We start from the raw sequence: 54,898 nt of genomic DNA, 5'->3' as shown, positions 1-54,898 counted from the left end.
GCGGTCAGCGCGGGTGGGTCGCCCCCTCGAACAGGATGTGCAGGTCGTAGACCGCGTGCAGGCCGGTGGACACCGCGAACGCCAGGACGAGCAGGACGGCCAGGACGATCCAGCGGGTGCGGCGGGGGCCGGGCGCGGTGGTGAGCAGCGCGGCGACCCGGCGCGGCACCGGTCAGGCGCGGTGCAGTTCGCGGCCGGTGACGGCCAGCGCCACCGCCGGTCCGGCGTCTGGCACATCTTCGACGTTTGCTGTAGAAATTCTCGGAGAGCCACCGGGCACTATCGATCAGAGGCCGACGGCAGGCCGGAGTCCGGTGCGCGGGGGTCGCCCCACATCGATTCGCGGATATTCAGGGGATTCTCAGCTTGCCTTGCGGGTGTTCTCAGTGTTAAACAAGGATTGCCTACCCTTAGTAGGCGCCGCGACATCCCGTCCGCGGTCGTGATCGGATCGAGGTGATGTGGGCGTGTATCTCGCTCTGTCGACGCCCACGGTGGCGACGCAGCTGTTCGGCAGCGGGCTGATCGGACTGCGCGAGGGCCTGGAAACGGGCATCGTGGTGATGATCCTGGCGGCCTTCCTGGTGAAATCCGATCGCCGCGACCAACTTCGGTGGCTGTGGTCCGGCGTCGCGGTCGCGGTGCTCATGGTGCTGGCCATCTTCGCCGGAATCCATTATGGCACTTCGACGATCAGCGGCCTGTTCGCGGAGGCGGTGGCCGGAGTGGCCTCGCTGGTCGCGGTGTGCGTGGTCACCGGCATGGTGCTGTGGATGCGCGGCGCGGCCGCGCACATCTCCTCGGACCTGCGGCGCGGCCTGGCCGACGCGGTCGAGATGGGCGGCTTCGCGGTGCTGTCGCTGGCGTTCCTGGCGGTCGGACGCGAGGGGGTGGAGACGGCGCTGCTGATGGTCGGCTACGCCGAGAACACCTCCGGCAGCAGCTGGCCGCTGCTGGGGCTGCTGCTGGGCATCGTGCTGGCGGTGGTGGTGACCATCGCCCTGTACTTCGGGGCGGTCCGGATCAATCTCGCCACCTTCTTCACCTACACCGGCGCGCTGCTGGTGCTGGTGGCCGCGGGCATCCTCGGCTACGGCGTGCGCGCGTTGCAGATGGTCGCCTGGCTGCCCGGCAACAACACGCTCGCCTTCGACGCCAGTGCGCATTACGACCAATCCTCCTGGTACGGCACGACATTGGCGGGCCTGTTCAATCTTCGCCCGGATCCGACGGTGCTGCAGCTGGTCTGCTGGGCGGTCTACCTGATGGTGGTGCTGGCGCTGTTCCTGCGCCCGCGCCGCCGACCGGCCGCCGCGCCCGTGGGGACGACCGCGCACACCGTTCCGGTCGGCTCTGCGGACGGAACTCCGGCCTCGTGACGGCCGGTGGATGAAAGGAAACACAGTGAAACCGAAGTTCTCGCGCCGGAGGTGCCTCGTCGCCGGAGTGCTGGTGTCCACACCGCTGGCACTGGTGGCGTGCACGTCGAAATCCGACTCGGGTTCCGGCGCCATCGCGGTGACATCCACCGACTCCGAGTGCCACCTCAGCGCCGCGACCGCGTCTACGGGTCAGGTGGTGTTCAACGTCACCAACAACGGCTCGAAGGTCACCGAGTTCTACATGTACGCCAAGAACAACCGGGTGCTCGGCGAGGTCGAGAACATCGGCCCCGGCGTCACCGGCAAGCTGGTGGTCGACGTCTCCGATCCCGGCGAGTACGACACGGCGTGCAAGCCGGGCATGGTGGGCAACGGGATCCGCCAGGGGTTGACGGTCTCCGGTTCGCAGAAGGCCAAGTCCGATGTGCCCGCCGATGTGGAGCAGGCCAACGCGCGCTACCTCGACTACGTGCGCGGGCAACTGGACGGCCTGGTCGCGCAGACCACCACGTTCGTGGCGGCGGTGAAGTCCGGTGATCTGAACGCCGCGCGCAACCAGTTCGGGCTGACCCGCACCTTCTACGAGCGGGTGGAGCCGGTCGCCGAGTCGTTCGCCGATCTGGATCCGGCCATCGACATGCGCTGGGACGACACCGAGGACGGCAAGCAGCCGTTCACCGGCTTCCACCGTATCGAGCGGTTCCTGTGGCCGCCGGCGCCGGCGCGGGTCGGTGACAAGGGCGACGACATCACCAAGTCCGACCTCGACAACACCAAGACCGACACCAAGGACGCGATCTCCGCCGAGGCGGACACGCTGCTGAAGAACGTCACCGCGCTGCGCGACGAGGTCAAGAAGTCCGAGTTCACCTTCGAGCACCAGAGTTTCGTGAAGGGCCCGCAGGCGCTGGTCGACGAGATCGCCCGCACGAAGGTCGGCGGCGAGGAGGACCGCTACTCGCACACCGACCTGTGGGATTTCGCCGCCAACATCGACGGTTCCGAGACGCTGATCGCCGATCTGCAGCCGATGATCTCGGCGAAGAACCCGACGCTGATGGACAAGATCACCAGCCAGTTCCAGGCGGTGCGCGACGGTATCAACCAGTACCGCCAGGGTGACGGCTACCTCGCCTACACCGCCGTCACCGCGCCGCAGCGCAAGGATCTGTCCGACAAGATCGACGCCCTGTCGGCCAGCCTGTCGCAGGTCCCGGATCTGGTCCTGGGACAGTAGCACCGCACCCGCACCACGAGAACGGACCCCGCTATGACCGACGAATCCGCAGCCGCCGCGCGCCCGCCGCAGTGGCGCAGACTGTCCCGCCGGGCCTTGCTGGGCGGCGCGGCCGCGGGAGCGGGGGTCGTGGCGGGGGTGGCCGCCGGCGCCACCATCACCGACAGCGGGCATGTGGACGGTGCGGCGGCGACCGGCGACCGCATCGTCCCCTTCCGGGGCACGCGCCAGGCCGGCATCGTCACCCCCGTCCAGGACCGGTTGCACTTCGCGTCCTTCGACGTGGTCACCGATTCCCGCGCCGAACTGGTCGACCTGCTGAAGCGCTGGACCGCCGCCGCGGAGCGGATGACGCGCGGGGCGGAGACCGTCGACGGCGGCGCGGTCGGCCACGGCCGCTATCTGCCACCGCCGGATACCGGTGAGGCCCTTGGCCTTTCACCGGCCGCGCTGACACTGACCATCGGTTTCGGGCCCGGCCTGTTCGGCCCGACCCCGGTGACGCCCGGCCGCAAGGACCGCTTCGGGCTGGCCCGGCACCGGCCCGAGGCGCTGGTGGAACTGCCCGCCTTCGCCAAGGACGCGCTCGAGACCGCCCGCAGCGACGGCGATCTGTGCATCCAGGCCTGCTCCGACGATCCGCAAGTGGCGGTGCACGCGATCCGCAATCTCGCGCGGATGGGTTTCGGCGTGGTCAGTGTCCGCTGGTCGCAGCTGGGGTTCGGGCGCACCTCCAGCACCAGCCGCAGCCAGCAGACCCCGCGCAACATGTTCGGGTTCAAGGACGGCACCGCGAATCTGACCGCCGAGCAGACCGATCTGCTCGACCGGTTCGTGTGGGTGGCGCCGGAGGACAATCCCGCCGACGCCCAATGGCTCACCGGCGGAAGCTATCTGGTGGCCCGGCGGATCCGGATGGACATCGAGCCCTGGGACCGGTCGGCGCTGTCGGAGCAGGAGGCGGTGATCGGCCGCAGCAAGGGCGACGGGGCGCCGCTGGGCAAGGACAAGGAATTCGACAAGCCCGATTTCGTGATGACCTCGAGCGGGTCGCCGGTGATCCCGAAGACCGCGCACGTGCGGCTGGCCCACCCCGACAATCTCGGCGGGGTGCAGATCCTGCGGCGCGGCTACAACTTCACCGACGGTTCCGACGGCTTCGGCCACCTCGACGCGGGCCTGTTCTTTCTCGCCTACTGCCGCAACGCGGGCAACCAGTTCGTGCCCATGCAGCGCGCGCTGGCGGCCAAGGACGCGATGATGGAGTACATCACCCACACCGGATCGGCCCTGTACGCCTGCCCGCCGGGTCTCGGCGCCGACGACTGGTGGGGGCAGCGGCTGTTCGAGGCGTGAGCAGCGGTCCGCGACGATCCGGCCGGTCGCGTGGCCGTGGTGCCGGCCGTTCGAATCCGCGGTCGTCCCACCGCGTTCGATGGCGACCGCCGAGCCGGATCCGTCCGGCACCACAGTTCATCCGTACGGACTCACAACTTGATGATATTGCCCGTCGACGGTGCGCCACCGCCGGTCGGCGGGGGTCCACCCGCGGCGGCCTGGTCGGCCAGCATTCGATATTGCTGAGTGGACTTCTGGGTCTTCACCGTCCCGGAGACCGTGTACAGGTACAGATCACCGGACACCGAATAATCGTTTTCCAGGTTGTTGATGAAGAAGTTGATCTCCACCGTGGACATCTTCGACGCGCGGTCGAGAAATGCCTCCATCAACTTGGTGATCTGGTCGGTCGTCAGCCCCATCGATCGCATCGACTCGTAGGTCGATTCATAGGATGCCGACCCCTTGGCGTTCCCGAAGAACCAGGTCCACAGCGTCAGTTCCGCGCTGGTCGAGGTCTTCGTCTGCTCACGCACCGTCTCCTGCACGGAGGCACTCAGCATCGAGAGGGCAAGAGCGTTCAGGTTCTTGACATCCTCGCTGGTCAGGGCGGATATCTGGAGATTCGCCTTGATCGTCCCGGAGGCGTGCGCGGGAACGGTGTAGGAGAGACCGGTCAGCTGCCCCAATCCCGAGACCTCGATCGAGAAGGACTCCTCGGCCGCGCCCTCGAGCGGGTAGACGACCGGGGGCCAGGGATCGGTGTAGAAGACCTCGGTCTGGCGGGTTATCAAATTCGTCATTTCGATCCTCCTGTATCCGAGTAGCGAAAGAACGGAAAACAACCGCACCGGTGAGTTCTAGGTCGGCCCGGGCTCCTCGGCCGCACGGACGACATCCCCCGGCGCGCTCGGTATCGAGATGTTCAGCGCCGCGACGACCGCGCTGATGTGGTTGCCCACCGAATCACCGTCGGTGGTCGTGGAACCCCAGTGCAGGCCGACCACCTTGTTGGCGGCGGGGTTCACATAGACCGACCCGCTGTCGCCACCGGCCGTGAACGGTCCGGTATCGCCGACGACGGTGATCTGGTTCGACATGATCACCTCGCCGTACGGCGGGCCGACGGACTCCCGGATCGACGCCGAGATCGACTGGATCCGGCCGCTGGTCAATTCGGTGGTGCGGCCCCGTTTCCGGACCGCCATGCCGACCGCGGGTTCGCCGGCACCCAGCAGCTTGCCGATCGACACCACTTCGCTGATCAGCGCATCGCGTGCCGTCTTGACCGCTACCGCCGCGTCGACACCGTATTCCTTGCTCGCGATGGGGACGTTGCCGACGAACCAGCGCCGCAGTTCCGCACAGTTTCCGCACCACCCGATCGTGTTGTCGCTGCGCGCTTCCTGGCACATCTCGTCGCCGGGCTGGGCCAAGCCGTCCTTCAAGCACATGACGTGGTAGTTGCTCAGCATCATGGCTTCCTCATGGGCGTAGTTGCCCCGGACCATCAGGCCGAGCGTTCCGGCACCGTCCTCCAACCGGCTGGGGGCCATGCTGATTCCGCCGAGCAGCGGGTTGTAGCGCTTCGTGTCGGCCTTGGCCAGCGCTCGCTTCTCGGTGGCCACCGCCTGCGGCTGGAAGTCCGCCTCCTGCACCGCGACGGGGTAGTCCCGAATCGTCGTCGGCAAGCGGTGCGCCAGGTCGCCGGCGTCGCCGCGCAGATAGATGATGATCGCGAGCTCGTCGGTCAGCCTGCCGTTCTCCTTGCGCAACCCGACACCGATGCCGCGCACCGGCTCCAGAGCCAGGATCCCGGCTTGGACCTCCTCCATCGCCGACACCATCCGGTCGTGCAACTCGAGCTGTTCTGCCGATAAGGTCATGACCCTCCTCATGTCGGAGTTTTCCTGACATCCTGAACCGGCAAGGTCTGCACGGAACCTTCAGTGACACTGCCGCGGATACGCCCGAGCGGGCGCGAGGGAGAGAAGCAGGCACCTTGTCCCGCGCCACGACTGCTGCGGACGACAATTGCACGGCCGCCGGTCCGCACACGATGAACTGCGGCAATGCCCCCATTGATCATCCTCTCGTGCACTACCGCGGGCAAGACCGCAGCCGATATCGATATCGGCACCGGGCGTCGCCGGTGGCGATCCGGCACGGCATCGCCCGTTCGATTCGGCGAGATCGCCTCTCGCCTGGCAGCCGGCCGAATTATGCGACGCGGCAGGCAATCCCGCCGTGGAGCAGGTGGTCCGCGCGACCCGGTCGCGGATGCCGGGCGCGCGGAAGCAAGGTGCCGCGGCACTGCTACCGGCGGCTCGACCTGGGCATCATCGTCCGCTCGCAGTATCCGGTGGGGGTGCGGTCGCTGATCTGGTGTGGGCGGGATTACAGGGTTCGTTCCCGCGCCGCCGGTGGCGTGTTCCCGCGACGCGCCGGGATCGGCGGGCCGTCCCGGTCCCGGGCCTGGTCAACCGCGACGTCACCGCACAGGCGCCGGGTCGGTAGTGGGTGACGGTCCGCCGAGGGCGGCGGCCGGTGGCCCGGACGACCCGTCGACCCGGTCGTCGGCGAACCTCGGGCACACCGGTGCCGCGACGACGGTCGCGCCGACCGCGTCGGCGAGCGGTTCCCATTGCGCGGCATCGAAATTCACCGGCGACCTCAGCAGGATGCGGGAGCCGGGGCCCGGTTCGCGGTGCGACGGGCACCGCGCCGCTATCTCACCAGCGCCGCCGAGACTGCCGACGGCGCGCCGCGCTCCGGTGTTTGAACGGGCTGATTCGGGGAATCTCGCTCGTACCGACCGACCCCGGCGAAAGGCAGCACTCGTGAGCCTCGAAAACCGCACCGCCACATTCAGTTCCGCGATCGTGACGACTCCGCGAGCGGACGAGCTGGTGGTGAACTGGCCCGATCCCAGTCCGCTGCACGACTGGTGGGCCGAGGTCATGACCGGGAAGGCCGGTACCGACCGCGTCGCCGACGCCGCCTGAGCCGCCGCCGTGCTCGTCCTCGCGATCTCGCTCGCCGCCCTGCTCGCCGTCGCAGCCATCGCCGCGTGGGCCGTCCTGGCCGCCGGGTACCGGCGCCGGGTCCACCGGCATTTCCGCGAGCCGTCCGACCCGAACTCCGCCCGGCCGCCGGTCACGCCGCCGGAGCAGCCTCGCACCAGGACCCGCACCGCGTCGATGGTGTCGGTCATGACCTCCGGCGCTTCGCCGGTGCCCGCTGCCGCTTCGCCGGTGCCCGCTGCCGCAGTGTCCGGCCCCTCGATACTGACCACCGCCACACCGGCCGCCGGTCGGCGGCGGTCCGCCGCGGCGCCGACCGCGATGCGGTAACGGACGGCACTCCGCGCTACGGACCGGTCAGCTCAGTTTCTCGATCTGGGCGGTGTGCAGGCTGTGGCGGTGTTCCGCCTGTGCGTAGCGCAACTCCCATTCGTCGCGCTGCTCCTCGTACCCTTCCAGCCATTCGTTGGTGTCGGGGTCGAAGCCTTCGGGGAAGATGTAGTTGCCGTCGTCGTCGTAGCTGTCGGCCATGCCGTACTTGGACGGGTCGAACTCGGGGTAGTAGTCCTCATTGGCCTGCCGTAGCGACAGTGAGATCCGCCGCCGGTCCAGATCTATATCGATGACCTTCACCACCGCGTCGTCACCGACGGCGATCACCTGCTCCGGCGTCTCGACGCGATGTGCGGCCAGTTCGGAGATGTGTACCAGGCCCTCGAAGCCGTCCTCGACGCGAACGAACGCGCCGAAGGGCACCAGCTTGGTGACCTTGCCCGGCACGATCTGCCCGATCCCGTGGTTGCGGGCGAACCGCCGCCAGGGATCTTCCTGGGTGGCCTTCAGCGACAGCGACACCCGCTCACGGGCCAGGTCGACGTCGAGCACCTCGACGGTGACCTCCATACCCACCTGGACCACCTCGCCGGGGTGCTCGATGTGCGTCCAGGACAATTCGGCGACGTTGACCAGCCCGTCCAGGCCACCGAGGTCGACGAACGCGCCGAAGTTGACGATGGACGACACCACACCCTTGCGGACCTGGCCCTTGCGCAACTGGAGCAGGAATTCGCTGCGCACCGAGGACTGGGTCTGCTCCAGCCACGCCCGGCGCGACAGCACCACGTTGTTGCGGTTCTTGTCCAGCTCGATGATCTTGGCCTCGATCTCCCGGCCGACATAGGGCTGGAGGTCGCGCACCCGCCGCATCTCCACCAGCGAGGCAGGCAGGAAGCCGCGCAGACCGACGTCCACGATCAGGCCGCCCTTGACCACCTCGGTGACGGTGCCGCGGACGGCCTCGCCCTTCTCGTGCAGCTCCTCGAGCTCACCCCAGACCCGCTCGTTGCGCCCGCGGCGCTTGGCCGGACCCGGCCTGCCCTCCCGCTCACCCGGGGCGGCCTCCTCTGCGGCGGCGTCGCCCACGGCACCCGCGGCGGCGTCGCCCACGGTGGCATCACCAGCGGCGGCGTCACCCGCCGTGGCATCGCCCGCGGCCACATCGGCCAGCTCCGGGCCGTCTCCGACCACTCCGGCGTCGCTCACGGAAACGCCTGCGGCCGAGTCGATCTCGCGCTCGGCGGGCAGCTCTCCACCCGGGCTGTCGGGCACTGTGCCCGGGCCGTGGTGGCCGTGGTGGCCGTTGCGGTCGTTCCGGTTTCGATTGGTCATAGTTCCCCTCGCACGCAGTCTACCGACCGATCCCCGTTAGTCACCAACGACATTCGCGCCCCGCACCGACGGCCGCCACGACCGGACGACCACACCGCCGCCGCCGGGCCACGAATGAAATACAAGTCATACAGCTATTTTCGACGACGGTCCGCGATACCGCGCAGCCGACAGGCCCACAGGCTCTCACATCGGCCCGGCCGCGGGCGCCGGGCCACACCGTTGCCGCCCCCGGGGAACATTTCTCCAAGACGCCGGCCGCCGCCGCGGGCGACGCTACCGCTATGTCTGGAAACAAGGCTCCACTGGGCACCCGCCTGCTCCGGCGTGCCCATGATCGGCCGGACGCCACCGCCGCCGAGGTGATCGCGGCCCGCGAGCAGGCCAACCGGATCGCGTCCTCGCGCGCGGCGCGCATCGTCGCCGGGGTGCCCGACCGCCGGGCCCGCCCGGCGGTGACCACCCTGGCCCTGCCCGGCCGTGACCTGCCGCTGCGGGTGTTCCGCCCGCGACACGCGGACCGGCTGTTGCCGCTGATCCTGTCCTTCCACGGGGGCGGCTTCTTCGGCGGCACCGCCGCGCAGAACGACTGGCTCAACAGCCGGCTCGCGGCCCGCTGCCCGGCGGTGGTGGTCGCGGTGGAGTACCGCCTGGCTCCCGAACATCCGTTGCCCGCGCCCGTCGACGACGGGTACGACACGCTGACCCACCTCGTCGGCGCGGCCGCGGACTGGGGTGTCGACCCGACGGCGGTCGCGGTGCTCGGGGAGAGCGCCGGGGGCACCCTCGCCGCACTGCTGGCGTTGCGCGCGCGTACCGAGGGCCCGCCGCTGTGTGCCCAGGTGCTGAACTACCCGTGTGTGGACTGGTCCGAGACCATCGCCGACTATCCCTCGGTCGAACCGTCCGACGACCCGATGCTGCCGCCGTCGCGGCTGCTGCTGGCCCGGCGGCTGTGTGTGCCCCCGACCCTCGATCCGCGCACGGTCTCGCCACTGCTGTTCGACGATCTCGGCGGGCTGCCACCGGCGCTGATCGTCACCGGTGATGTCGATCCGGTGGCCGACCACGGCCGTCGCTACGCGGAGCGGCTGCGCGCGTTCGGCACCGCCGCCGACCTGGTCTGCTATCCCCGGGCCACGCACGCCTTCCTCAGCATCCCGGGTCTGGTGCCCGCCGCCCGCCCCGCGCGTCGCGATATCGTGGCCTTCCTGCGGACCCGGCTGTACCCGGCCGGATCGGCGCCACTCGTTTCCGCACCCCGGCGAGGTGACCATGGATGACATCGCATCGGCCCGCGACCTCGGGCTCACCGACGCGCACCTGCGCAATCCGGGCCCGCGCATGTGGTGGGGCAGCCCCTTCCTGCCCACCCGGCTGGTCAGCGCGACCGCGCGCTGACCACGGGCGCGGCCCCCGACGACCGGCGAGGTCCCGAATCCCACGGCCGACGCCAGGAATCCCACCGCCGCGACGCCTCGAATCCCGCGGGCCCCGACCGAGTCGGGGCCCGTTCATTTTTCGGCACGAACCGGCCGGACGGGACGAAATCGCGCGTACCGGGCGGTAATTCGGTGGCGTGGGTGGTGCCGGTCCGGCACCATGGCTGTTCGTCTTGCTCGAACACACGTGCTTCGAGAGGGGTTCCATGTCATCGCGGGGTTCTGCCCTCATGCTCGTATTACGTTACTACGGAAGAGAATTGACCCGCCGCAAGTGGTCGGCGGCGGCGGCGATGCTGGCCCCGGCACTCGGCAACGTCTGCCAGTTGTACGCCGCGCCGCTGGTGGTGGCGATGGTGGTGCATCGGCTGACCGCCGGACCGGCCGGGCCCGCGGCGCTGCTGCCCTACCTGTTCACCTTCGGCGGGCTGCTGTTTCTCGCGGAAGTGTTGTGGCGCATCGGATTCCATTACATGAACCGGATCGACGCGCACGGCATCGAGAGCCTCTACATCATCGCGATGGAGGCGCTGCTGGCCGAGGATCCGGCGTTCTTCCACACCAATTTCGCGGGCTCGCTCACCAAACGGTCGCTGAGTTTCGCCACCCGGTTCGAGGAATTCGTGGACACCCTGTCCTTCGATCTGGTGGCGTCGGTGGTGCCGCTGGCGTTCGCGGCGGTGGTGCTGTGGCGCTACGACCCGGTCCTGGTCGCGGTGCTGCTGGGGCTGATCGTGCTGACGGCGGTGCTGATCACGCCGCTGATCCGGCGGCGGCAGCGGCTGGTCGACGAGCGGGAGGCCGCGGTGGCGGCGGTGTCCGGGCACGTGGCCGACAGCGTGGCCAATATCCAGGTGGTGCGGGCGTTCGCGGCCGAACCCGCCGAGGCCGCCGAACATCGCCGCCGGGTCGCCGACCACCGGGTGAAGGCGATGCGTTCCTGGGACTATTCGAATCAGCGCATCGATACGGTGGTGACCCCGCTGGTGGTGGTCACCAATGTCGCCGGGCTGGCGATCGCGCTGGCCTCACACGGCCGGCACGCGGGGGTGGAGATGGTGCTGGTGGCCTTCACCTACTACTGGAACGCCACCTCGATCATGTTCCGGTTCAACATGATCTACCGCCGCCTGGAGAGCGCGCTGACCGAGGCCGCCCAGTTCACCGAACTGCTGCTGACCCCGCCGACGATCCTCGATCCCGCGGATCCGGAACCGTTGCGGCCCGGCGGCACCGAGGTGCGGTTCGAGCAGGTCGTTTTCGGGCATCCGGGCACACCGCCGCTGTTCCGCGGGCTGGATCTGACCGTGCCCGGCGGCGCCAAGATCGGCCTGGTCGGCCGCTCCGGCGGCGGGAAGTCCACGCTGACCCAGCTACTGCTGCGGATGGCCGATGTCGACGGCGGCCGGATCACCATCGGCGGGCAGGACATCTCCCGGCTGCGGCAGGCCGATCTGCGCAGCCTGATCGCCTACGTCCCGCAGGATCCGGGGATGTTCCACCGCACCCTCGCCGACAACATCCGGTTCGCGCGCCCGGGGGCCACCGACGCCGAGGTGCGGGCCGCCGCCGCGGCGGCGCACGTCACCGAGTTCGCCGATGCGCTGCCGCAGGGCCTGGACACCCTGATCGGGGAGCGCGGGGTGAAACTGTCCGGCGGGCAACGGCAACGGGTCGCGCTGGCCCGCGCCATCCTGCGGGACGCGCCGATCCTGCTGCTCGACGAGGCGACCAGCGCGCTGGACTCGGAGAGCGAACTGCTGGTGCAGCAGGCGCTGTGGCGGGTGATGGCCGGCCGCACCGCGCTGGTGGTCGCGCACCGGCTCAGCACCGTCGCGGGGATGGACCGGCTGGTGGTGCTCGACCACGGCCGTGTCGTCGAGGAGGGCACCCACGACGAACTGCTGCGCGGCGAGGGCAGTTACGCGCAACTGTGGCGGCGGCAGTCCGGGGGATTCCTCGGCGCGCCGGTCCGCGCCGGCTGAAAACACCCGGGCCGGGGCCTGTCCGGCCCCGGCCCGAGGCCGTTTCCGCTGCCGCGCGCGGTGATTCGGGGTGGCGCTCAGTCCTTGGCCAGCGCGACGGCGGCCTCGCGCTGGAGGTCGAGGAAGGACTCCGGGCTGACGTCGATGATGACCACCTGGACGGTGCCGCCGGTGAACGCGCTCGGATTCGGCACCTGCGGCGAGACGGGGTCGCCGGTGGCGTAGCCGACGCACAGGCCCTCACCGGAGAGTCCGAACGTACCCGATTGCGCGCGCATCGGCCCGGTGGCGACCGGATGATCGTCGATGTACAGGGTGGTGGTGCCGAGGGATTCGCCGTACGGCCCGGCCTTCTCGCGGACGAACTCCATGCCGAGGGAATGTTTGCCCGACGCCGGCGCCGGGGCGACGAAATCCTGTATCGGAGCGATGCCGAGGAAGTTGTAGACGTAGTGCAGTGCGCCGCCGGCGAGGAACAGCGCGTGGCCGCCGAATCGGGAGCCCTGCGAGAAGATCACCCCCTGCGCGCCGGATTGCAGCTCGACATTGCCGATGATCTTGTAGGAGCGAGCGCGGATGTTGGCCGACACACCCTCGGGAACCGGTGCGGCATCGGGATAGTAGAGGTAGCGGGTACGCGGGGGTTCGGTCTGCGGCCGTTCCACCACCAGAATTTCCACCGCGGTCCGGTCGTCGAGCGGCAGCACGAAATTGTCGCGGGCCTCCTCGTCCCAGGCCGCGATCAGTTCCTTCAGTTTGTCCGGGTATTTGTCGGCGACATTCGCGGATTCGGAGCGGTCGGCGTCGACGTGGAACAGTTCCCACCGGTCCTGGTCGAAATGGCCCCTACCGCTGATCGGCGCGTGCAGCGCCGACGCCTTCCAGCCGTCGGCCCAGATGCCGCGGGTGCCGAGCATCGCGTAGTACTGGCGTTTGCGGGTGGTGGCGGCCTGGGCGTCGTCGAAGCTGTAGCGCATCGAAACCCCGTTCAGCGGATACTGTTTCACGCCGCGGTATTCCTTCGGCATCGGGATGCCGACCACGTCGAGGATGGTCGGCACGACGTCGACGGCGTGATGATATTGGTGGCGGATCTGCCCCTTGGCCTTGATGCCCTTGGGCCAGTGCACGACCATCGGGTCGCAGGTGCCGCCGGAGAACTGCGAGTACCGTTTGAACATCTGGAACGGTGTGGAGAATGCGGTGGCCCAGCCGGTCGGATAGTGGTTGTAGGTGTCGGGGGTGCCGAGTTTGTTCAGATACTTCATGTTCTCGGCGAGGTCGTCGGGATAGCCGTTGAAGAATTTGTTCTCGTTGACCGAGCCGTTCGGGGAGCCCTCACCGGAGGCGCCGTTGTCGGCGCAGTAGAAGACGATCGTGTTGTCCAGTTGCCCGCTGTGCTCCAGGAATTCGATGATGCGGCCCACCTGGGCGTCGGTGAATTCGGAGAAGCCGGCGTAGACCTCGGCCATCCGTGCGAACAGTTTCTTCTCGTCGGCATTGAGGGTGTTCCACGGCCGGACCGCGTCGGCGGCCAGCGCCACATCCTGTGGCAGCGGGTTGATCGGGGTCAGCGCGGTGCCCTGCGGCATGATGCCCTTGCCGATCATGCGGGCCAGCACCCAGTCCCGATAGGCCTCGTAGCCGTCGTCGAATTTGCCCTTGTACTTGTCGGCGTAGTCGGTCGGGGTGTGGTGCGGGGCGTGGTTGGCGCCGGGGCAGAACCACAGGAACCAGGGTTTGGACGGATTGCTGGAGCGCTGGTCGCGCAGCATCCGGATCGCCTTGTCGGCCAAGTCCTTCGAAAGGTGATAGCCCTGTTCCGGAGTGGCGGGCTGCTCGATGAAGTTGTTGTCCTCGACCAGGGCCGGGTACCACTGATTGGTTTCGCCGCCGAGGAAACCGTAGAAGCGGTCGAATCCCTTCTGCAACGGCCACTCCGCCCGGCTGCCGCCGCCGGACACGTCCTCCAGCGGCACGTTGTGATCCTTGCCGAGCCAGAAGGTGCTGTAGCCGTTGTCCTGCAACACCTGGCCGACGGTCGCGCACTGGGCGGGCAGCCGGCCCGCCGAGCCCGGGAATCCGGTGGTGCCCTCCGCGATCGAGGCGAAGCGGTTCACGTGGTGGTTGCGGCCGGTCAGGAAGCAGGAGCGGGTGGGGGAGCACAGGGCGGTGGTGTGCCACTGGGTGTAGGTCAGCCCGTTGTCGGCCAGGCGCTGCATGACCGGCATCTCGATACGGCCGCCGTAGGGCGACCAGGCCGCCATCCCGGTGTCGTCGTAGAGCACCACCAGGACGTTCGGGGCGCCCTCGGGGGCCTTCTTCGTCTCGAAGGGTTTCCAGTCCGGGGTGGAGTCGCGCACGTCGAGGGCGATCTTGCCGTCGAAGCCGTCGGCGATGCCGGTGCCGTAACCGGGTGGGCCGTCGGCGGCGTGGTGATCGCAGCCGGCGACCAGCGGGACCGCCGCCGCGCCCACCCCGGCGGCGGCGAGGCCGCCGAGCATCGAACGTCTCGACAATCCCCGGCGCGGGTGCCGGGAATCGGATTCCTGCGACGGGTGCTGCTCGTCATCGGACGGCGTCATGTCAGCAGGCTAGACAGCGCGCGCAGTTCCGCCGGTCCCTAACCAGATCGCCGTTATCCGAATGCCGCGAATACGTGGCGAATATGACTGCCCGGGTCGATCAGTCGGCGGTCACACAGCGGAATCCGAGATGACAGGTCGCGGTGTCCTCGGACTGGCCCTGCCGGGCGGCGGGCCGGTAACGCAGGCAGTAGTCCGGTGCGCACAGATACGAACCGCCCTTGATGACCCGCCGATCCCATCGCTCGACGCTCACCGGCTGTGGGGCGCAGCAGGCCGCGGGCCGGTCGTGATGGTCCGGACGGTAATGGTCGCGGGTCCATTCCCAGACGTTGCCCGCGATGTCGAACACTCCGTAACCGTTGGGCGGATAGCTGCCGACGGCGGTGGTGCCCGGCCGCGCGGATTGCCCTCGGCCGGGCAGGAATTCCCACGGGAACCGCCCCAGCCAGGTGTTGGCCATCCGCCGTCCGCGCGGCGCGAACTCGTCGCCCCAGGGATAGGTCGCCGCCGCCAGCCCGCCGCGCGCGGCGAATTCCCATTGCGCCTCGCTGGGCAGCGACTTGCCGGCCCACGCGGCGTAGGCGAGCGCGTCCGGATAGGCGATCTGGGTGACCGGATGCCGGGTGCGCCCGTCCAGAGTCGTGCCCGGGCCGCCGGGGTGACGCCAATTCGCCCCGGGCACATACGACCACCACTGCCACCAGTGATCCAGGGGCACCGGCCCGGCGGTGGGCCGGAAGACCAGCGCCCCCGGCACCAGCTCCGCGGGCTCGGCGTCCGGGAAATCGGCCGGATCCGGATCCCGTTCGGCCACCGTCGAATACCCGGTTTCCCGGACGAATCGATGAAAGGCCGCGTTGGTGACCGGATGCGCGTCGATCCAGAAAGGTTCCACACTCGTTTCGCGCACCGGCTGCTCCTCCGGAAAGAATTCCAGCGAACCCATGGCGAATATGCCACCGGGCACCCGCACCATGCCCTTGCGGACCGCCACCGCGTGCCCCGACCCCACCGCGAACCTCCTGCCGATCGACCGGAAAAGACAGTGCGCCGGGCCAACCTACTCCAGCGAGCGAGGCCGGCGGGCCGTTCCCGGACCGGCGTGCCGCAATGGCGTCGCCACGCGCCCCGCCGGCCCCCTCTGTCGCGACGCGCTCGAACAGCGACACGCCACTGCCGGGCGCATCGGGCCGCCGGCGGGGCCACCACGAGAACAAGAACGGTTGCGCCGCAGCAGAATCACCGCCGGGGCAGCGGGGCCGGCCGACGTGGCGGCACCCGGATCAGGCGGGGGCGCCGAACCAGCGGGGCAGGTGAGCGTTCAGATCCTGCTGGTCGTCGCCGATCCAGGCGACGTGGCCGTCGGGGCGCAGCAGGACGGCGGGGGCGTCCAGCTCCTCGGTGGCGTCGGCGACGTGGTCGACCCGGTCCGTCCAGCCGGTCACCGACAGCGTGCCGGTGCGGTCGAGCAGCAGGCCGCGGCCGGTGCGCAGCAGTTCGTAGAGGCGGCCCTGTTTCAGCGGCAGGTCGCGCAGGCGGCGGCCCAGCAGCCGGGGGCCGTCGCCGAAGTCGTAGCGGATGCCGATAGCGGTGATCTTCTCGACCAGCAGGCGGTTCACCTCCTCGATGCCCATCAGTTCGGTCAGCAGCCGCCGCACCGCCAGCGGGCCGGGCTCGGTGGCCAGCAGTGCCATCTGCGCGCGGGTGTTGTCCAGGACGGCGTCGGCCACCGGACGCCGCTCGATCTCGTAGCTGTCCAGCAGTCCGGCCGGCGCCCAGCCGGCGATCTCGGCGGCCAGCTTCCAGCCGAGGTTGAAGGCGTCCTGGATGCCGAGGTTGAGGCCCTGCCCGCCGGTCGGCGGATGGATGTGCGCGGCGTCCCCGGCGATCAGCGCCCGGCCGGACCGGTAGCGCTCGGCCAGCCGGGTGGCATCGCCGAAGCGCGACAGCCAGCGCGGGGAGTGGGCGCCGAGATCGGTGCCGGCCACCGCTTGCAGCTGTGCGCGGAACTCCTCGAAGGTGGGGGCGACCGCGCGCTCGGAGACCGGCCCGGCGGCGGGCACGATGACCCGATACATTCCGTCGGCCAATTGTCCTGCGCCGAAACGCTTCTGGGTCTTGCGAACCTCGGTCGTGACGGTGGCCAAGGTCTCCGGGTCCGCGCTCAACGCCATCTCGCCCAGCAGGGTCTCCACCCGGCTGGGTTCGCCGGGGAAGTCGATGCCGAGCAGTTTGCGGACCGTGCTGCGGCCGCCGTCGCAGCCGACCAGGTAACGCGACCGCAGCGTGCTGCCGTCGGCCAGTTCCGTGGTCACGCCCTGCTCGTCCTGGGTCACGCCGGTCACCTCGCTGCCGCGCCGGATCTCGGCGCCGAGTTCGGTGGCGTGCTCGGCGAGCAGCCGCTCGGTGATCGGCTGCGGGATGCCCAGGACGTAGCCGTGCGCGGTGTCCAGGTGCGGCGGCCACGGCATGTCGATGGCGGCGAAGAAACCGCCGCCGTCGTACCGCTTGCCGAGCGCGAGAAACCGTTCCAGCAGCCCGCGCTGATCCATCACCTCGATACTGCGCACATGCAGCCCCAGCGAGCGGACCACCGGGGTCGGCTCCGGCTCCTTGTCCAGGACGAGCGTGCGCACCCCGCGCATCCGCAATTCGGCCGCCAGCATCAGACCGGTGGGCCCGCCACCGGCGATGATCACATCGAACATGAACCGCCCCAATCCTCGTTTCCGCCACTGCACCGGCCGCCGCACAATGCGGCGCCGCACCCTCGCGAATCCACGATTTCCGCAGGTACCGGCTTCGGCGGGAGATTGTGCCGCATACCCCGGGCCTTGCGGCAAGCCCCCCGATGCGTTATATGTTGAAGTGGGGAGAGAAAACGTCCCCGATTCGGCGTGCCGCCGTCGCGGCAGTCAGCGCCAATGCAGATCCCCGAGCAGCGCGGCCTCACTGCCCCCGTCGGCGAAGACGATCTGCCCGGTCACGAAGTGGTTGTCGGCGCCGCCGAGCCAGCAGATCAGTTCGGCGATCCATTCCGGGCGCCCCGGGAATCCACCGAACGGTTGCGGCGCGGCCGTCTCGACGGCCCGCCGGATGGCGTTGTCAGCGAGAATCCATGCGGCAGCTGGAGTGTCGACCACCCCCGAGGCGACGGCGTTGAGCGCGATACCGGCGCCGGCCCAGTCGGCGGTCGGCGCGGCACGGCGCACCCAGCGATTGAGGGCGCGCTTGGCGATCCCGTAGGCGGCGTCGGTGAGCGCGGGGTTCGCGGCGAGCAGCGCGCGGGCGGCCGGTTCGTCGCCGTCGAGACAGGCCTGCACGATCCGCTCGTCCGCGGGCGCCAGCGCGGAGGTCGACGACACCACCACCGCGCGCGGCGCCGCACTGCCGGTCAGCAACGGCCGCAACCCCTCCAGGGTCGCCACCGCCCCGAAGTAGTTCGTCTCCAGCAGACCGGTGCGGCCGCCACCGGCGATCGCGAGCACCGCATCGATCGGGCCGAGCGCGCTCACCTGCTCGACCAGCGAGCGTCTGCCGTCGGCCGTGGACAGATCGGCGACCACCTCGGCCTCGTCGAGATCGCAGCCGATGACCTCCGCCCCGCGAGCCCGCAGCAATGCCGCCGTCGCCGCGCCGATCCCGGAGGCCGATCCGGTCACCACATACCTGCGCCCGGTGCGACCCGCTCCCGCTGTCATCGAAACCTCTTCCCGGCCTTGGGTACTGCTCACCCGGCGGACCGGGCGGCGGCACAGGTCCGGCGGATCGAGTCCGCGACGATCACGATGCCACAGACGGCACCGATCGTCACCGGCACCGCCTGCCGAGGTGCACCGGGCGGCCCGATGCGAGCGGGCCTGCGCCGACCGGAGTCCCGGACGGCGAAAGATGTTCGGCCACATGGTATCTGCGCCGCGTCAGGGGGATACCGCCTCCGGCGACCCCTCAGGCGCCGGCGCGGGCGACGGCTCCGGCGATCACCACGTCCAGACAGTCCCGGAACAGGTCGTCGACGGTGACGCCGGGGGTGAAGTATTCGGTGATGGCGGCGACCAGGGTGGGGTGCCGGTCGGTGAAGGTGGTCATGTCGAACTCCGCCAGGGCGGCCGGGTCCGGGCGCGGGGCCTGTTCCTCGAGGACGTGGCCGACGGTGAACCGCTGCACCGTCAGCACGATGACCCGGGCCTGCCGCAGCGGCACCCCGCGCTCGGCGAGGGTGCGCATGGACAGGTCGGACAGTTCGGCCATCTTCAGCGACAGCTGGGAGGCTGACAGCACGCGGGCACCGTCGGGGTGCGCCAGCAGGGCGTGGCGCAGCCGCTCGGCGAGGCCGGCCAGCCAGTCCTGCCAGGGTTGTTCCGGCGCGGGCGGGGCGGATTCGCCGAACTCCTGGCCGAGGATCGCTTCGGCGAGCGCGGTGATCAGGGCCGCCTTGTTGGGCAGGTGCCAGTAGAGGGTCGGCTGTTGCACGCCGAGGCGGGCCGCCAGTTTGCGCAGCGTGACGCCGTCGAGTCCCTCGGCGTCGAGCAGGGCGACCGCCTCGGCGACGATCCGTTCTCGGTCCAATGCCAAAATCCGCACCTCCACGGGCAGTCTATCAGTGATAGAGTTCTCTCTATCACTGATAGAGACGCGGCGGCGGGAGTCGTCGCACCGCACAGGAGAACAGCTATGACACAAGGACATTCGATGCTGGAGCGGCTGCACCGGGCGACCCACCGGGTGCCCGGGGTGCCGGAGCACACCGAGCACGGTCCCGGACATCAGGGCACGGCCCGGCACGGCCGGTCACCACGACCGAGCGGCGGTCACCGGGCGCGGCACGAGCGGTGGAACCACACACCCGCGCGGCCGCCGCGCATCCTGGTGGGCTGGCAGCACCGGATCGCGGCCTTCTTCGGGCAGGCGATGCGGTGAAGGCGGCGGTCCTGCACGAGCTCGGCGGGGTGCCCCGCTACGAGGACTTCCCCGATCCGGTGGCCGGCGCGGGGGAGGTGATCATCGAGGTGAAGGCCGTCGCCGTGGAGAATGTCGACCGGATGATCACCGCCGGAACGCATTACGCGAGTGCGGCCTTCGCCGGGCAGTTCCCGATGATCCCGGCCTTCGACGGTGTGGGCACGCTACCGGACGGCACCCTGGTCGGCTTCGGCAACCCGCGCGCACCCTACGGCGCCCTCGCCGAGCGGACCGTGGTGTCCGACCAGGGATATGCCCCGATTCCCGACGGTCTCGATCCGGCGGTCGCGACGGTGCTGGCCACGGCCGTGACCGGCCTGTCGATCAGTACCGCCGCCGGTTTCGCACCCGGGGAGACCGTCCTGATCCAGGGCGCCACCGGGGCGGCTGGCGGTCCAGGTCGCACGCCTGCTGGGTGCCGGGCGGATCGTGGCGACCGGGCGCGACCCGGCCAAGCTGGCGGAGGTGCGCGCACTCGGCGCCGACACGGTCATCGACACGGCGGTCTCCGATGCGGAGCTGGCCCGCGCGTTCACCGCGGCCCGCGGTACCGGATACGACGTGGTGCTGGACTATCTGTGGGGGCGGCCCACCGAGATCCTCTTGCGCACACTGGTTCCGGATTCGTTCACCTTCGCGCCCCCGACCCGGCTGGTCCAGGTCGGTGAGGCGGCCGGGCCCGGCCTCACCGTCACCGCCGCGAGCCTGCGCACCTCCGGGGTCGAGATCTACGGCGCCGCGAAGGGTTCGAATGCGGAAACGATGGCCGAGGGGTACGGCCGGATCGTGGACTGGGCCCGATCGGGGCAGCTGGTCGCCGAACTCGACCGGGTGCCGCTGAGCGATATCGAGAATGCTTGGCGGAGAACCGATTCCACCGGCCGCAGGCTGGTCGTCACACCCTGAGCGGCGAGCGTCACCGGGCCCGGGCGGCGGCCAGGGCGATGCCCACGTAGCGTTCGGCCAGTTCGTGCGGGCCCAGCGGGCCGTCGGGCTGATACCAGCGCGCGATCGACTGGCACATACCGAGCAGGGCGCGAGCGGTCTCGTCGGGGTGTGCGGCGTCGAAGGTGCCGTCGGCGACCCCCACGGTCAGCACGTCGTACAGCACCGTCTCGATCTCCTTGCGGCGGGCGGCGTAACGCTTGCGATTGTCGGGGGACAGGTGGCGCAGTTCCAGATCCAGTGCGGCCAGCCGGGTCCGGTACGTGGTGTGCAGCACCAGCGCCTCGATCACGTTCGCGAACTGTTCCCGGGAGCCGGAACCGGTCGCCGCGGCGGCGCGCACCCGCCCGGCGGCCTCCCCGGTGCCGAGTTCGAGCAGGGTGACGAAGGCGCCTTCCTTGCTCTCGTGGTGATAGTACAGCGAGGGCACGGTCAGCCCGACCCGGCGGGCGATGTCGCGGACCGTGGTGCCGTGGAAACCGTTCTCGTAGAAGGCGTCCAGCGCCGCGGTCAGCAGCGGGGTCAGTTCCAGCGGCTCGTAGCGCCGCCAGTCGGCGGGGGTCTCGGCGGCGGATTCGTGCGTGGCCATCAGACACCGGACAGTAGCCCGCATATAGCGAGCGTTAGATAGTTTGTGACCCATCTCTCGAAGACCACGACATTTCTTGACCCTCCGGGCTTATCTAGCGATCGTTAGATCACCGTCGGCGTGTTGCCGGCCCACGAGGAGGAGTCCATGACCACCGCTGTCATCGTCGATGCCGTGCGCACGCCGTCCGGTAAGGGCAAGCCGGGCGGGCAACTGTCCGGTATCCATCCGGCCGCGCTGTTGTCGCAGGTCCTGAGCGCGCTGGTGACCCGCACCGGTATCGACCCGGGGCTGGTCGACGACGTTATCGGCGGCTGTGTCGGCCAGGCCGGCGAGCAGGCGCTGAACATCGCGCGCAGCGCCGTCCTCGGCGCCGGATTCCCCGAGCACGTGCCGGCCACCACGGTGGACCGGCAGTGCGGCTCCAGCCAGCAGGCGGCGCATTTCGCGGCCCAGGGCGTGATCGCGGGCGCCTACGACGTGGTGATCGCGTGCGGGGTGGAGTCGATGAGCCGGGTGCCGATGGGCACCGCGACCCTGGGCGCCGACGCCAACGGCCCGGCGGTCGCGGCCCGCTACCCCGAGGGTCTGGTCAACCAGGGCATCTCGGCGGAGTTGCTGGCGTCGCGCTGGAAGCTGGACCGCGACACCCTCGACGAGTACTCGGCCCGGTCGCACGCGCGAGCCGCGGCCACCGCCGCCGCCGGTGGTTTCGATGCCGAGATCCTGCCGATCGAGGTCGACGGCGTGGCCCGCACGACCGACGAGACGGTCCGCGCGAGCACCACCGCCGCCGGGCTGGCCGGGCTGCGGCCGTCCTTCCGGGACGAGGCGCTGGGCGCGCGTTTCCCCGAGATCGAGTGGCGGATCACCCCCGGCAACTCCTCCCCGCTGACCGACGGCGCCGCCGCGGTGCTGATCATGAGCGAGGAGAAGGCCGCCGCGCTGGGTCTGCGGCCGCGGGCCCGGTTCCACACCTTCGCCGTCACCGGTAGCGATCCGATGCTGATGCTCGACGGCGTGATCCCCGCCACCCGGCGCGCCCTGGACCGCTCCGGCCTGCGCATCGACGACCTCGACGCCTACGAGGTGAACGAGGCGTTCGCCCCGGTCCCCCTGCTGTGGCAGCGCGAATTCGGCGCCGACCCCGAGCGGCTGAACCCGCGCGGCGGCGCGATCGCCCTGGGCCATCCGCTCGGCGCCTCGGGTGCGCGACTGCTCACCACCCTGCTCAACCACCTGGAGGCCACCGGCGGTCGCTACGGCTTGCAGACCATGTGCGAGGGTGCGGGCATGTCCAACGCCACCATCATCGAACGGCTCTGAGCCACCCGGTAGTCACCGGCCCCAGCGACCGGTTCACCGACTGCCGCACTCGCTACCGGTGGGTGCGGCCGCGGTGGTGCCGGTTGCTGCGGCGACCTGCTCGGACAGCCGAATGCCGATGGCCGCATGCGATCGGCGCGGCGGTGCCCGGCGTCGCTCCGGTACCCACCCGGTGATCGGTACCGCCGCCGGGCCTGCCGTCGGCATGGGCCGCCCGAATCCCGTTGCCGCGGCGGCAAATCCGGGCCTCCGCTGCGACGTTCCGGCCGGCACGACGGGTCGTGCGCCGGTTGCCGTGCGAACGATTCCTGTTGCCGTGGTTGCTCGGCTGTCGGTCGCGATGACGGCCCGACTGCCACGCCGCAGCTGAATGTGGTTGGCGTTCAGCCCGGTTGGAAGAAGGCGAGCAGGCGGCGGGCGGCGTCCGGGGCGGCCAGGGTCTGCTGCATCCGGGCGGATTGCCGGGCGACGGCGCCGGTGCGGTCGAACATCTCGCGTTCGTGGCCGGCGACGGCGGTGCGGACGTCGTGCGGGTGCTCGGCCAGGGCGAGGCCGAGCAGGGCGCCGTCGAGCAGGGCCTGGTTCGCGCCGTGGCCGACCGGCGGCATCAGGTGCGCGGCGTCGCCGATCAGGGTGACTCCCGGCTGCGACGGCCAGGTCAGGCCGGGCGGGAGCGCCTCGAGCGACCTGCGCGCGATGGTGTCGTCGCAGGCGGTGATCAGGGCGGTGCATCGGGGGTCCCAGTCGGCGAACAGGTCGAGCAGCCTGGTCCGGGCCGCGGCCGGGTCGTGGAAGGGGATCGCGCTGGTGGCGAACCAGTCCGGGTCGGAGTCGTGGAAGCCCAGGTAGACGCGGATACGGCCGTCGCCGTTGCGTTGCGCGGTCAGGGTGCGGCCGTCGCCGAGGACCCAGTAGTTGCCGCGGCCGACCATCGCCGCGAGGGCGGGGTGGGTGCGGTCGGCTTCGGGGATGCCGAGTTCGACGACGTGCTGGCCGAGGGGCGCCGGGCGGGCGGTGGTGAGCAGCGCGCGGACCCGGGAGTCGGCGCCGTCCGCGCCGACCAGCAGGTCGTAGGCCGCGGTGCCGCCGTCGGTGAAGTGGAGCAGGCCGTCGCCGGCCCGGTCGATGCGGCGGTCCCACCGCACGGTGGGTGCGGGCAGCGAGTCCAGCAGCAGGGCGCGCAGGTCGGCGCGGTCGACCTCGGGTCGCCCGAGCGGGGCGTCGTCGGGGGTGTCCTCCTGGAGCAGCAGGGTGCCGTCGGGTTCGAGCAGCCGCATGTCCTGGCCCGCGGCGCGGGCGACGGCGTGGAATTCGTCGATCAGGCCCGCGATGCGCAGCGCGCGCTGACCGGTGTGGGTGTCCAGGTCGAGCATTCCGCCCTGGCCGCGGGCGTCGCGCGAGGCGTCCCGTTCGTAGACGACGGCGTCGATGTCGTGCAGGTGCAGGACCCGGGCGAGGGTCAGGCCGGCGAGGCCCGCGCCGGCGATGGTGACGGTCACGGCCGGTTCACCGCCGCAGCCGGGGGGCGAGCGCGGCACGGACGGCCGTGGTGACGGTGTTCGCGGCCGGTTCGGCGGGTTCGGGTTCCAGCAGGCGGCGGATCTGCTGCAACACCTCGCCGGTCGCGCGCCACAGCGGGACGAACAGACCCGCGACCGGCCCGTTGCCGTGGATCGGGCCGTCGGACAGCGCGGTGACCTGCCGGGCGAGGTCGACGGTGGCCGGGTCCCGCAGGACGATGTGCACCTCGTCGCCGGTCAGCCGGATCTCCATCCGGCGGCCGGCGGCCTCCTCCGGGTTCGCGTCGGTGGTCGTCTCCGGGTCCAGGTCGTCGAGTGCGGCGGCGACGGCGTCCGGATCGATCCCGAGTTCGCGCAGCGCCCGCGCGGCCATGCTGTTCTCGGCGCGCAGCATCGCCTCGAGCAGGTGGTGGCTGCCGACGGGTGCGCCGCCGGCCAGCGCGGTGGCGGTGGCGACGGCGTCGCGGATGGCCGGTGTGCCGGTCGGCCACGAACCGGCCGCCGCGGTGTCCGGCAGGTCCGGCGATTCGGCCAGTACGGCGGCGCGGATGCGGCCGATCGGCTCGATTCGCGCGGCCAGTGCCTTCGCACCGACGCCCGCACCCTCGGTGACCAGGGCGAGCAGGAGGTGTTCGGTCCCGATGTGGGTGTGGTGCAGCTGTGCCGCCTCGCGGACCGCCAGATCCAGGGTCTTCTTCGCGCGCGGGGTGAACGGGATGTGGCCGACGGGCTTCGCGGTGCCGGGCTCGACCAGCGCGGCGATCTCGGCCAGCGCCGCCTCCTTGTCGTAGCCGAGCCGGTGCAGCGCCTCCGCGGCGGTGCCGTCGGGCACGTCGAGCAGCCCCAGCAGCAGATGTTCGGTGCCGATGTAGTTGTGCCCGAGGTGTCGCGCCGCCTCCTGGGCGCGGACGACGACCTGCCGGGCTTTGACCGTGAATCTCTCGAATGGCATGTTCCCATGGTCGCAACCCTGTCAATACACTGTTATAGACAGGGTGACCGTAGTGAAGGGAGGGTGCGATGGAGTCACCGTCGGACTGGGAGGACCGGCTCGCGCGCTGGCAGGACGAGTTGGCGCTGTTCGAGCAGCTGGACGAGGCGCCCTGGGTCACGCTGACCCGGGCGGAGACCGAGACCGGCGTGTCACGCTCGGCCCTGCGGTCCTGGTATCGCAACGGCGAGATCCGATCCCGGCTGGTGGACGGCCCGAACGGGCCACAGCGGCTGGTGCGGCTGGACGCGGTGATCGAGCGCGCCGCCGCCTCGCCGCGCATTCAGCGCCGGGCGGAACGGGAGGTCGGCCTGGAGGCGCAGGTGGCGCTGCTGCGGCATCGGGTCGACCAGCTCGAGTTGCGGCTGGCCGCGCTGGAACGGAAGTAGGCGCCCGGTCCCGGTCCGGCCGGAATGTCGGTACCGTGTGCGACCCTTCGGACAGCCCTACCCACGGCCGGAGGAGATCGACATGGCCGCCACCGAGGACAGCCCCGAGGTCCGACTCGTCACCCATTGCCGCCGCTGCCACGGCTGGCTCGTCTCGGCGGCTTCGGTCGCCGAGGGTATCGGGCCCACCTGCGCCGTGCGCGAGCGCGCCGAACAACGCGCGGCCGCCCGCGCGGAACTGACCCTGTTCGACATCGCCGCCTGAATCGTCGCGCGGCGGAACGCTTCCCGGCCACGCACGGCCGCCACCGGCGAGGCCCGCGGCGGATCCGCACGGGGTCCGTCCGGACCGGCGACGTCCCGCACCGGAACCGCGGTGTCGTGAAATGGGCTGCGCGAGGGGGTTTCGGCCGGAACCTCGGGAATGCCGATACCGGCAACACAGTGGCGACGTCGACCGGGGTGCGCGAGTAGTGGACGTCGGTGCATCGAATCACACTGCTGTGATGCACAATTGACCCCACCCGGAGCGCGCTGGGCAGATCGGCGCTCCGGCACCGGATTTGCTGCGTTTTCGAAGGATGATCGATGAGGACCGTCACCAGGCTGTCGTTGAGTGTGCTGGCGGTCGCCGCACTGCTGTCCGGCTGTAAATCGAGCACGACACCCGTGAGTGCACCCGTGAGCGGCGGCGCTCCGGCGGGGTCCAGCCAGCAGGGGCCGATGAGCCCCGGCGATGCCGGGCAGTTGCTGGCCACGCTGCCCGTCAAGGCCGGCGTCGGAATGGCCGGATACAGCCGCGACAAGTTCGGCACGGCGTGGACCGACGACAACGACGCCCCCGGCGGGCACAACAAGTGCGACACCCGCAACGACATCCTGCGGCGGGATCTCACCGACGTCGCGCCCGCCGCCGGCTGCCAGATCCAGTCCGGCACCCTGCACGATCCGTACACCGGCAAGACGATCGGCTTCGAGCGCGGGCCGAAGAGCACCACCGTGCAGATCGACCACATGGTTCCCCTCGGTGATGCCTGGGAGACCGGCGCGCAGCAGTTGAGCGTGGCGCAGCGCACGTCCCTGGCCAACGATCCGCGCAATCTGATGGCGGTCGACGGCCCGACCAACGAGGCCAAGGGCGACGGCGACGCCGCGGAGTGGCTGCCGCCGGTGGCGTCGTTCCGCTGCGTCTACGTCGAACATCAGATCCAGGTGAAGTCGATCTACGGCCTGTGGGTGACGCAGGCCGAGCGCGACGCGATGGACCACATCCTGCACAGCTGCTGAGCCGGACCGGCCGCCGGGCACAGCCACGGCCCGCGTGGCGGTCCCGGCCGCCCGTCCGAACCCGCCACCACTGGGAATGCCGGTCCCGGAACGGTTTTCGCGTGCCCCGTGCGAAGATCGAATTCGGGTCCGATACGGGAGTGGGCATGAGTCACGATTCGGGTAGTGGGAATTCCACGGGCAGTGGTGCGCCGGTGGGGCCGGTGGCGACGTCGGGGAGCGGCCCGGCCCCGCTGTACGTCGATCCGGCCGAGCTGGCGACGCCGACCAAGGCGATCACCGCCGCCGGCACCCATCTGAGCACGCTGGAGCTGCAACTGGGCCTACTGCTGGTGGCGGAGACGGTGGACACCGTGCTGTCGGATACGGGCCCCTTCGGCGACTCCGCGGTGCAGTCGGCGTGGCATTCGTTCCACACGGCGTGGATGGCCGAGACCAAGGTGTCGGCGGGCGCGGTGACGGAGGCCGCGAAACTCGTCTCCGACAGCGCCGCCTCGTATCAGGAGGGCGATACGACCGGCGGCCGGGTCGTCGGCAGCGTGTCCGGCGGCTGAGCAGCGACGATGGGCAAGGCCGACAAGCCCCGCGACCCCACCGCGAGCGCACCGGCGGCAGAGCCGGACCCCTCGCTGCTCCGGTCGCCGCATGCCAAGGCTCTGCACATCGCCTTGGAAGCGCTGGACACGCTGCGGTCCCATCCGCAATTGGTGCAATGGTTTCCGAAGCTCGGCCGGTTCGCGCTCGACACGGCGCTGGGCATTCCCGGTCCCGACGGTGATCCCGCCGTCATCGCGGATATCGCGCACCGATACGCCGAGGCCTCGCACGTCAATGTCGCTGTGGTCGAGGATCTGTCGGTGATCTCGTCGTCCTCGTTGCCCGCGGCCTGGCGCGGCCGCGCGGGCGAGACGGCCGGCCAGGCGATCGGCGGTCTGATCGGCCAGGTGTCGGAGGCCTACCAGACCTATGAGCAGGGAGCCTTCGCGCTGGGCACTTTCGCGACGAAGCTGACGACCGCCAAGAACAGGGACAGTGCCGGGGCCGAGCAGTTGCGGATTGCGCGGCAGCATGCGAACGGGTCACCGTCGCAGCAGCAGTGGGTGACGATCCTCTCCGATGCCGCGACCGGTTGTCACACGCGGCTCACCGCGGCGGTGCTGCGCGACGGCGCCGCCGACGATCTGAACACCCTGCTGGGCCAACTGACGGCGAATGCACGGGCCCACACCATCAATTCGCCCGGGATAGATCCGCTGACGGCGGTTCTGCTGTCCTACACCGGGGACGTCGGTGCCTCCGCCTATGCGCCGAACCAGATACTCACTCCCGCACAGTTGCAGCGGGCCTCGCAATTGCTCGACTCGATGTCGGCGGCGGATCGAGCGGCATTCGAGTCGATGCTGGCCGGCGCCCGATCGCCGCAGGAGGCCGCCTACCTGTGGAAGGCGCTGGCGGCCGGCTATTCGGTGAAACAGCTCGGCCGGTTCGACACTGTGATCCGTCCGCACGGCAACGATCCCAGCTGGCTGTCGAATCACCTGAATCCTCATCTCGGCAGCCAGGATCCGCTGGTGGGACCGGACGGCAAGTACACCCCCGGCTATCGGGGGCAGACCGGGACCACCACTCCCGATCGCGGCAAGCCCGGCTGGGTGTACAACTGGGATTTCTACAGCCAGCGTGATGTGCCCGATTGTGTTGCCGCGTCCACGGTGATGGCGAGGGCGCAGAGCGATCCCGTCTACATGCTGGGTCTGACCACCGGGCAGGGACCGATGGGCGGATCGCATCCCGGTGACGACCGGCCCGCTACGGTGGCACAGCGAGTGCAGGACGCGTATCGGGGGAATTACGATGCCTCGGGCAAGGATCCGGCCCAGAATGCGAAGGTCCTGTTGAATTCGACGACCGGCAATACGTACACCACCGTGTCGACGGGCACCGCCGCGTCTCGGCAATCGGTGCTCCCGCAGGTGGAAGCGGCGCTCGATCAGGGCAAACCCGTGCCGGTCGACGTGGTGGATCCCGGCAGCACCTCCGCACACCAGATGATGATCATCGCGGCACAGGGTGACGACCTGGAGATCTACAACCCGTGGGGTTACACCGAATGGGTGACGAAGGAGCAATTCGTGAACGGCCAACTCGGTGATCTGACCGGAAAGTCACCCACCGACGGCCTGCCCACCGCCTATCAGGTGCTGCTACCGCAATGACAGTTCCGCACCGCCCCGACGACGAACTGTGGGACCTGGACGTCGGGCAGGCGCTGCGGGCCGGGCTCGGCGACGACGAGCGGGCGCGGATGTTCCTGTTCGGCGATGCGGCGATCGCCGCCGCTCGCGATGCCGAGGATTTCGGGATCGCGCCGTATTCGATGCTGTTCCTGTCCGGGTGTGTGCGCAGTATGGGCCTGGCCGCGGCGCTGGAGTTGCCGGAGCCGGTGATCGGGGACGAGGCGGTGATCGTGGTGCGGTCCTGGATGATCGCCGCGCACACGGCCGCCGGTGCGGATCTGAGCCGCGAATTCCGGTTCGCCCAGTGGCTGGAGGCGGTCGGCATGCTGATGTCGGCCCGGCGCCGGGCCCAGGACGAGGCGGCGGGCGAGAGCGCCGAGATAGCCCGCGCCGAGGATGGCGATCCGGTGAACGGTGCCGGGGAACCGGGAAGCGGTGGCGACGGTCCCGGCGGTGACGACCGGCAGTCCGGCGGCGGCTGACAGGCGGCGCGGTCCGACCCGGCCCGATGCACCGCTCCGGTTCACAACGGGCAGGCGGTGTTCCGCAGCGTCCAGGCGCCGTGGTGGTGCAGGGTGGTCACACTCAGCGGCGGCACGTCCACTCGCCAGAACGAGTGGGCGGGGGCGTCGAGGGCGATCAGGACGCAGGCCCGGACCACCGCGGGGTGGGTGACGGCCAGGATCCGTTGTGGTTGTGCGGCAACCTGTTCGAGCCATGCGCGCACCCGGTCCACCAGGTCGGTGCGCGATTCGCCGCCGTGGCCGCGGAATCCGGGATCGGTGAGCCAGGCGGCCACCGATTCGGCCGGGATCGCGTCCATGGCCGCACCGGCCCACCGTCCGCAGTCCAGGTCGGCCAGCGCGGGTTCGACGGCACCGCAGACGCCCAGTGCCGCAGCGGTTTCCGCGGTCCGTGCCTCCGGCCCGATCCGGATCGCCTCGGGCCGGAGAGCGGCGGGCAGGCCGGCGGATCGCTGGATCGCGCGCAGTCCCTGCGGGTCCAGCGATTCGTCGGCGGGGAACCGGGCGGCGCGCACGGCGTCGGTGAGCGCGTGGGTCACCAGGGTCAGCCGGGTGACCGCGCTCATCGCGGGAGGCGGGCGGTGGTCACGGGAACTCTCCTCGGGCTCCGGGGGATCACGGGTCCCCGCTGCGGATGCAACGGCACGACGTGCCTCACCCTACGAAATCCGCCGCCGCAGCGGGCGATCGGGATGCCCGGAGGTTCAGAACCGGGTGGCGTGGTAGCCGCCGACCGCGGACAGCGAGATGACCTTGACGTGGTCGCCGGTGTGCGGGGCCTCCACGACCTTGCCGTCGCCGACGTAGATCATCACGTGGCCCGGGTTGCCGTTGTTGAATTCCGCGTCCGGGAAGATCAGATCGCCGGGTTTCAGGTTACCGGGGCTGACCGTGTTGTTCTTGGTCGCGTTGTACTGTTCGGAGGCGGTGCGCGGCACGTTCTTGATGCCGGCCTGCTCGGCCGAGTACTGCACCAGGCCCGAGCAGTCGAAGGCGTGGGGGCCCTCGGCGCCGTACACGTAGGGGTCACCGACCTGGTCGAGTGCGGTCTCCAGGAATTTCTTGGTCTTCGCGTCGGTGACGCCGCTGATCATGCTCTGCACCTGGGTGCCCGTCAGCGGGGTGGTGTAGCTCAGCGGGGTGGAGTTGTTGCTGGAGTAGTCGCTGCTGACGACGGTCGGATGGGTGTCACCGACGGTCTTGGCGTAATCGCGGATCTGGGTGTCGGCACTGGTGACATCGGCGCAGACATTGTCCATGGCGGTGAAACACGCCTTGATCATCGGCCCCTCCTTCGCGTAGGAGGGCGGGGACGGCAGGCTGACGCTGTGCAGGGCACTGTCCAGATCGCTGATCGCGGACTCGATCTTGCCGCAGGTGGTGGCGGTGATCCCGGCGACACCGGCGATCTGGGTGCCCACATCGCCGTCGTCGCCGACCAGGGACAGTCCGACATTCTTGATGTGGGAGACGTTCTGGTTGTAGATCGTCGACAGTTTCGAGGTGTTGGTGGTGTCGGCCAGATCCTTGTAGTTGGATTTGTCGTCGCCCTTGGCGGGCTTGGTGATCAGATCCTCGAAGCTGGGCGGCGCGGCGGTGTTGCCGGTGCCGAGCTGATTGGTCAGATCCCAGATGTACTGGCCGGCGGAGATGACCAGCGCCTTGAGCCCGTCCGAGGCATTGTCCTGCGCGCGCAGCGCCAAGGCCTTGGCTTTGGTGTCACCGACACTCGCGGTCGCCGCCATGCCCCGTCAGCACCTGCCTCCCACCGAATTCACAGCTACCGACGACTATGACGCATTCCCAGCGGTGGGGGCACCGCGTCGGGTGCCGTCACTGTGGCGGGCGGGCGGCGGCGACGTATTCGGCTGCCTTCGTGTGCAGGTGCCGCAGCAGGATCTCCTGGTCGTTGAGCGGGAATTCGGTGACCGCGCGGGAGGCGAGCATGGACTGGGTGGCTTCGAGGGTGTTGCAGTCCTGGAGGCCGAATTCCTTGAACGTCAGGGCGGCCAGTTCCTGGCGCAGCCGGTCGGTGGCGGACTTCGCGGGTGCGAAATAGCAGGTGCCCTCGAAGAGGTGGCTGTCGGGCCCGGTGGGCCAGTAGTGGTAGGTCAGGTACCAGCCCGGCGCCCACACCACGATCATGAAGTTGGGGAAGAAGATGTAGGAGTCCAGGCCCCAGGCGGGGTGCCGGGCCGGATTCAGCCCGGGGGGCAGATTGTCCAGGGCGGGGATGTCGGGGCGGTCCCAGGCGCCGAAATTGCCGCTGCGGAGCGCTCTTTCGATCGGCTTGACCATGTTCAGGTCCTTCGGCGGCGCCATGCCGCCCCAGGAGGACACCATGCCGTGCGGCCCGTCGAGCGTGTAGTGCAGCGCCTCGAAGCCGAAGCCCTGGAGTTTCGTCGACTCCCCGGACACGTACTGTTTCGCGTGCAGGATCGGCGCGTGGTAGAACTCGGCGAAGGCGTCGATGTAGAGCTTCCAGTTGCTGCCGACCTCGGCGCGGTACTTGTAGACCTCGGTGAATTCCCCGAAGGGGTAGCCCTCGAGGCCCGCGGCCAGCTCGCCGAGGTAGTCGCGCAGCGGGGCGGCGTCGTCGTCGAGGTTGACGAAGACGAAGCCCTCCCACACCTCGCAGCGCACGGATTTCAGCCCGTACGCATCCTTGTCGAGATCGAAGAATTCCTGTTCCTGCTGCACGAAGGTGAGTTCACCCTCGAGGCTGTAGCGCCAGGCGTGGTACTTGCAGGTGAACTGGCGGCAGCTGCCCGCGACCTCCTTGCCGGGATAGTCGTTCCACACCAGTTTGTTGCCGCGGTGGCGGCAGATGTTGTAGAAGGCGCGAATCCCGTCGTGTGAGTCGCGGACGATCAGCAGGGAGGCGGCCACGACGGCCAGTTCCCTGGTGAAGTAGCTGCCCTTGCGCGGAAGTTGTTCCACCCGGCCGACATTGAGCCAGGTGCGGGCGAAGATCGCCTGCCGCTCCTGCTCGTAGTGCTCCGGTGAGATCGAATCCTCGAAGGAGACCGGGCCGGTGCCGAGGTGCGGGTAGTGGTGGGTCCACGACCCCTCCGCGGGCTTCGCGAAATGTGGCATGCCGAGTCCTTTCCACAGCCACCGTCTGCGGCCGGCGGCGCTTCACAACACCTCCGACACTAGCCGTTCGTCAAGCAGATTACTAGTCGATCGTAAAGTGCGAAGCTTGCCGTTCGGCTAGTAGGATGCGGGGATGACCTCCGCCGCGCGCCCGTCCGCCTGGGACCACGATTCCCGGCAGCGTTTCCTCGACGCCGCCGTGGCGCTGTTCGTGCGGCACAGCTTCGCCGGCACCTCGTTGCAGATGGTCGCCGACGAACTCGGGGTCACGAAAGCCGCTGTCTACTACCACTTCCGGACCCGCGACCAGTTGCTGCTGGCGGTGATGGAACCGATGCTGTCGCAACTGCGGGAGGTGATCCGGACCGCCGAGCAGCAGCGCGGTCCGCGCGCGCAGGCGGAGTCGATGCTGACCGGATATGCCGCGATGGTCGCGGCCGAGCGCTCGACGGCCTCGGTGCTGACCACCGATCCGAGTGTGCTGCGGGTGCTGCGCCATCACGAGCAGTGGCGCGACGTGATCGACCGCCCGCCGGTGCTGCTGGCCGCGGCGGATCCCGGCCCGCTGGGCCCGGTGCACGCCACGGCCGTGCTGACCGGGCTGGCCGGCGCGGCCTCCGGCGCTCCGGCGGAGATGGACGCGGACGCCCTGGCCGCCGCCCTGCTCGACACCGGCCGCCGCATCCTGGGCTTGCGCCCGCCGCGGCGCAAGGCGCCCTGAGTCCGAACACCTTCCGGCAGCGACCATCCGCCCCGAATACTGTCCGCCGGCAGCCCATCCCGCCCGGGACCTGCTCCGGCGGCGAGCATACCGCTCCACGGTACTGTCCGGAGCGGGGCTGGGCCTGGAAAGCATTGTCCCGCAGCCGGTGTCGCTGCCGCGGCGTGGCTACTTCACGACGGCGCGGGCGCCGGCGGCCTCGAGTTTGACTCGTCCGGCCTCGGCGGCGTCGCGGTCGACGCGTTCCAGGATGGGTTTCGGGGCGGCCTCGACGAGGTCCTTGGCCTCCTTGAGCCCGAGCCCGGTGATCATCTCGCGGACGGCTTTGATCACCTGGATCTTCTTGTCCCCGAACGATTCCAGGATCAGATCGAATTCGTCCTGCTCCTCGGCCGCGTCGACCGGGGCGGCCGCGGTGGCGACCGGCACGGCCACCGCGGCGGTCGCGGTGACCCCGAACTGGTCCTCGAACGCCTTCACGAACTCCGCGAGTTCCAGCAGCGTCATATCTTTGAAGACATCGAGCAGTTCCTCGATGGACATCTTGGCCATGGGGTCCCCTTGTGCAACAGACCAGGCGATATCTCCATGATAGGGAGCGGCCGGGCGGCACGGGGTTTCAATCGTGTGTCCGCGCGGCACGGCCACGGGGTGCCGGGGCGGGCCGGTGTCACCGTCGCCGGCGGGATTCGAGTGCCCCGGATCCGGGTGGCCGGTGCGCGGTTTCGGCGAGGTCGTATCGATCTCGTTGCGGCTATTGGTGATTCGAGTCCGGCGGGGTGGTCTCGGGTTTGGTGTGCAGGAGTTCGCGGACCTGCGCGGCGGCGCGCAGCATGCTCTCGCTGATGAATTCGCTGAAGCGGGCGATGTTCTCCAGGCGGTTCGCGGCGGGGGTGTCGCGACCGAGGACGGTGACGCCGCGGCGGGCGATCTCGGCCATGCGGGCGATGCCCTGGGCGCCGGCGATCGTCGACTGGTACCAGACGTCCTCGTCGACGAAATAGCGCTCGCGGCGGCGTTCGTCGCGTTCGCGGCGGATGAGGCCCTGTTCCTCGAGGAAGGTGATCGCCTTGGAGACCGACGCCGGGCTGACCTGGAGGTGTTCGACGAGCTGAGCGGCGGTGACGCTGCCGGTGTCGGCGACGAACAGGCAGGTGAGGACCCGGGCGGTCATCTTGGGCAGGCCCTGCTGCATCAGCAGGGTGGTGAACGCCTCCTCGTATTCGCGCACGGCCTCGTCGTCGCGGCCGTGGCTGCGCGCCCCCGGGCCGCGGGCCGGGGCCGGCTTGCGCCGGCGGGCGCGGTGCTCGGTGGCGCGGTGGGCCAGGTCGGCGCGATAGGCGGTGGGGCCGCCGTTGCGGCCGACCTCGCGGGTGATGGTGGAGGTGGGGCGGTCGAGGCGGCGGGCGATCTCGGCGTAGGCGAGATCGTCGGCCAGCCCCAGCGCGATCTGCCGGCGTTCCTGCTCGGTGAGTCTGCCTCCGGGCACCGCGCCCTCCTTCCGTCCGGTGTCGCCACCATAGCATTCACTTTCAACTCAATGCAACGACCGAAGTGGTTTACATTGCGTTAGATTTCCACCGGTTGCAACGATTAATAGGTCATGAGCTGCATGGATGAATTTTATGTGCAACGACAGTATTGCCTGATTCGAGAACGCAACGTAGCGTTTGCGATGTCAGAAACAAGCAGTTCGCAAGGAGAAGATCATGCAGAAGTTCGACACCCCCGCCGCCATCGCCGCGGTCGTGGACATCGCCGCCGGGCGGATCCAGGTCATCGCCGCCGATCGCGCCGATACCGTCGTGGAGGTCGCGCCGGCCGATCCGGCCAAGGGTCGTGACGTGAAGGCGGCGGAGCAGACCGTCGTCGACTTCACCGACGGGGTGCTGCACATCAGGACGGCCGGTTCCGGGAATCGGTACTTCGGTTCCACCGGGGCCCTGGAGGTCACCGTCCGGTTGCCCGCGGGTTCCCGGGTGGAGGCCCATACCGAAAGTTGCGAGCTGCGCGGTGTCGGCCGTCTCGGCGATGTCGTCTTCGAGGGCGCCTACCGGCAGATCAAGCTGGACGAGGCCGCGGCGGTGCGCCTGACCGCGATCGACGGTGACGTCGAGATCGGCCGCCTGGGTGGCCCGGCGCAGATCACCACCGCCCGCGGCGCCATCCGGATCGGGGAGGCCGTGCGCGGTGCGGTGGTGCTGCGCACCGAGATGGGCGACATCTCCGTCGGCGCGGCCCCCGGGGTGTCCGCGTCCCTGGACGCCGGCACCGGCCACGGCCGGGTCGGCAACGCCCTGAAGAACGACGGCGCCATCGCCCTGGACATCCGCGCGACCACCGGGCACGGCGACATCGTCGCCCGCAGCCTGTGAAAAGAGTGACTCCCATGACGAACCCGGCCATCGAAGCGCACGGATTGCGCAAGTCCTACGGGGACAAGGTCGTACTCGACGGCGTGGACCTCACCGTCCCCGCGGGCAGCGTCTTCGCGCTGCTCGGCCCGAACGGCGCCGGCAAGACCACCGTGGTGAAGATCCTGTCCACGCTCATCACGGCCGGTCCCGGCAGCGGTGCGATCCGCATCGGCGGCCACGACCCGGCCGCCGACCCGCGGGCGGTGCGGGCCGCGATCGGCGTCACCGGGCAGTTCTCCGCGGTGGACGGGCTGATCACCGGCACCGAGAACATGCTGCTGATGGCGGATCTGCACCATCTGCCCCGGCGCGCCGGACGGCAGGCCGCGGCCGAGTTGCTGCGGCGCCTCGATCTGGCCGAGGCCGCGGGTAAACCGGCCTCCACCTACTCCGGCGGGATGAAGCGCCGCCTGGACATCGCCATGACCCTGATGGGCAACCCGCGGATCATCTTCCTCGACGAACCGACCACCGGCCTGGATCCGCGGGCCCGGCACACCATGTGGCAGATCATCCGCGAACTGGTCGCCGACGGCATCACCGTCTTCCTCACCACCCAGTATCTGGAGGAGGCCGACCAGCTCGCCGACCGGATCGCGGTGCTGCACGACGGCGGCATCGTCGCCGAGGGCACCGCGGCGGAGTTGAAACGGCTGGTCCCGGGCGGGCACGTCCGGTTGCGGTTCACCGACCCGGCCGCCTACCGGGCCGCCGCCGCGGCACTGGGTGCGGCCGGGCGCGACGACGAGGCATTGTCGTTGCAGATTCCCGGCGACGGCAGCCAGCACGCGCTGCGTGCGGTGCTCGACGGCCTGGATGCCGCCGGTGTCCGGGCCGAGGAGCTCACCGTCCACACCCCCGATCTCGACGATGTGTTCTTCGCCCTGACCGGATCCGATCACCGGCCCGGGGCCGGTATTCCCGAGGAGGCCCGCCGATGAGCGCCGCGACCCTGGCCCTGCGTGATTCGTCCACCATGCTGCGCCGCAATCTGCTGCACGCGCGCCGCTATCCGTCGCTGACGTTGAACCTGTTGCTGACCCCGATCATGTTGCTGCTGTTGTTCGTCTACATCTTCGGCAACACGATGAGTGCGGGGATCGGCGGCGCGGGCCGCCCGGCGTATCTGGCGTATGTGGTGCCGGGGCTGCTGCTGATGACCATCGGCAGCACCGTGATCGGGACCGCGGTGTCGGTGTCCAACGATATGACCGAGGGCATCATCGCCCGGTTCCGCACCATGGCGATCCATCGCCCCTCGATACTGATCGGGCACGTCGTGGGCAGCGTGTTGCAGTCGGTGGCGAGTGTGGTGCTCGTCGGCGCGGTCGCGGTGGCGATCGGGTTCCGCACCCACGCCACGGCCCTGGGCTGGCTGGCGGCGTTCGGGCTGCTGGTGTTGTTCGCCACGGCGCTGACCTGGATCGCGGTCGGGATGGGGCTGGTCAGCCCGAATGCCGAGGCCGCGAGCAACAATGCGATGCCGCTGATCCTGCTGCCGCTGCTGTCCAGTGCCTTCACCCCGCTCCACTCGATGCCGGGCTGGTTCCAGCCGATCGCCGAGTACCAGCCGTTCACCCCGGCCATCGAGACCCTGCGCGGCCTGCTGCTCGGCGGCGCGATCGGCCACAACGGGTGGCTGGCCGTGGGCTGGTGCGCGGGGCTGACGGTGCTGGGTTGGTTCTGGTCGACCTCGACGTTCGATCGCGATCCGGAATAACCGCATGGCAGCAGGCATACCGCCGCCTCGCACCCGTCCCGCCCCAGGGCGGCGTACTCCGGCACCACGCCGGGATACGCCGCCCTCGCGGCGTTTCCGGGGTGGGATCGCACCGCGCGAGCGCGGCCCGCCGGGATTCAGGGGGCGCGGCGCAGCTGGGCGAGGGCGCGTACGTCGCGGTCGACGGCGAACCAGACGGTGAGGCCGTCGCGGCCGCGGTCGGTGTAGACGTCGATGTGCTCGCCGGTGCGGACGGGTTTGTGGGATTCGAGCACGTAGCGGTGCGGGCGGGCAGTGAGATCGCTTGCGCCGGTGGTGTATTCGTGGATGGCGGCCCAGTAGGCGGTGGCGGCGACCCGGCCGCCGGGGTCGAAGTCGGTGCGCCGCAACGGGAATCGTTCGCCGATGCTGGCCGGTAGCGGGGCCCGCAGCCAGGGCCGCCAGGCCGGGGGGTCGGCGGCGGCGGTGGTGGCCATCAGTTGCAGGTAGCGGTCGGAGATGCGGGCGGGGTTGCCGGTGTCGGGGTTGAGATGCACCCAGAAGCCCTCGGTTTCGACGAGGCCGCCGTTGTCGGCGTCGATGCGCAGCCGCATCGACGACCACATCGAGGCCAGGCCGGAGCACCAGCGGCGCAGTCGCAGCTGGGCCGGGTAGGCGATCGGCTCGACGATGTCGACGACGGTGCGCCGGACGGTCCAGTGCGGGTTCTCGGCGAGCAGGTGTTTGCCGGCGAGGTGTTCGATACCGGTTTCGTGGAGGTGGCGGGCGATGCCGTCGGGGCGCAGGCAGTCGTCGCCGTCGAGGTCGGTGGGGGTCAGTCGCCGGGTGAGGTCGAAGATGTGCCCGGCCGGCGGCAGCGGTGACAGCGGCTGGTCCACCGCCGGTTGCGCTGCCCGCGATACCCGGGCGAACGGATTCGTCATCGGCAAACCTCGTGGTTCCTCGATCGATCGGCAAGCGTGGCAACGGCATCCGTGCCCGCCCGCCACCGACGGTGCTATCGAGGGTAATGCAGGATCACCGCCGGTGGTGTGACCCGCGGCCGTGGCGGGTCAGGCCAGCAGGGCGTGGGCGGCGGTGTAGCCGACCAGTGCCGCGCCGAGTCCGGCGACGATGCTGACGGCGACGTTCATCACCGCGTAGAAGCGGGCGCGCTGTTCCAGCAACCGGATCGTCTCGTAGCCGAAGGTGCTGTAGGTGGTGAGGGCGCCGCAGAATCCGGTGCCGAGCAGGGCCAGGGTGGAGCTGCCGGCCGCGGCGCCGGTGAGCGCGCCGAGGATCAGGCAGCCGATCACGTTCACGGTGAGGGTGCCCCAGGGGAACACGCTGTCGTGGCGGGCCTGCACGGCCCGGTCGGTGAGATAGCGCGCGGGTGCGCCGACCATGGCGCCGAGCAGGACGAGGACGACGGTCACGAGGCGTTCTCCTGCTGGTAGGCGTCGACTTCGTCCGGTTCGCCGGTGCCGATCGGCAGGACCGCCCGGCCGAGGGTGACACCGCCGAGGACCGCCGGCAGCGCGACCAGCAGGGTGCCGGCGAGATAGCAGAACGCCAGCGGGGCGGAGCCGGGTTGCAGCAGATTGCGGGTCTCGACGGCGTAGGTGGAGAAGGTGGTGAAACCGCCGAGGATGCCGACGCCGAGGAACGGGCGGACCAGCGGGTGCACCGCGCGGGTCTCGGTGACGTAGACCATGAGCAGGCCGATGGCGAAGCAGCCGGTGACGTTGGTGACGAAGGTGCCCCACGGGAACGCCCCGGGCCGGGTGGGCAGCAGGTGCGCGATGCCGTAGCGGGCCAGTGCGCCCAGGCCGCCGCCGGCGGCGATCACGGCCAGGACGGCGCCGTGCCGGCGGGCCAGTTCGCGCCGCTGTGCGGGGATGTGCAGATCGATGTCGGGATCGACGGGACGGCCGACATCGGGATCGACGGGACGGTTTTCGGGCACCACGGACTCCTACTCGAACACAAGACTTCTGGTCAAGTAGGGACTGTTGGTGACGTGCCCGTCACGGTTGTTCCGGAGGTCCGGAGCGGCGAGCCCCACCGCCGCACCCGGCCACCTTAGCGGATCGGGGCCGGGCGCGCAGTGATCGCGGCCACCCCGCCGCGACCTCACAGCGCGATGAGCCGGTTGCTGCGGCCGCGCAGCCGCAACGCGGCCGCGAGCGTGCAGGCGGTGGCGACGGCGAGCAGGGTGAGGCAGGTGGTGGCGGTGACGCGGGTGTCACCGGCGAGGGCGGCGCGCAGGCCGCGGGCGGCCCAGTAGCCCGGCGAGATCGGGGCGGCGACGTTCACCCAGTGCGGCAGCACCGACAGCGGGACCAGGGCGCCGCCGAGGCTGCTGAGCAGCATGCCGCCGATGTCGTAGGCGGCCGACAGCTCGCCCATGCTGCGGGCCAGCACGCCCAGCAGGGTGCCCAGTCCCAGCAGGGTGGCGCTCCAGCTGAGCAGGACCGCCGCCAGCAGCCAGGGGTGCGCCGGGCGCAGGCCGAGGGTGACGACGGCGAACACCACGATCAGCACCTGCTGGGCCAGCAGTGCGGTGAACGCGGGAACGGCCTTGCCCGCGAACAGTTCCGCCGGATGCGCGGCGCTCGCGCGCAGCCGGTCCCAGGTGCGGGCCAGCCGTTCGGTGAGGATCGCGCCGCCGGAGATGCTCAGCGCCAGCAGGGAGAAGGTGACGAGGGTGCCGACGACGGCCTGTTCGGTGCCGGCCGCGGGGCCCTGCGCGGCGGTGTACAGCGGGCGCAGCAGGGTGAGGAACACCAGCGGCAGGATCATCCGGCTCAGCACCGGGCCCGGCTCCCGGCGGACCAGCAGCAGGTTGTGGTTCACCAGAGTGGCTGTGCGGGTGAGAGTTTCAGGCAGCGGCATGGTCGTTCTCCGGATCGGCGAGGGAGCGGTAGAGGTCGTCGAGGTCGGGGCGGCGCACGTCGACGGTGGCGGGGGTGCGGCCGGCGGTGAGCAGGCCGGCGAGGTCGGCGGCGGGGTCGCGGGTGGGCAGGCGCAGTGCGGGTTCGGCCGGGTCGGCGAAGGTGATGTGCAGTTCGCCGGGCAGGTGGCCGGTCAGCTCGCGCTGGGTGCCGCGGGCGACGATGCGCCCGGCGCGGGCCAGGGCGAGCGTGGCGTCGAGATCGACCAGTTCGGGCAGGTAGTGGGTGGTGTAGAGGACCGCGGTGCCGGCGGCGGCGCGGGCCTTCACGGCGGCGAGCAGGGCGGCGCGGGTGTCCGGGTCGGCGCCGGCGGTGGGTTCGTCGAGCAGCAGCAGCGGGGGCGCGGCGACCATCGCGGTGGCCGCCTGCACGCGCCGGCGCTGGCCGCCGGACAGCACCCCGGCCGGGTCGTCGGCGACGTCGGTGAGCCACAGTTCGTCCAGCACGGCGTCGACGCGGGCCTCGCGGTGCCGCCCGCGCAGGCCGGCCAGCCCGGCGAACAGGCGGATGTTCTCGCGCGCGGTGGCGCGGTGGTAGAGGGCGAACTCCTGCGGGGCCAGCCCCAGCAGCCGCCGTGCGGCGCGCCCGGCGCGCAGGGCGTCGCGGCCGCCGATGTGCACCCGGCCGGCGTCGGGGCGGACCAGCCCGGTGACGATCTCGACGAAGGTGGTCTTGCCGGCCCCGTTGTGGCCGATGAGCCCGGCGATCTCACCGGGGGCCACCGTGAGGTCGAATCCGTCCAGGGCACATCGGTTTCCGTAGCGCTTGATCAGTCCGTCCGCGACGAGCACGGTGTCCTCCCAACTCGTGTCTACACCGTATACGTATACACTGTAGACCCGTGGGTGGCAGACGGGAAGAGATCCTGGACGCGGCGATCGCGATCGCCGACGAGCACGGGCTGGACGCGGTGTCGATGCGGGCGGTCGCGGAGCGGATCGGGGTGACGCCGATGGCGCTGTACCGGCATGTGCGCGACAAGTCCGCGCTGCTGGACGGGCTGGTCGGCCGGCTGCTGGCGACGCTGCTGCCGCCGGGGGCCGGGGCGCAGCCGTGGGATCGGCGGCTGACGGGAATCGCGCACGCCGCCCGCGATCTGTCACGCGAGCACCCCTGGGCGGCGCAGTTGTTGTTCAGCCGCCCGGCGACCACCCCCGACGGCGCGCTGGTCGTCGACGCGATCTATACGGCGCTGCTGGAGGCCGGGGTGCCCGACTCCGAGGTGCCGCGATTGGAACGGCTGGTGAGCACGTTCGTACTCGGATTCGTGGCCTCCGAGGCGGCCGGGCGGTTCGCCGGCGCCGACGACCGCCGGGCCCGCCGCGGCGCGGTGCCCGACGGGCCGCTGCCCGCGCATGCCCGGCTGTCGCATTGGTTGCGCCTGCCTGTCGATCTCACGGCGGAATTCGACACCGACCTGCGCGATCTGGTGCAGGTGATCCATGCGGTGGTAGGGGCGGCCGGGGAGTGACGACCCGGACGTGTGCGCGGGGCCGGGGTTCCGGGGTGGATCAGCAGGCCGGCTGGATGGGGGAGCCGCAGGCCGCCCGGCGCGGGTTGTGGCGGCGGGCGGGTGGGCCGGTCAGGCGGTGGTGAGGTGGCGGGCGGGGCCGAACCAGCGGGTGAGGGCGGTGTGCAGGCCGTCGGGGTCGGGTTCGTCGGCGGCCCAGGCGATGTAGCCGTCGGGGCGGATGAGCAAGGTGGCGGGTGCGTCGGGGGCGGGGACGGTGTCGACGCGGTCGGACCAGGCCGCGGCGGGGGTGCCACCGGTGGGGTCGAGCAGCAGGGGGCGGGCCGGGTGCAGCAGGTCGGCAAGGCGGCGGGGGCCGTCGGGGGTGGCGACGGTGAGGTCGGGGGCCAGGCGTCCGGCGAGCGGGTGGGCGCAGCCGGTGTCGTAGGGGGTGTCGGAGCCGGCCATGAGGCGGGCGATGTGCTCGGTGACGCCGGGGAGTTCGAGCAGCTCGCCGAACAGTTGCCGCACCGCGGTGGTCTCCGGGCCGGGAGTGACGAGACCGGATTGGGCGAGGGTCTGCATCATGACGCGTTCGGCGACGGGACGGCGTTCGCTGTCGTAGGTGTCGAGCAGGCCGGCGGGGGCGTGCCCGCGGACCTCGGCGGCGAGTTTCCAGCCGAGGTTGATCGCGTCCTGGAGGCCGAGGTTCAGGCCGGGGCCGCCCATGGCGGAGTGTACGTGGGCGGCGTCGCCGAGCAGCAGGACCCGGCGGTCGCGGTAGCGGTCGGCGGTGCGGGTGTTCTGGCCGACGTTGCGGCGCAGCACCGGGTTCTGGTCGGCGGGCAGCGGTTGCATGGGCAGTTCGGCGCCGAGCAGCCGGGTGACGCTGTCGCGCAGTTCCGCGAAGGTCATCGGGGCGTGCTCGTCCACGGGGTCGGCGTCGTATTCGACGGTGGACACGATGGCGCGGCCGGGTTGCAGTTCGGCGAAGACGAACACGCCGCGCTCGACGCGGTTGTGCCCGAACCGGAAACGGCCGGCGCCGGGGATGTCCAGGCCGCCGTCGAGGGTGCGCAGGCCGGTGGGTACCACCGCGTTGCCGATGCGCGAGATGCGGTCGGCGGCGGTGAATCCGGGGAAGCCGATGCCGGATCGCTTGCGGATCGAGCTTTTTCCGCCGTCGGCGGCGACCAGGTAGGCGGCGGTGAGCCGGTCGTCGCCGGCGGGCCCGGCGGCGGTGACGGTGACCTGCGCGGGGTCCTGGGTGAAGCCGGTGACGGTGTGGCGCCAGCGCACCTCGACGCCGAGGGCGGCGGCGCGTTCGGCCAGCATCCGGGTGAGGGCCGGTTGCGGGATGGGCCAGGCGTACATCGGATTGTCGTGCAGGCCGGTGAAATTCAGGGTCATGGCGGCGAAGGGGTAGAACGGCACCGGATGTGGGGGCGCGGTGGGGTAGAGCCCGCGCATGTCCATCGCGCGGACCACCTGGCCGACGAGGCCGTTGGCCTTCTGGTCGGCGCTCGGCCCGGGCGACTGCTCGAGCACGATCGGCCGGGCTCCGGCGAGGGCGAGCTCGCAGGCGAGCATCAGCCCGTTGGGTCCGGCTCCGGAAATGACGACATCACAGCTGTTTTCGGGCATGGCGAATCAACCTCGTTGCGAAGTAACGGTTTTCGGTGAATCCGGACACGCCGGAACCAGCGGTGTGCCGGATGCTGCCGGGCGCGGGCCCGGAGTGGGTCAGGCCGAGGGGTCGGGGAGTCCGGCGGCGATGCGGGCGAAGGCTTCCCGCAGCGGAACCGTCAGCAGCACCGGCGGATCCGCGTGGACGTAGACCTCGATGGCGGCCTGATAGGCGACGACGACGGCGCCGGCGACCAGGTGCGGATATACGTCGTGGTCGGGGTCGGTGCCGGTGCGGGCGGCGACGGCGGCCAGCAGTTCGCCGGCCACCTCCCTGATGAACGCGGCGGACACCTCGGGGATGCCGCCGAGTTTCCCGGCCTCGGCCAATTGCTCGCGGGTGGGTGGGTGCAGGCCGATGCCGTCGTCCTCCAGCGGCAGCAGTACCGCCGCCGTGACGGCTTCCCACAGCGGTTCCCCGGCCGGGCGGGCGCCCAGCAGGGCGATGGTGCGACGCATCCGCTCGATCTGGCGGTAGGCGATGGCCTCGTACTTGTTGGCGAAATAGTTGGTGAAGGTGCGCACCGACACCCCGGCTCGCGCCGCGATGTCCTCGCGCACCACATTGTCCAGGCCGTGCTCGAACATCAGCATCAGCGCGGCGTCACTGAGCGCCATGCGGGTGTCGAGCTTCTTCTGCTCCCGGAGGCCGAGAGGTGGCTGTGCGGCCATGCCCCCAGCATAGTCACAAAAGTGCCTACCGGGCAATGTTTCCCTCTGGGCAGATTTACTGGCGGTTCAGTCCTGGGCGTTGCCCGCCTGCCAGACATCCCACGGGATCTCCCAGTCGCCGTAGGTGTCCCAGACCGGCAGCGTCGGGCCACCGGAGTTGACGATCTCCACCACGTCGCCGATGCCGAAGTGGTCGTAGAACCACTGGGCGTTGGCCGGTGACAGGTTCACGCAGCCGTGCGAGACGTTGCTGGAACCCTGCTGACCCACCGACCACGGTGCCGAGTGCACGAATTCGCCGTCGTTGGAGATGCGCAGGTCCAGATAGACGGTCTCGCTGTAGTACCCGGACTGGCCCGCACAGACGCCGTAGGTGCAGGAGTCCATCACGATCGACGGCTGCTTGCCGGAGATGACGTGCGGGCCTTCGTGGGAGGGATGGCCGGGATCGCCGAGGCTCATCACCATCTGGTTGACCTGGTTGCCGTTCTGGAAGATGGTGAGCTGCTCGGTGTTGCCGTCGGCCTTGGCCACCCACGCGTCGTGCACGGTGTAGTCGGCGCCGTAGTTCTCGGCGCCGTAGATGCCGTTGCCCAGATCGACCCCGAGCACGTCGGCCTGGATGTGGATCTTCGTGCCGGGCAGCCAGTAGTTCGGGCCGCGGAAGTGCGCGTCGCGATCGTCGACCCAGTACCAGGCCCCCGGCTGCGGCGGGGTCATGGTGACGTGCAGGTGCTTCTGCACCTCCGCCTTGTCGGCCACCGGCGCGGTGAACTGGAACACCATCGGCTGCCCGACGCCGATTCCGGTGTCGGACACCACTTCCGGGGCCGGCACCACATTGGCGTAGGCGGTGCGGTGCGGGGTGAGGGTGGTGACGGTGAAGTTCTGCTGGGTGTGCGCGCCCCCGGCGTTCACCGCGTCGGCGACGACGGTGTAGCCGCTGGAGTAGTCCAGCGGGTCGGTGGTGGTCCACGACGTGCGGTCCGCGGCGAGCGCACCCGCCACGTCACCGTGCGGGCCGTGCACGGTCACCGCCGCCAGCGTGCCGCCCCCGGCCTGCACCGTGATCGGCAGCGGCGCAACCGGTTCCGGCTGCGCGGCGGGCACGCTCAGGGTCGCCGGGGGAATCGCCGCCCGGCTGCTGGACGCGGCCGCCGCCTGCTGCGACGGCCCCGCGGGCGTGGTACTGCCACCGGACAAGCCCAGCACCAGCGCCACCACCACGATCACCACGACAGCCGCGGCCCCGGCCAGCAGCCACACCCCGCGCCGCGACCGAGCTGTATCCCACAGCGCGGCAACCCGATCGGGCCCACCGGCCGGTCCCGCCGCCGCGGCGGCGGCGGCCGGGATCACGACGGTCGGCGCGTCCGCACCGGCCGGACCACCCGAGGCGGCCGGATGATCCGCCCCCGCACCTCCGGCGGCAGCGGCTTCGGTGCCTCCTGCGGCACCCGGAGCGGCCGAGTCGCCCGCCACAGCTGCTGTGGATGCGTCATCGCCCGGAGCTACCGAGTCGTCGGCTGCCACTGCGGCCGTGCCGGCCGCCGAGGCGAGCGGGTCGCCCGCCGCGGCGGCGCCTGCGGCCACCTCGGCGGCGCCGATCGCCGCAGTCTCCGGCGCACCCGCCACAGCGGCGTCGCCGGAGGACGACTCGGTACCCGAATCCTCGTTCGGCGCAGCACCTTCGGCGGAATCGGTGGAAGCATCGGCCGTGACCGCCGCCTCGGGACCTGCCGTCGAACCGGCTTCGTCCGCGACCGCAGCGTCACCGGCGGAGGCCGCCGTGGCATCGGCGTCGATTTCGGCGGCGGGCGCAGTGACTTCCGCACCTGCGGCGCCGGTATCGCTCGGTTCCGCTTGTTCCGGCGGACCTGCCGTTTCCGCAGCCGCGGTGGCCGATTCCTCGCCGGCGGTTTTCGGATCCGCTGCCTCGGCGGCGGGCTGCGCGGTGGATCGTTCGGTGGCCGACTGCGCGGAGTCGGGGTCGGCGGGGGCCGGGGGCTCGGCCGGGGTGCCGGGAGCCGACTCGCTGGTTGTGGCAGCGGGATTCGCGGGTTCGGGGGCGGCCGCCGGTGCGGGGGTTGCCGTGTCCTGCTCGGGGGTGGATTGCGCGCCGGTGGTCGCCGGGGCCGGCGTGCCGGTGCCGGGCTCGGGGGCCGAGGGTGGCCGGTTGCGCGAATCGTCCGGCGCGGCACCCGATTCGGTGGACGCGGCGGCCGGGTCGTTCGGCGTTGCCGGGTCGTCGGGTCGGTCGGCGATGGTCATTCGATTTTCCCCCACGCGGGTCTGGCTCGGCGCGACGCGTGCTCGTCGTCGGCGCTCCCAGGGTACTGGACCTTTGCCGTGGCGCCACCCGGGATCCGGGAGTTGCCGGGGCGGTCCGATCGGCGTGGCGGGGGTGGCGCCACCTCGGCGGGAACTATGTTAGTGAGTGCTTGCTTCTGTTAGGGTTTCGGTGGGCCGGACAGATCGGAGTGTCGATGCAATCGAGCGAAGCGCCGCTGGCGGGTGTGCGCGTGGTGGAGGTCGCGCTGGGGCCGGGTGTGGTGGCGGCGGGTCCGGCGGGCAGTCTGCCGGGTGCGTGGCTGCGTGACCTGGGCGCGGAGGTGACGCGGGTGCGGCCGCGGCGGCGTTCGACGCTGGATGCGGGGGTGCGGTTCGAGCGGGCGTGGGATCACGGGAAGCGGGTCGTGGAGCTCGACGACGATCCGGAGGCGGCGGTGCGGGTGATCACCGGGCTGGCCGCGGCGGCGGATGTGCTGGTGGTGTCCGGCGGCGAGGAGGTGCTGGAGCGGCGGGGGGTGCGGTATTCGGCGCTGGCACAGGCGAATCCGCGGTTGGTCGTGGCGCGGATCCGGCCGGCGTTCCATGCGCTGGGCGAGATCGCGGACATCGAGTTGCTGGTGCAGGCGCGGGCGGGGCTGCTGACCCAGATCCGGTCCCATCGCGGTGGGCCGGCGTTCGGCGATCCGGCGGTGGCGGGGCTGGGGGCGGCGCTGTCGGCGACGGTGGGGGTGCTGGCGCTGTTGTACGAGCGGGAGGCGACGGGGGCCGGCGGGTGGGCGGAGACCTCGTTGTACGACGGGTTGCAGGCGATCCTGCCGATGATCAGCGGGACGGTGGAGCATCATTCGCCGTCGACGCGGTTGCTGTGGGAGCAGCAGGGGCCGGCGGAGGCGCTGTCGTATCGGTGTGCCGACGGGGAGTATCTGCAACTGTGGTTCGGGGCGAAGGGCGCCTACGAGCAGTTCCTGGCGCATATCGGCGATCCGCCCAGCGAGCAGGGCTACAACGCCGATCTGATCAGCGGTGCGATGGTGGAGCGCGGGAAGCGGTGGGCGGCGACGTTCGCCACCCGCGACCGCGACCAGTGGCTGGAAAGCCTTGCGGGGCAGCAGTTCCGGTGCGAGCCGGTGTGGCGGCCGGGTGAGGCGCTGCGCGACGGGCATGTGCGGGAGATCGGGCTGGCCGTCGATCGTGACGATCCGGAGCTGGGGCCGGTGACGATGCTGGGGCCGGTGCTGCGGGTGCAGCCGGCCGGCGCCGGTGCGCCGCGGCCGGGGGCGGCGGGGACGCGGTTGCTCTCGGATGTGCGGGTGCTGGATCTGTCGGCGTATCTGGCCGGGCCGGTGGCGCCGCTGATCCTGGCCGAGCTGGGTGCGGATGTGGTGAAGGTGGAGCCGCGCACCGGCGATGCGCATCGGGCGATGCAGCCGATGTTCGCCGCGGGGCAGCGGGGCAAGCGCGCGCTGGCGCTGGATCTGAAGGCGCCCGGCGCGGCGGAGGTGTTGCGGCGGTTGTTCCGCGACAGCGATGTGGTGCACCACAATTCGCGTGTCGGCGCGGCCGGGCGGCTGGGGTACGACGAGGCGGCGGTGCGGGCGGCGAATCCGGCGGCGGTCTACAGTTTCGCCAGCGGTTTCGGGGAGCAGGGCCCGCGGGCGCTGCTGCCGGCCAATGATCAGCTGATGCAGGCGCTGGCCGGGATCGAGGCCGGGCAGGGCGGGCACGGGCAGCCGCCGACGTATCTGGTGTGGGGTGCGATCGACGTGACCGGGGGCTGGCTGGCGGCCATCGGCATCGTCGCGGGCCTGTACGCGCGGCGGCGCCACGGCGGCGGGCAGGTGGTGCGCAGCAGTCTGCTGGGTGCGGCGCTGACGATGAAGTCCGGTGCGTTCCTGGCCGGGGATCGGGTGCTGGGCGGGCCGGTGCTCGATGCCGGGCAGACCGGGTACGGCGCGGCCTACCGGTTGTATCGCGGCGGGGACCAGTCCTGGTTCGCGCTGGCGATCCCCGACCGTGCGGCCTGGGATGGGTTGCGCGCGACCGTGTCCGGGGCGGATCTGCCCGCGGATCCGCCGCCGCTGCGCACGGATTCCGGTGATCGGCAGCCGGAGGAACTGGTGCTGGAGCAGGCGTTCGCGACCAAGGACGCCGCCTGGTGGGTGGCGGCGCTGCGGGCGGCGGGGGTGCCGGTGGAGCCGGTGCCCGAGGCGGACCGCACGGCGTTCACCACCGGATTCGTCGACGATCCGGTCAACCGGCGACTGGGCCGGGTGACCACCTACCGGTGGGGTGATCTGGGCCGGGTCGCCCAGCCCTGTTTCCCGCCCCGGCTGGGCCCGGCCCCGCAGCCGCGGGCCCGCGCGGGCATCCCCGGCCTGGGTGAGCACACCCGGGACGTGTTGCGGGAGAGCGGTTTCGGTGACGCGGAGATCGAGGAGCTGATCGGCAACGGGACGGTCGCGGCCCCGGCGAGCGGGTCCGCGCCACAGGCGTGACCGCGGGTCGCGCCGGTGCCGTGGTGCGGCGGCGTCGGCGAGCGGCCCGGCACCGTGGCGATGCCCGAGTTCCGGATACGACGCCGGTCGTCTCCCGCTGCCGTCACCGGCGAAACGGGTGCCGACCGTGGCGTGGCCGAGGCGGCCCGGTAGGGCGGTCGGTGTTCACAGTTCGAAGCGGGCGCGCAGGCAGACGTTGAGTTGTTCCAGTTCGGTGCCGGAGAGCCGGCCCTTGTGCTCGAGGAAGCTGCACCGGGTGAAGGCGGACACTTCGTGCACGCCGACGACCTGGTTGTCGCCGAGGGGGACGGTGAGCAGTGCCAGGGTGGAGGGGACCTCGCGGGCGGCGAGGACCCGGGCGCACAGGACCGCGGGCCGCTGGCGGACCATGTGGGTGGAGTCGACCACCACCACCGTGAACTGCCGTCCGGCGATGGTGTGCACGGTCCAGATCTCGCCTTGACTGGTCGGTTCATTCATCGTCGAACCCGCGCTCGCTCTCCTCGTAGAACGACAGGTCCGGCCCGCCGCGGTCGGCCTCCCAGGCGGCGAGGTGCCGCAGGTCGTCCTCGAGCATCTTCTGCCGGACGGCTTTGGCGACATAGTCGCTCATCTTGCCTTCGCCCGCGACCGACTTCAGTCGCGTGGCGATCTCGTCCGGCAGGATGATGGTCATCCGTGTAGCCATGCGCACGATCGTATGTCCGATCGTGCGCACGGCTCAACCGCGGGTGACGGCGCCGCTGTCGAGGACGGTCCCGATGTCGGCGGGCGCCACTCCCCAGTCGCGCAGGACCGCGGCGGGGTCCTCGGCGGCCGGGGGTGGCGGGGTGGTGGCGGGGGTGCGGCCGAAGCGGGGTGCGGGGGCGGGCTGGACCACGCCGTCGACGCTGGTGAAGGTGCCGCGGGCGCGATGGTGCGGGTGGGCGGCGGCTTCGTCGAGGGTGAGCACGGGCGCGAAGCAGGTGTCGGTGTCTTCCAGCAGGGTGCGCCAGTGCTCGAAGGTGCCGGTGGCGAAGACCTCGGCGATGCGGGCGGTGGCGGCGGGCCAGGTGGCCGGATCGCCCTGGTGGGGCAGCAGTTCGGCGGTGAGGCCGAGGTGGTCGAGCAGTCGGGCGTAGAAGCGTGGTTCGCCGCAGCCGATGCTGACCCAGCGGTCGTCGGCGGTGCGGTAGACGTTGTAGAAGGGGGCGGCCAGGTCGAGGATGTTGCCGCCGGGGGTCTGCGACCACAGTCCTTCGGCGCGCATGCCGTGCACGACGGTGGTGAGCAGGGCGATCCCGTCGAGCATGGCGGCGTCGACGACCTGGCCGCGCCCGGAGTGGGTGCGTTCGGCCAGCGCGGCGAGGATGCCGATCACCAGCAGCATGCCGCCGCCGCCGTAGTCGCCGAGCAGGTTCAGCGGCGGGGTCGGGCGGCCGTCGCGGTCGCGCAGCAGGTCGAGGGTGCCGGAGAGGGCGACGTAGTTGATGTCGTGGCCGGGGGTGTGGGCCAGGGGCCCGTCCTGACCCCAGCCGGTGATCCGCGCGTACACCAGCCGCGGGTTGCGGTCGAGGCAGACCTGCGGGCCGAGGCCGAGCCGTTCGGCGACCCCGGGCCGGTTGCCCTCGACGAGGACGTCGGCGTGGTCGGCCAGCCGCAGGGCGGTCGCGCGGCCCTCGGGGTGTTTGAGGTCCACCGCGAGGGTGCGGCGGCCGCGCAGTACGGGGTCGATGCGCCTGCTGCCGTTGATCATTCGCTCGGCGCCGGAGTCGGCGGCGGTGGTCTCGGCGGGACGTATCAGGCTCACCACGTCGGCGCCGAGGTCGGCGAGCACCATCGCCCCGAACGGCCCCGGGCCGCGCCCGCGCAACTCGAGCACCTTCACCTGCGACAATGGCCCGCCCATCGGTTTCCTCCTCCAAACAAAAAAGAAAGCGTTCACTCACTATAGGAGGGAGTGGCGCACCGGGCGGCCGATTCGCCGATGGTGCGCGGCGCGGTCCGGAACGGGCGGCGGGACCAGCCGGTGCCCGCCGTCGACGTGTACGACGGTGCCGGTGAGGAATTCGTCGATCATCACGGCATAAAAGGCGGGGGCGATGTCGCGGCCACAGATCTCCGGAGTGCGTATCGGTGAAAATGCGCGCGTGCCGATATTTCCCTGGCGTCCGGTGGTGGCCGCTCCGGCAGAATATCGCTGTGGTGGGCACATGGGAAGACCTGTGGCACAATGTGATCGCGAGAACGGTTCCCGCGGTGAAGGATGTCGCGGCGATATTCAAGAGCGAATACGACGATGTGGCGTATTCGCTGCGCGGCACCGCCGGTGAACTGTCGCGGGCGGAACGGGAAGGCGGGTCGATCGTCGACGGTGCGGCCGGATCGCGGGCCGGCGCCGGGGTGAGCGGGCCGCAATTGCGGGTGATGTCGACCGCGCCCAATCATGATCTGAATTCGTTTCTGGCGAAGTACGCGTACCACGACGACGAGGGCTGGACCGGCGGGGACAGTACCTATGTGCGCCGGCTTCCGGGTGACCGGCACGTGATCATGTTCTCCGACACCTTTCTGGGGCGGCTGGCGGCCGACGGTTCCCGGGTCCCCGAGACCCCTTTCGTCAGCAACAGTTTCGTGGTGGTGGACCGCGACGGGCAGGCCCGCACCCTGCTGAGCCGGACACTCGACGATCAGGCGCGGGCCGTCCTGCCGCCACAGGCCGACCGGTTCCATTGGCTCGGTGGCTCCCATGTGACCGGCCGGGACACCCTCGATGTGATGTATCTGCGGTTCACCGGCGATTCGCGGGTGCTCGACACCGGCGGTGATTTCGATGCCGCCCGGCTGCGGACGGCGCTGATTCCCGGCGGCGCCGGTGAATTGGAGATGCACGGGAATCTGCTGGCCCGTTTCGACGCCCGGGATCTGAGCCTGCTCGATGTCACGCCGATGCCGTCGGAGACGGGGGTGCACTGGGCGTCGTGGGTCGAACACGACGCGGTCGGCGACCACACCTATGTCTACGGGGTGCACGACGAGGGCGCCGAGAAATTCATGCACATCGCCCGCGTACCGGGCGACGACCTGCGACAGCCGTGGGAATTCTCCGACGGGCAGGGCGGGTGGTCGGCCCGGGAGGCCGATTCGGCGCCGGTGATGTCGGGGGTGGCCAACGAATACAGTGTGGCGCGATTGTCCGATCGGCATTTCCTGCTCGTCACACAGGACACCGCGGTTCCTTACAGCCCGGATATCGTGGGATATCTGTCGGAGTCGCCGGCGGGACCGTTCCGTTCACCGGCGCTGCTGCATCGGGCCACGGAATCCGGTCCCGCCGGTTTCTACCGGGATCCGGAAACAGTCGTCTACAACGCGCACGAGCAACCCGATCTGCGGCGCGGAAATGAATTGACGATCACCTACAACCTGAACAGCAGTGTCCAGAATGTGCTCGATGTCAGCTCGAAGTACCGGCCGAACGCGGTCCGGGTCCGGGTCCGGGTCGAGGTGACCTGAAGGTGGTGCGGGGTGCACGCGTGAAGCCGTCGGTCCGGACCGAGAGAACGAGGTCCCCTGACCGGATCCCCGCTATCGGGCGAGCAGTGTCCGAAGGTGCGTGTCGCCGGCGTCACCCTGATCCGGACGGCCACCCGACAGCGTCCTGGTGGCGTCGAGAAACGGCAGCAGCCCGGTGCCGTGCCCGGCATCACGGCGCCAGGTCGCGTGGATCGGCGCCTCGCTGCGGGGCCCACGCCACGCGACCAGCCCGATCGTGCCCCGGGCCAGGTCCGCGGCCACGGCGATCTGTGGCAGCAAGGCGCACCCCATGCCGCCCGCGACGCAGGTCCGCAGGGCGCCGATGCTGGTGAGCTCAGCGGCAATGCGCGGGCGGGGACCGGGGGCGGACCCGAGCGCCTCCTCGAACATCAGCCGGTAGCTGCAACCGGGCTCGGTGACGAGGAAGTCGACGCCGGCGAGATCGGAGTTGGTGACCACCTCTCGGCGTGTCAGCGGGTGATCCCTGGGTGCCACGACAACGACCGGTTCCGGCAGCAGCGGCATGCTGTCCAGGTCCGTGTGGTCCGGGGGCGCGCCGAAGGTGAAGCACACGTCGAGGGACCCCTCCCGGACCCCGTTGCGGCACCATTCCCGGTTGCCGGGGCGCAGTACCACGCGCACGTTGGGGCAGTCCTCGCGGAAACGGGTGAGCAGTGCGGGAAGCCGGTAGGCGCACAGCGTCTCCGGCGCTCCGATCACCAACTCGCCGCCAGGACTGCCGACTGCGGTGACCGCCGCCCTGGCCTCCTCGGCCAGAGACAGCATTCTCTCGGCGTAGTCGAGCAGGCGGTGCCCGGCCGGGGTGAGCCGGAGCCCCCGATTGGACCGCTCGAACAGGTGCACCCCCAAATCCTGTTCCAGTGCCTTGATCTGGTCGGTAACGCTGGACTGCGCGTAGTTCAGCCGCTCGGCGGCACGCGTGACGTTCAAGGCATCGGCCACGGTTCGGAACGTGCTCAGCTGCCGCAACTGCATGACCCTGCCCCTCGAGTTCTGTATCGGTTCTCCCGATGATGCCATCGGAAACTTCCGTTTCCGAACCACTTTCGTTCTTGACAGGCTGTAGTTCCCACCGTCCTCGACGGCCACCGGCTTTCTGTCGTGGCCGTTCCAGCCTTATGAAAGGTAGGTCATGTCTGCGCACATCACGCAGGTCGGCGGCGTTTCCGCGGAAACGCTCCCCTCACGTCGGCGGTTGCTATTGATCGGGCTCTCGCTGGGCTACTTCATGGTTCTCCTGGACACCAGCGTCGTGAACGTCGCGCTGCCCGCCATCCGCAGCGACATCGGAGGTGGCCTGTCCGGACTGCAATGGGTGGTCAACGGCTACACGCTGACGTTCGCCGCGCTCCTGCTGACCATGGGTGCGCTGTCCGACCGTTTCGGCGGGCGCCGCGTCTTCGTCATCGGCACGTGGGCCTTCCTCGCCGCGTCGCTGCTGACCGTCTTCTCACCGAACCTCGGCGTACTGATCACCATGCGTGCCCTGCTCGGCGTCGCGGGTGCCGCAGTGCTGCCCTCCTCGATGGCCGTCATCGCCACCACCGTCACCGACCCGGCCCAGCGGGCCCGCGCACTGGGTTCGTGGGCAGCCATCACCGGTGCGGCGCTGGCCGCCGGCCCGGTGCTCGGCGGTGTGCTCACCGACGCCCTCGGCTGGCGCAGCATCTTCGCCGTCAACGTGCCCGTGGCGCTGGTCAGCGTTCTCCTCGCGCGAGCCCTCGCACCGGAGACCACTCGGAACACCGGCCGCAGCGTGGACCTGACCGGTCAGATCAGCGCGGTGCTGGCGCTCACCGGCCTGACGTTCGGCGTGATCCAGAGCGAGAATCTCGGTTGGACCTCGACGCCGGTGCTGGGTGCGCTCGCCGCCGCCGTCGCCGCCGGGGCTGTCTTCCTCCTCGCGGAGCGCCGACCGGCCGGGCCACGTGGCCCGATGCTGCCGCTGCTGCTCTTCCGCAACGTCACGTTCTCGGTCGGCATCCTCAACGGCCTGCTCGTCAACTTCGGCGTCTCCGGGCTGCTGTTCGTCATGTCCCTCTACTTCCAGCAAGCACGTGGCCTTTCCGCCCTGCTCGCGGGATGCGCCTTCCTGCCGCTCACCCTGCCGACGGCCTTCAATCCCGTCTACACCGGCCGTCTGGTCGCCCGCTCGGGCCCGCGGAAGCCCTCGGTCCTGGGCTTCACGCTGCTGACCTGCGGCGCGGCCGTTCTCGCAGCCGGCATCACGGGCACCGGGACCGTGCACGACCTGCTCATCGGCCTGGGCCTGCTGATCTTCGGGTTCGGTGTGTCCTTCGCGATTCCCGCCCTGGTGACGGCGACGGTATCGGCCACCCCGAAGGACCAGGCCGGCATCGGGTCCGGCGCGCTCAACTCCGCACGACAGACCGGTGCCGTCGTCGGGGTCTCCGTACTCGGTTCGGTGCTGCACGCCGCCGCAAGT

General features: G+C 70.5%; 56 protein-coding genes (1 of these 56 running past the window's edge). 25 read left to right on the top strand and 31 right to left on the bottom strand.

All coding sequences use genetic code 11. The features are described from left to right. Positions 1-4: 4 nt before the first annotated feature. A complete protein-coding gene (locus tag LBW94_RS11360) occupies positions 5-169 on the bottom strand; it encodes a hypothetical protein (RefSeq protein ID WP_225053749.1) in 165 nt (54 codons plus the stop codon). A 292-nt stretch (positions 170-461) separates the two neighbouring features. On the opposite strand from LBW94_RS11360, the gene efeU reads away from it, so the two are divergent. Genes efeU through efeB form a run of 3 tightly spaced genes read left to right on the top strand, consistent with a single transcriptional unit; the run spans position 462 to position 3,975 of the window. Further along, positions 462-1,379: an iron uptake transporter permease EfeU gene (gene efeU / locus LBW94_RS11355; protein ID WP_225053748.1), complete on the top strand. Its 918-nt coding sequence runs from the start codon at positions 462-464 to the stop codon at positions 1,377-1,379. Between the two features lie 25 nt (positions 1,380-1,404). Further along, the gene (gene efeO, locus LBW94_RS11350; RefSeq protein WP_225053746.1) at positions 1,405-2,619 is read left to right on the top strand and encodes an iron uptake system protein EfeO; all 1,215 of its coding nucleotides are present in this window, start codon (positions 1,405-1,407) and stop codon (positions 2,617-2,619) included. Positions 2,620-2,652: 33 nt separating this feature from the next. After that, positions 2,653-3,975 carry an iron uptake transporter deferrochelatase/peroxidase subunit gene (efeB, locus tag LBW94_RS11345; RefSeq protein WP_225053745.1) on the top strand — a complete coding sequence of 441 codons (1,323 nt, stop codon included), beginning with the start codon at positions 2,653-2,655 and terminating at the stop codon, positions 3,973-3,975. A 131-nt stretch (positions 3,976-4,106) separates the two neighbouring features. Here the strand turns inward: efeB and LBW94_RS11340 are convergent, their stop codons facing one another. From LBW94_RS11340 to LBW94_RS11330, 3 genes are all read right to left on the bottom strand, one after another. Further along, complete coding sequence (locus tag LBW94_RS11340; protein WP_225053743.1) at positions 4,107-4,760, bottom strand: hypothetical protein; 654 nt, start codon at positions 4,758-4,760, stop codon at positions 4,107-4,109. 57 nt (positions 4,761-4,817) lie between these two features. Beyond that, positions 4,818-5,843 carry a S1 family peptidase gene (locus tag LBW94_RS11335; protein ID WP_225053742.1) on the bottom strand — a complete coding sequence of 342 codons (1,026 nt, stop codon included), beginning with the start codon at positions 5,841-5,843 and terminating at the stop codon, positions 4,818-4,820. 605 nt (positions 5,844-6,448) lie between these two features. Continuing rightward, positions 6,449-6,622 carry a hypothetical protein gene (locus LBW94_RS11330; RefSeq protein ID WP_225053741.1) on the bottom strand — a complete coding sequence of 58 codons (174 nt, stop codon included), beginning with the start codon at positions 6,620-6,622 and terminating at the stop codon, positions 6,449-6,451. 217 nt (positions 6,623-6,839) lie between these two features. Here LBW94_RS11330 and LBW94_RS11325 point away from each other — a divergent pair, with 217 nt between their 5' ends. Both LBW94_RS11325 and LBW94_RS11320 read left to right on the top strand, forming a co-directional pair. Further along, on the top strand, positions 6,840-6,962 hold the full coding sequence (locus LBW94_RS11325; protein ID WP_255633582.1) for a hypothetical protein: 123 nt from the start codon (positions 6,840-6,842) through the stop codon (positions 6,960-6,962). Between the two features lie 9 nt (positions 6,963-6,971). Next, positions 6,972-7,310 carry a hypothetical protein gene (locus LBW94_RS11320; RefSeq protein WP_225053739.1) on the top strand — a complete coding sequence of 113 codons (339 nt, stop codon included), beginning with the start codon at positions 6,972-6,974 and terminating at the stop codon, positions 7,308-7,310. Positions 7,311-7,337: 27 nt separating this feature from the next. Here the strand turns inward: LBW94_RS11320 and LBW94_RS11315 are convergent, their stop codons facing one another. Then, positions 7,338-8,648, bottom strand: a complete 1,311-nt coding sequence (locus tag LBW94_RS11315; protein WP_225053738.1) for a S1 RNA-binding domain-containing protein — start codon at positions 8,646-8,648, stop codon at positions 7,338-7,340. A 284-nt stretch (positions 8,649-8,932) separates the two neighbouring features. On the opposite strand from LBW94_RS11315, the gene LBW94_RS11310 reads away from it, so the two are divergent. The 3 genes from LBW94_RS11310 (at position 8,933) to LBW94_RS11300 (ending at position 12,075) form a co-directional block, all read left to right on the top strand. Continuing rightward, positions 8,933-9,931 carry an alpha/beta hydrolase fold domain-containing protein gene (locus LBW94_RS11310; protein WP_225053736.1) on the top strand — a complete coding sequence of 333 codons (999 nt, stop codon included), beginning with the start codon at positions 8,933-8,935 and terminating at the stop codon, positions 9,929-9,931. After that, positions 9,924-10,049: a hypothetical protein gene (locus LBW94_RS11305; RefSeq protein WP_255633581.1), complete on the top strand. Its 126-nt coding sequence runs from the start codon at positions 9,924-9,926 to the stop codon at positions 10,047-10,049. Before LBW94_RS11310 ends, LBW94_RS11305 begins: the two co-directional genes overlap by 8 nt. 271 nt (positions 10,050-10,320) lie before the next feature. After that, on the top strand, positions 10,321-12,075 hold the full coding sequence (locus LBW94_RS11300) for an ABC transporter ATP-binding protein (protein ID WP_225053735.1): 1,755 nt from the start codon (positions 10,321-10,323) through the stop codon (positions 12,073-12,075). 77 nt (positions 12,076-12,152) lie between these two features. Here LBW94_RS11300 and LBW94_RS11295 read toward each other — a convergent pair whose 3' ends face one another. The 5 genes from LBW94_RS11295 to LBW94_RS11275 all read right to left on the bottom strand — a co-directional run bounded on the left by LBW94_RS11295 (position 12,153) and on the right by LBW94_RS11275 (position 19,247). Continuing rightward, positions 12,153-14,660, bottom strand: a complete 2,508-nt coding sequence (locus LBW94_RS11295; protein ID WP_416276863.1) for an arylsulfatase — start codon at positions 14,658-14,660, stop codon at positions 12,153-12,155. 100 nt (positions 14,661-14,760) lie between these two features. Then, complete coding sequence (locus LBW94_RS11290; RefSeq protein ID WP_225053871.1) at positions 14,761-15,639, bottom strand: formylglycine-generating enzyme family protein; 879 nt, start codon at positions 15,637-15,639, stop codon at positions 14,761-14,763. Positions 15,640-15,946: 307 nt separating this feature from the next. Then, complete coding sequence (gene rox, locus LBW94_RS11285; RefSeq protein WP_225053733.1) at positions 15,947-17,371, bottom strand: rifampin monooxygenase; 1,425 nt, start codon at positions 17,369-17,371, stop codon at positions 15,947-15,949. A 207-nt stretch (positions 17,372-17,578) separates the two neighbouring features. Next, complete coding sequence (locus LBW94_RS11280) at positions 17,579-18,364, bottom strand: SDR family oxidoreductase (protein WP_225053732.1); 786 nt, start codon at positions 18,362-18,364, stop codon at positions 17,579-17,581. Positions 18,365-18,611: 247 nt separating this feature from the next. Further along, complete coding sequence (locus LBW94_RS11275) at positions 18,612-19,247, bottom strand: TetR/AcrR family transcriptional regulator C-terminal domain-containing protein (RefSeq protein ID WP_225053730.1); 636 nt, start codon at positions 19,245-19,247, stop codon at positions 18,612-18,614. Positions 19,248-19,337: 90 nt separating this feature from the next. On the opposite strand from LBW94_RS11275, the gene LBW94_RS11270 reads away from it, so the two are divergent. Together LBW94_RS11270 and LBW94_RS11265 are read left to right on the top strand one after the other, a co-directional pair. Beyond that, positions 19,338-19,583, top strand: a complete 246-nt coding sequence (locus tag LBW94_RS11270; RefSeq protein WP_225053729.1) for a hypothetical protein — start codon at positions 19,338-19,340, stop codon at positions 19,581-19,583. A gap of 471 nt (positions 19,584-20,054) precedes the next feature. Beyond that, positions 20,055-20,531 (top strand): zinc-binding dehydrogenase, encoded by a 477-nt coding sequence (locus LBW94_RS11265; protein WP_266270576.1) that lies wholly within the window; start codon positions 20,055-20,057, stop codon positions 20,529-20,531. A 10-nt stretch (positions 20,532-20,541) separates the two neighbouring features. Here LBW94_RS11265 and LBW94_RS11260 read toward each other — a convergent pair whose 3' ends face one another. After that, complete coding sequence (locus tag LBW94_RS11260; RefSeq protein ID WP_225053727.1) at positions 20,542-21,159, bottom strand: TetR/AcrR family transcriptional regulator; 618 nt, start codon at positions 21,157-21,159, stop codon at positions 20,542-20,544. 147 nt (positions 21,160-21,306) lie between these two features. On the opposite strand from LBW94_RS11260, the gene LBW94_RS11255 reads away from it, so the two are divergent. After that, positions 21,307-22,485 (top strand): thiolase family protein, encoded by a 1,179-nt coding sequence (locus tag LBW94_RS11255; RefSeq protein WP_225053726.1) that lies wholly within the window; start codon positions 21,307-21,309, stop codon positions 22,483-22,485. A 383-nt stretch (positions 22,486-22,868) separates the two neighbouring features. On the opposite strand, the gene LBW94_RS11250 is transcribed toward LBW94_RS11255, so the two are convergent. Then, positions 22,869-23,984 carry an FAD-dependent oxidoreductase gene (locus tag LBW94_RS11250; protein ID WP_225053724.1) on the bottom strand — a complete coding sequence of 372 codons (1,116 nt, stop codon included), beginning with the start codon at positions 23,982-23,984 and terminating at the stop codon, positions 22,869-22,871. A 7-nt stretch (positions 23,985-23,991) separates the two neighbouring features. Further along, a complete protein-coding gene (locus tag LBW94_RS11245; protein WP_225053722.1) occupies positions 23,992-24,957 on the bottom strand; it encodes a Clp protease N-terminal domain-containing protein in 966 nt (321 codons plus the stop codon). Positions 24,958-25,025: 68 nt separating this feature from the next. On the opposite strand from LBW94_RS11245, the gene LBW94_RS11240 reads away from it, so the two are divergent. The 6 genes from LBW94_RS11240 (at position 25,026) to LBW94_RS11215 (ending at position 29,391) form a co-directional block, all read left to right on the top strand. Continuing rightward, positions 25,026-25,385 (top strand): hypothetical protein, encoded by a 360-nt coding sequence (locus tag LBW94_RS11240; protein ID WP_225053721.1) that lies wholly within the window; start codon positions 25,026-25,028, stop codon positions 25,383-25,385. 82 nt (positions 25,386-25,467) lie between these two features. Next, positions 25,468-25,650: a DUF6011 domain-containing protein gene (locus LBW94_RS11235; RefSeq protein ID WP_225053719.1), complete on the top strand. Its 183-nt coding sequence runs from the start codon at positions 25,468-25,470 to the stop codon at positions 25,648-25,650. A gap of 323 nt (positions 25,651-25,973) precedes the next feature. Then, positions 25,974-26,672, top strand: a complete 699-nt coding sequence (locus LBW94_RS11230; protein WP_225053718.1) for an HNH endonuclease family protein — start codon at positions 25,974-25,976, stop codon at positions 26,670-26,672. 146 nt (positions 26,673-26,818) lie between these two features. After that, complete coding sequence (locus LBW94_RS11225; protein WP_225053716.1) at positions 26,819-27,226, top strand: hypothetical protein; 408 nt, start codon at positions 26,819-26,821, stop codon at positions 27,224-27,226. Between the two features lie 9 nt (positions 27,227-27,235). Continuing rightward, positions 27,236-28,888 carry a hypothetical protein gene (locus LBW94_RS11220; protein WP_225053715.1) on the top strand — a complete coding sequence of 551 codons (1,653 nt, stop codon included), beginning with the start codon at positions 27,236-27,238 and terminating at the stop codon, positions 28,886-28,888. After that, positions 28,885-29,391, top strand: a complete 507-nt coding sequence (locus LBW94_RS11215) for a hypothetical protein (RefSeq protein ID WP_225053713.1) — start codon at positions 28,885-28,887, stop codon at positions 29,389-29,391. The genes LBW94_RS11220 and LBW94_RS11215 overlap by 4 nt, the downstream gene beginning before the upstream one ends. Positions 29,392-29,432: 41 nt before the next feature. Here the strand turns inward: LBW94_RS11215 and LBW94_RS11210 are convergent, their stop codons facing one another. From LBW94_RS11210 to LBW94_RS11200, 3 genes are all read right to left on the bottom strand, one after another. Further along, entirely contained in the window at positions 29,433-29,999 is a 567-nt protein-coding gene (locus LBW94_RS11210) for a histidine phosphatase family protein (protein ID WP_225053712.1), read from the bottom strand. Between the two features lie 138 nt (positions 30,000-30,137). After that, the gene (locus LBW94_RS11205; RefSeq protein WP_225053710.1) at positions 30,138-31,178 is read right to left on the bottom strand and encodes a C40 family peptidase; all 1,041 of its coding nucleotides are present in this window, start codon (positions 31,176-31,178) and stop codon (positions 30,138-30,140) included. A gap of 88 nt (positions 31,179-31,266) precedes the next feature. Continuing rightward, on the bottom strand, positions 31,267-32,529 hold the full coding sequence (locus LBW94_RS11200) for an aromatic ring-hydroxylating oxygenase subunit alpha (protein WP_225053708.1): 1,263 nt from the start codon (positions 32,527-32,529) through the stop codon (positions 31,267-31,269). A 133-nt stretch (positions 32,530-32,662) separates the two neighbouring features. On the opposite strand from LBW94_RS11200, the gene LBW94_RS11195 reads away from it, so the two are divergent. Then, complete coding sequence (locus LBW94_RS11195; RefSeq protein WP_225053707.1) at positions 32,663-33,250, top strand: TetR/AcrR family transcriptional regulator; 588 nt, start codon at positions 32,663-32,665, stop codon at positions 33,248-33,250. 168 nt (positions 33,251-33,418) lie between these two features. Here the strand turns inward: LBW94_RS11195 and rplL are convergent, their stop codons facing one another. Further along, the gene (gene rplL / locus LBW94_RS11190; RefSeq protein WP_225053705.1) at positions 33,419-33,802 is read right to left on the bottom strand and encodes a 50S ribosomal protein L7/L12; all 384 of its coding nucleotides are present in this window, start codon (positions 33,800-33,802) and stop codon (positions 33,419-33,421) included. 202 nt (positions 33,803-34,004) lie between these two features. Continuing rightward, positions 34,005-34,739 carry a GbsR/MarR family transcriptional regulator gene (locus tag LBW94_RS11185; protein WP_225053704.1) on the bottom strand — a complete coding sequence of 245 codons (735 nt, stop codon included), beginning with the start codon at positions 34,737-34,739 and terminating at the stop codon, positions 34,005-34,007. A gap of 220 nt (positions 34,740-34,959) precedes the next feature. On the opposite strand from LBW94_RS11185, the gene LBW94_RS11180 reads away from it, so the two are divergent. Genes LBW94_RS11180 through LBW94_RS11170 form a run of 3 tightly spaced genes read left to right on the top strand, consistent with a single transcriptional unit; the run spans position 34,960 to position 37,387 of the window. Beyond that, on the top strand, positions 34,960-35,625 hold the full coding sequence (locus LBW94_RS11180; protein WP_225053703.1) for a DUF4097 family beta strand repeat-containing protein: 666 nt from the start codon (positions 34,960-34,962) through the stop codon (positions 35,623-35,625). A gap of 14 nt (positions 35,626-35,639) precedes the next feature. Continuing rightward, on the top strand, positions 35,640-36,608 hold the full coding sequence (locus LBW94_RS11175) for an ABC transporter ATP-binding protein (protein WP_225053701.1): 969 nt from the start codon (positions 35,640-35,642) through the stop codon (positions 36,606-36,608). Continuing rightward, positions 36,605-37,387, top strand: coding sequence for an ABC transporter permease (locus LBW94_RS11170; RefSeq protein WP_225053700.1), 783 nt, complete (start codon positions 36,605-36,607; stop codon positions 37,385-37,387). Before LBW94_RS11175 ends, LBW94_RS11170 begins: the two co-directional genes overlap by 4 nt. Before the next feature lie 137 nt (positions 37,388-37,524). Here the strand turns inward: LBW94_RS11170 and LBW94_RS11165 are convergent, their stop codons facing one another. From LBW94_RS11165 to LBW94_RS11145, 5 genes are all read right to left on the bottom strand, one after another. After that, positions 37,525-38,310, bottom strand: coding sequence for an acyl-ACP thioesterase domain-containing protein (locus LBW94_RS11165; protein WP_225053699.1), 786 nt, complete (start codon positions 38,308-38,310; stop codon positions 37,525-37,527). A gap of 129 nt (positions 38,311-38,439) precedes the next feature. Then, entirely contained in the window at positions 38,440-38,802 is a 363-nt protein-coding gene (gene crcB / locus LBW94_RS11160) for a fluoride efflux transporter CrcB (protein WP_225053698.1), read from the bottom strand. After that, positions 38,799-39,332: a fluoride efflux transporter CrcB gene (crcB, locus tag LBW94_RS11155; protein ID WP_225053696.1), complete on the bottom strand. Its 534-nt coding sequence runs from the start codon at positions 39,330-39,332 to the stop codon at positions 38,799-38,801. Before crcB (LBW94_RS11155) ends, crcB (LBW94_RS11160) begins: the two co-directional genes overlap by 4 nt. 167 nt (positions 39,333-39,499) lie before the next feature. Beyond that, positions 39,500-40,261: an ABC transporter permease gene (locus tag LBW94_RS11150; protein WP_225053694.1), complete on the bottom strand. Its 762-nt coding sequence runs from the start codon at positions 40,259-40,261 to the stop codon at positions 39,500-39,502. Next, the gene (locus tag LBW94_RS11145; protein WP_225053693.1) at positions 40,248-41,111 is read right to left on the bottom strand and encodes an ABC transporter ATP-binding protein; all 864 of its coding nucleotides are present in this window, start codon (positions 41,109-41,111) and stop codon (positions 40,248-40,250) included. Before LBW94_RS11145 ends, LBW94_RS11150 begins: the two co-directional genes overlap by 14 nt. 50 nt (positions 41,112-41,161) lie before the next feature. Between LBW94_RS11145 and LBW94_RS11140 the strand changes: the two genes are divergently transcribed. Then, entirely contained in the window at positions 41,162-41,791 is a 630-nt protein-coding gene (locus LBW94_RS11140) for a TetR/AcrR family transcriptional regulator (RefSeq protein WP_225053691.1), read from the top strand. A 111-nt stretch (positions 41,792-41,902) separates the two neighbouring features. Here the strand turns inward: LBW94_RS11140 and LBW94_RS11135 are convergent, their stop codons facing one another. The 3 genes from LBW94_RS11135 to LBW94_RS11125 all read right to left on the bottom strand — a co-directional run bounded on the left by LBW94_RS11135 (position 41,903) and on the right by LBW94_RS11125 (position 45,259). Next, positions 41,903-43,414, bottom strand: coding sequence for an FAD-dependent monooxygenase (locus LBW94_RS11135; protein ID WP_225053690.1), 1,512 nt, complete (start codon positions 43,412-43,414; stop codon positions 41,903-41,905). A gap of 99 nt (positions 43,415-43,513) precedes the next feature. Then, positions 43,514-44,128: a TetR/AcrR family transcriptional regulator gene (locus LBW94_RS11130; RefSeq protein WP_225053688.1), complete on the bottom strand. Its 615-nt coding sequence runs from the start codon at positions 44,126-44,128 to the stop codon at positions 43,514-43,516. Positions 44,129-44,194: 66 nt separating this feature from the next. Then, positions 44,195-45,259, bottom strand: a complete 1,065-nt coding sequence (locus tag LBW94_RS11125; protein ID WP_225053867.1) for a L,D-transpeptidase — start codon at positions 45,257-45,259, stop codon at positions 44,195-44,197. Positions 45,260-46,614: 1,355 nt separating this feature from the next. On the opposite strand from LBW94_RS11125, the gene LBW94_RS11120 reads away from it, so the two are divergent. Beyond that, complete coding sequence (locus LBW94_RS11120) at positions 46,615-48,915, top strand: CoA transferase (protein ID WP_225053687.1); 2,301 nt, start codon at positions 46,615-46,617, stop codon at positions 48,913-48,915. Between the two features lie 165 nt (positions 48,916-49,080). Here the strand turns inward: LBW94_RS11120 and LBW94_RS11115 are convergent, their stop codons facing one another. From LBW94_RS11115 to LBW94_RS11100, 4 genes are read right to left on the bottom strand one after another with little or no spacing between them, the layout of a single operon-like run. Then, entirely contained in the window at positions 49,081-49,395 is a 315-nt protein-coding gene (locus tag LBW94_RS11115; RefSeq protein ID WP_225053685.1) for a hypothetical protein, read from the bottom strand. Next, on the bottom strand, positions 49,388-49,603 hold the full coding sequence (locus LBW94_RS11110; RefSeq protein WP_225053684.1) for a hypothetical protein: 216 nt from the start codon (positions 49,601-49,603) through the stop codon (positions 49,388-49,390). The genes LBW94_RS11115 and LBW94_RS11110 overlap by 8 nt, the downstream gene beginning before the upstream one ends. A gap of 33 nt (positions 49,604-49,636) precedes the next feature. Continuing rightward, positions 49,637-50,803, bottom strand: a complete 1,167-nt coding sequence (locus tag LBW94_RS11105) for a CaiB/BaiF CoA transferase family protein (RefSeq protein WP_225053682.1) — start codon at positions 50,801-50,803, stop codon at positions 49,637-49,639. Between the two features lie 39 nt (positions 50,804-50,842). Continuing rightward, positions 50,843-50,974, bottom strand: a complete 132-nt coding sequence (locus tag LBW94_RS11100) for a hypothetical protein (RefSeq protein WP_255633579.1) — start codon at positions 50,972-50,974, stop codon at positions 50,843-50,845. A gap of 122 nt (positions 50,975-51,096) precedes the next feature. On the opposite strand from LBW94_RS11100, the gene LBW94_RS11095 reads away from it, so the two are divergent. After that, a complete protein-coding gene (locus tag LBW94_RS11095; protein WP_225053681.1) occupies positions 51,097-52,410 on the top strand; it encodes a hypothetical protein in 1,314 nt (437 codons plus the stop codon). A 72-nt stretch (positions 52,411-52,482) separates the two neighbouring features. Here LBW94_RS11095 and LBW94_RS11090 read toward each other — a convergent pair whose 3' ends face one another. Continuing rightward, positions 52,483-53,427: a LysR family transcriptional regulator gene (locus LBW94_RS11090; protein ID WP_225053679.1), complete on the bottom strand. Its 945-nt coding sequence runs from the start codon at positions 53,425-53,427 to the stop codon at positions 52,483-52,485. Positions 53,428-53,584: 157 nt separating this feature from the next. On the opposite strand from LBW94_RS11090, the gene LBW94_RS11085 reads away from it, so the two are divergent. Further along, a protein-coding gene (locus tag LBW94_RS11085; RefSeq protein WP_225053678.1) for an MFS transporter crosses the window boundary here: on the top strand, positions 53,585-54,898 show its 5' portion. 105 nt of this gene lie beyond the right edge of the window; only the first 1,314 of its 1,419 coding nucleotides appear in the window; its start codon is at positions 53,585-53,587; its stop codon lies off the right edge, out of view.

The sequence above is a fragment of the Nocardia sp. alder85J genome, from assembly GCF_020176955.2.
In the GTDB taxonomy this organism is placed as follows: domain Bacteria; phylum Actinomycetota; class Actinomycetes; order Mycobacteriales; family Mycobacteriaceae; genus Nocardia.
Note: the sequence above shows the minus strand (reverse complement) of the source record. Positions and strands in the feature narration are given on the sequence as shown.

Excerpts from the sequence above, each read along its gene's own strand:
- LBW94_RS11180 (WP_225053703.1), top strand. The coding sequence starts at position 34,960 with ATGCAGAAGTTCGACACCCCCGCCGCCATCGCCGCGGTCGTGGACATC.
- LBW94_RS11100 (WP_255633579.1), bottom strand. The coding sequence starts at position 50,974 with ATGATCGACGAATTCCTCACCGGCACCGTCGTACACGTCGACGGCGGG.
- LBW94_RS11175 (WP_225053701.1), top strand. The coding sequence starts at position 35,640 with ATGACGAACCCGGCCATCGAAGCGCACGGATTGCGCAAGTCCTACGGG.
- LBW94_RS11090 (WP_225053679.1), bottom strand. The coding sequence starts at position 53,427 with ATGCAGTTGCGGCAGCTGAGCACGTTCCGAACCGTGGCCGATGCCTTG.
- LBW94_RS11220 (WP_225053715.1), top strand. The coding sequence starts at position 27,236 with ATGGGCAAGGCCGACAAGCCCCGCGACCCCACCGCGAGCGCACCGGCG.
- LBW94_RS11295 (WP_416276863.1), bottom strand. The coding sequence starts at position 14,660 with ATGACGCCGTCCGATGACGAGCAGCACCCGTCGCAGGAATCCGATTCC.
- LBW94_RS11115 (WP_225053685.1), bottom strand. The coding sequence starts at position 49,395 with ATGAATGAACCGACCAGTCAAGGCGAGATCTGGACCGTGCACACCATC.
- efeB (WP_225053745.1), top strand. The coding sequence starts at position 2,653 with ATGACCGACGAATCCGCAGCCGCCGCGCGCCCGCCGCAGTGGCGCAGA.
- LBW94_RS11260 (WP_225053727.1), bottom strand. The coding sequence starts at position 21,159 with ATGGCCACGCACGAATCCGCCGCCGAGACCCCCGCCGACTGGCGGCGC.
- LBW94_RS11165 (WP_225053699.1), bottom strand. The coding sequence starts at position 38,310 with ATGACGAATCCGTTCGCCCGGGTATCGCGGGCAGCGCAACCGGCGGTG.
- LBW94_RS11235 (WP_225053719.1), top strand. The coding sequence starts at position 25,468 with ATGGCCGCCACCGAGGACAGCCCCGAGGTCCGACTCGTCACCCATTGC.
- LBW94_RS11305 (WP_255633581.1), top strand. The coding sequence starts at position 9,924 with ATGGATGACATCGCATCGGCCCGCGACCTCGGGCTCACCGACGCGCAC.
- LBW94_RS11170 (WP_225053700.1), top strand. The coding sequence starts at position 36,605 with ATGAGCGCCGCGACCCTGGCCCTGCGTGATTCGTCCACCATGCTGCGC.
- LBW94_RS11210 (WP_225053712.1), bottom strand. The coding sequence starts at position 29,999 with ATGAGCGCGGTCACCCGGCTGACCCTGGTGACCCACGCGCTCACCGAC.
- LBW94_RS11135 (WP_225053690.1), bottom strand. The coding sequence starts at position 43,414 with ATGCCCGAAAACAGCTGTGATGTCGTCATTTCCGGAGCCGGACCCAAC.
- LBW94_RS11310 (WP_225053736.1), top strand. The coding sequence starts at position 8,933 with ATGTCTGGAAACAAGGCTCCACTGGGCACCCGCCTGCTCCGGCGTGCC.
- LBW94_RS11335 (WP_225053742.1), bottom strand. The coding sequence starts at position 5,843 with ATGACCTTATCGGCAGAACAGCTCGAGTTGCACGACCGGATGGTGTCG.
- rox (WP_225053733.1), bottom strand. The coding sequence starts at position 17,371 with ATGTTCGATGTGATCATCGCCGGTGGCGGGCCCACCGGTCTGATGCTG.
- LBW94_RS11340 (WP_225053743.1), bottom strand. The coding sequence starts at position 4,760 with ATGACGAATTTGATAACCCGCCAGACCGAGGTCTTCTACACCGATCCC.
- LBW94_RS11195 (WP_225053707.1), top strand. The coding sequence starts at position 32,663 with ATGACCTCCGCCGCGCGCCCGTCCGCCTGGGACCACGATTCCCGGCAG.
- LBW94_RS11225 (WP_225053716.1), top strand. The coding sequence starts at position 26,819 with ATGAGTCACGATTCGGGTAGTGGGAATTCCACGGGCAGTGGTGCGCCG.
- LBW94_RS11230 (WP_225053718.1), top strand. The coding sequence starts at position 25,974 with ATGAGGACCGTCACCAGGCTGTCGTTGAGTGTGCTGGCGGTCGCCGCA.
- LBW94_RS11240 (WP_225053721.1), top strand. The coding sequence starts at position 25,026 with ATGGAGTCACCGTCGGACTGGGAGGACCGGCTCGCGCGCTGGCAGGAC.
- LBW94_RS11300 (WP_225053735.1), top strand. The coding sequence starts at position 10,321 with ATGCTCGTATTACGTTACTACGGAAGAGAATTGACCCGCCGCAAGTGG.
- LBW94_RS11200 (WP_225053708.1), bottom strand. The coding sequence starts at position 32,529 with ATGCCACATTTCGCGAAGCCCGCGGAGGGGTCGTGGACCCACCACTAC.
- LBW94_RS11130 (WP_225053688.1), bottom strand. The coding sequence starts at position 44,128 with ATGGCCGCACAGCCACCTCTCGGCCTCCGGGAGCAGAAGAAGCTCGAC.
- LBW94_RS11105 (WP_225053682.1), bottom strand. The coding sequence starts at position 50,803 with ATGGGCGGGCCATTGTCGCAGGTGAAGGTGCTCGAGTTGCGCGGGCGC.
- LBW94_RS11120 (WP_225053687.1), top strand. The coding sequence starts at position 46,615 with ATGCAATCGAGCGAAGCGCCGCTGGCGGGTGTGCGCGTGGTGGAGGTC.
- LBW94_RS11150 (WP_225053694.1), bottom strand. The coding sequence starts at position 40,261 with ATGCCGCTGCCTGAAACTCTCACCCGCACAGCCACTCTGGTGAACCAC.
- LBW94_RS11315 (WP_225053738.1), bottom strand. The coding sequence starts at position 8,648 with ATGACCAATCGAAACCGGAACGACCGCAACGGCCACCACGGCCACCAC.
- rplL (WP_225053705.1), bottom strand. The coding sequence starts at position 33,802 with ATGGCCAAGATGTCCATCGAGGAACTGCTCGATGTCTTCAAAGATATG.
- LBW94_RS11205 (WP_225053710.1), bottom strand. The coding sequence starts at position 31,178 with ATGGCGGCGACCGCGAGTGTCGGTGACACCAAAGCCAAGGCCTTGGCG.
- LBW94_RS11110 (WP_225053684.1), bottom strand. The coding sequence starts at position 49,603 with ATGGCTACACGGATGACCATCATCCTGCCGGACGAGATCGCCACGCGA.
- LBW94_RS11290 (WP_225053871.1), bottom strand. The coding sequence starts at position 15,639 with ATGGTGCGGGTGCCCGGTGGCATATTCGCCATGGGTTCGCTGGAATTC.
- LBW94_RS11270 (WP_225053729.1), top strand. The coding sequence starts at position 19,338 with ATGACACAAGGACATTCGATGCTGGAGCGGCTGCACCGGGCGACCCAC.
- LBW94_RS11280 (WP_225053732.1), bottom strand. The coding sequence starts at position 18,364 with ATGACAGCGGGAGCGGGTCGCACCGGGCGCAGGTATGTGGTGACCGGA.
- LBW94_RS11255 (WP_225053726.1), top strand. The coding sequence starts at position 21,307 with ATGACCACCGCTGTCATCGTCGATGCCGTGCGCACGCCGTCCGGTAAG.
- LBW94_RS11215 (WP_225053713.1), top strand. The coding sequence starts at position 28,885 with ATGACAGTTCCGCACCGCCCCGACGACGAACTGTGGGACCTGGACGTC.
- LBW94_RS11245 (WP_225053722.1), bottom strand. The coding sequence starts at position 24,957 with ATGCCATTCGAGAGATTCACGGTCAAAGCCCGGCAGGTCGTCGTCCGC.